At 62.9% G+C, this 57,671-nt stretch carries 45 protein-coding genes and 1 tRNA gene (2 of these 46 running past the window's edge); 25 read left to right on the top strand and 21 right to left on the bottom strand.

What is annotated here, in order from left to right; translation table 11 throughout:
* Both EK16_RS05480 and EK16_RS05475 read left to right on the top strand, forming a co-directional pair.
* On the top strand, positions 1-692 hold the 3' portion of the coding sequence (locus tag EK16_RS05480) for an ABC transporter permease (RefSeq protein ID WP_231573615.1). It extends 532 nt beyond the left edge of the window; the window shows 692 of its 1,224 coding nt (coding positions 533-1,224); the start codon falls outside the window, past its left edge; the stop codon is at positions 690-692.
* Entirely contained in the window at positions 689-2,350 is a 1,662-nt protein-coding gene (locus EK16_RS05475) for an ABC transporter ATP-binding protein (RefSeq protein ID WP_038035215.1), read from the top strand. Before EK16_RS05480 ends, EK16_RS05475 begins: the two co-directional genes overlap by 4 nt.
* Before the next feature lie 83 nt (positions 2,351-2,433).
* On the opposite strand, the gene EK16_RS05470 is transcribed toward EK16_RS05475, so the two are convergent.
* Positions 2,434-2,886 (bottom strand): YcgN family cysteine cluster protein, encoded by a 453-nt coding sequence (locus tag EK16_RS05470; protein ID WP_038035213.1) that lies wholly within the window; start codon positions 2,884-2,886, stop codon positions 2,434-2,436.
* 351 nt (positions 2,887-3,237) lie between these two features.
* On the opposite strand from EK16_RS05470, the gene EK16_RS05465 reads away from it, so the two are divergent.
* Positions 3,238-4,509, top strand: a complete 1,272-nt coding sequence (locus EK16_RS05465; RefSeq protein ID WP_038035211.1) for an MFS transporter — start codon at positions 3,238-3,240, stop codon at positions 4,507-4,509.
* A 73-nt stretch (positions 4,510-4,582) separates the two neighbouring features.
* On the opposite strand, the gene EK16_RS05460 is transcribed toward EK16_RS05465, so the two are convergent.
* The gene (locus EK16_RS05460) at positions 4,583-7,657 is read right to left on the bottom strand and encodes an EAL domain-containing protein (RefSeq protein WP_197059618.1); all 3,075 of its coding nucleotides are present in this window, start codon (positions 7,655-7,657) and stop codon (positions 4,583-4,585) included.
* 268 nt (positions 7,658-7,925) lie between these two features.
* On the bottom strand, positions 7,926-9,632 hold the full coding sequence (locus EK16_RS12220; RefSeq protein WP_051928976.1) for a glycerate kinase type-2 family protein: 1,707 nt from the start codon (positions 9,630-9,632) through the stop codon (positions 7,926-7,928).
* Here EK16_RS12220 and EK16_RS05450 point away from each other — a divergent pair.
* Positions 9,631-11,025 (top strand): aspartate aminotransferase family protein, encoded by a 1,395-nt coding sequence (locus tag EK16_RS05450; protein WP_051928975.1) that lies wholly within the window; start codon positions 9,631-9,633, stop codon positions 11,023-11,025. The genes EK16_RS12220 and EK16_RS05450 overlap by 2 nt on opposite strands.
* Before the next feature lie 46 nt (positions 11,026-11,071).
* Here EK16_RS05450 and EK16_RS05445 read toward each other — a convergent pair whose 3' ends face one another.
* Positions 11,072-12,787 (bottom strand): ABC transporter ATP-binding protein, encoded by a 1,716-nt coding sequence (locus EK16_RS05445; protein ID WP_038035208.1) that lies wholly within the window; start codon positions 12,785-12,787, stop codon positions 11,072-11,074.
* A gap of 233 nt (positions 12,788-13,020) precedes the next feature.
* On the opposite strand from EK16_RS05445, the gene EK16_RS05440 reads away from it, so the two are divergent.
* The 3 genes from EK16_RS05440 (at position 13,021) to EK16_RS05430 (ending at position 17,383) form a co-directional block, all read left to right on the top strand.
* On the top strand, positions 13,021-13,998 hold the full coding sequence (locus tag EK16_RS05440; protein WP_051928974.1) for a TAXI family TRAP transporter solute-binding subunit: 978 nt from the start codon (positions 13,021-13,023) through the stop codon (positions 13,996-13,998).
* A gap of 166 nt (positions 13,999-14,164) precedes the next feature.
* Complete coding sequence (locus tag EK16_RS05435; RefSeq protein ID WP_038035206.1) at positions 14,165-16,819, top strand: TRAP transporter permease; 2,655 nt, start codon at positions 14,165-14,167, stop codon at positions 16,817-16,819.
* A 117-nt stretch (positions 16,820-16,936) separates the two neighbouring features.
* Positions 16,937-17,383 carry a universal stress protein gene (locus EK16_RS05430; protein WP_231573614.1) on the top strand — a complete coding sequence of 149 codons (447 nt, stop codon included), beginning with the start codon at positions 16,937-16,939 and terminating at the stop codon, positions 17,381-17,383.
* On the opposite strand, the gene EK16_RS05425 is transcribed toward EK16_RS05430, so the two are convergent.
* The 8 genes from EK16_RS05425 to ubiA form a co-directional block, all read right to left on the bottom strand.
* A complete protein-coding gene (locus EK16_RS05425; protein ID WP_038035204.1) occupies positions 17,356-17,811 on the bottom strand; it encodes a helix-turn-helix domain-containing protein in 456 nt (151 codons plus the stop codon). The two genes, EK16_RS05430 and EK16_RS05425, sit on opposite strands and share 28 nt — an antisense overlap.
* Positions 17,811-18,527 carry a Smr/MutS family protein gene (locus EK16_RS05420; RefSeq protein ID WP_051928973.1) on the bottom strand — a complete coding sequence of 239 codons (717 nt, stop codon included), beginning with the start codon at positions 18,525-18,527 and terminating at the stop codon, positions 17,811-17,813. The genes EK16_RS05425 and EK16_RS05420 overlap by 1 nt, the downstream gene beginning before the upstream one ends.
* Positions 18,528-18,541: 14 nt before the next feature.
* Positions 18,542-19,237, bottom strand: coding sequence for an MBL fold metallo-hydrolase (locus EK16_RS05415; protein WP_051929113.1), 696 nt, complete (start codon positions 19,235-19,237; stop codon positions 18,542-18,544).
* A gap of 2 nt (positions 19,238-19,239) precedes the next feature.
* The gene (gene murJ, locus EK16_RS05410; protein WP_038035202.1) at positions 19,240-20,802 is read right to left on the bottom strand and encodes a murein biosynthesis integral membrane protein MurJ; all 1,563 of its coding nucleotides are present in this window, start codon (positions 20,800-20,802) and stop codon (positions 19,240-19,242) included.
* Between the two features lie 137 nt (positions 20,803-20,939).
* Entirely contained in the window at positions 20,940-22,307 is a 1,368-nt protein-coding gene (locus EK16_RS05405; protein ID WP_038035201.1) for a FliI/YscN family ATPase, read from the bottom strand.
* A 77-nt stretch (positions 22,308-22,384) separates the two neighbouring features.
* A complete protein-coding gene (flgF, locus tag EK16_RS05400) occupies positions 22,385-23,113 on the bottom strand; it encodes a flagellar basal-body rod protein FlgF (RefSeq protein ID WP_038035200.1) in 729 nt (242 codons plus the stop codon).
* 84 nt (positions 23,114-23,197) lie between these two features.
* Positions 23,198-23,992, bottom strand: coding sequence for a DUF1217 domain-containing protein (locus EK16_RS05395; protein WP_038035199.1), 795 nt, complete (start codon positions 23,990-23,992; stop codon positions 23,198-23,200).
* A 164-nt stretch (positions 23,993-24,156) separates the two neighbouring features.
* Positions 24,157-25,128 carry a 4-hydroxybenzoate octaprenyltransferase gene (gene ubiA, locus EK16_RS05390; protein ID WP_081910405.1) on the bottom strand — a complete coding sequence of 324 codons (972 nt, stop codon included), beginning with the start codon at positions 25,126-25,128 and terminating at the stop codon, positions 24,157-24,159.
* A gap of 255 nt (positions 25,129-25,383) precedes the next feature.
* Between ubiA and msrA the strand changes: the two genes are divergently transcribed.
* Entirely contained in the window at positions 25,384-26,034 is a 651-nt protein-coding gene (msrA, locus tag EK16_RS05385) for a peptide-methionine (S)-S-oxide reductase MsrA (protein ID WP_038035197.1), read from the top strand.
* A 46-nt stretch (positions 26,035-26,080) separates the two neighbouring features.
* On the opposite strand, the gene EK16_RS05380 is transcribed toward msrA, so the two are convergent.
* The 3 genes from EK16_RS05380 to EK16_RS05370 all read right to left on the bottom strand — a co-directional run bounded on the left by EK16_RS05380 (position 26,081) and on the right by EK16_RS05370 (position 27,880).
* Positions 26,081-26,156: transfer RNA gene (locus tag EK16_RS05380), tRNA-Thr, on the bottom strand.
* Between the two features lie 153 nt (positions 26,157-26,309).
* Complete coding sequence (locus EK16_RS05375; RefSeq protein WP_231573612.1) at positions 26,310-27,173, bottom strand: ABC transporter permease; 864 nt, start codon at positions 27,171-27,173, stop codon at positions 26,310-26,312.
* Positions 27,170-27,880 (bottom strand): ABC transporter permease, encoded by a 711-nt coding sequence (locus EK16_RS05370; protein WP_038035195.1) that lies wholly within the window; start codon positions 27,878-27,880, stop codon positions 27,170-27,172. Before EK16_RS05370 ends, EK16_RS05375 begins: the two co-directional genes overlap by 4 nt.
* Before the next feature lie 312 nt (positions 27,881-28,192).
* On the opposite strand from EK16_RS05370, the gene EK16_RS05365 reads away from it, so the two are divergent.
* From EK16_RS05365 to EK16_RS05345, 5 genes are all read left to right on the top strand, one after another.
* On the top strand, positions 28,193-28,531 hold the full coding sequence (locus EK16_RS05365) for a P-II family nitrogen regulator (protein WP_038035193.1): 339 nt from the start codon (positions 28,193-28,195) through the stop codon (positions 28,529-28,531).
* A 45-nt stretch (positions 28,532-28,576) separates the two neighbouring features.
* Positions 28,577-29,932, top strand: a complete 1,356-nt coding sequence (locus EK16_RS05360; protein WP_038035192.1) for an ammonium transporter — start codon at positions 28,577-28,579, stop codon at positions 29,930-29,932.
* 377 nt (positions 29,933-30,309) lie between these two features.
* A complete protein-coding gene (locus tag EK16_RS05355) occupies positions 30,310-33,213 on the top strand; it encodes a DNA translocase FtsK (protein ID WP_051928972.1) in 2,904 nt (967 codons plus the stop codon).
* 181 nt (positions 33,214-33,394) lie between these two features.
* Positions 33,395-34,099, top strand: coding sequence for a LolA family protein (locus tag EK16_RS05350; protein WP_197059617.1), 705 nt, complete (start codon positions 33,395-33,397; stop codon positions 34,097-34,099).
* A gap of 623 nt (positions 34,100-34,722) precedes the next feature.
* Positions 34,723-35,529, top strand: a complete 807-nt coding sequence (locus EK16_RS05345; RefSeq protein WP_038035188.1) for an exodeoxyribonuclease III — start codon at positions 34,723-34,725, stop codon at positions 35,527-35,529.
* Positions 35,530-35,592: 63 nt separating this feature from the next.
* On the opposite strand, the gene EK16_RS05340 is transcribed toward EK16_RS05345, so the two are convergent.
* A complete protein-coding gene (locus EK16_RS05340; protein WP_081910285.1) occupies positions 35,593-36,801 on the bottom strand; it encodes a Csu type fimbrial protein in 1,209 nt (402 codons plus the stop codon).
* Positions 36,802-36,931: 130 nt separating this feature from the next.
* Positions 36,932-38,521, bottom strand: coding sequence for an ABC transporter substrate-binding protein (locus tag EK16_RS05335; RefSeq protein WP_051928969.1), 1,590 nt, complete (start codon positions 38,519-38,521; stop codon positions 36,932-36,934).
* Positions 38,522-38,918: 397 nt separating this feature from the next.
* Here EK16_RS05335 and ubiE point away from each other — a divergent pair, with 397 nt between their 5' ends.
* The 5 genes from ubiE to EK16_RS05310 all read left to right on the top strand — a co-directional run bounded on the left by ubiE (position 38,919) and on the right by EK16_RS05310 (position 45,638).
* Positions 38,919-39,725: a bifunctional demethylmenaquinone methyltransferase/2-methoxy-6-polyprenyl-1,4-benzoquinol methylase UbiE gene (ubiE, locus tag EK16_RS05330; protein WP_038035186.1), complete on the top strand. Its 807-nt coding sequence runs from the start codon at positions 38,919-38,921 to the stop codon at positions 39,723-39,725.
* Positions 39,725-40,444 carry an orotidine-5'-phosphate decarboxylase gene (gene pyrF / locus EK16_RS05325; protein ID WP_051928968.1) on the top strand — a complete coding sequence of 240 codons (720 nt, stop codon included), beginning with the start codon at positions 39,725-39,727 and terminating at the stop codon, positions 40,442-40,444. Before ubiE ends, pyrF begins: the two co-directional genes overlap by 1 nt.
* A gap of 149 nt (positions 40,445-40,593) precedes the next feature.
* Positions 40,594-41,724, top strand: coding sequence for a DNA replication/repair protein RecF (gene recF / locus EK16_RS05320; RefSeq protein ID WP_231573611.1), 1,131 nt, complete (start codon positions 40,594-40,596; stop codon positions 41,722-41,724).
* A gap of 88 nt (positions 41,725-41,812) precedes the next feature.
* Positions 41,813-44,248 carry a DNA topoisomerase (ATP-hydrolyzing) subunit B gene (gene gyrB / locus EK16_RS05315; protein ID WP_156098492.1) on the top strand — a complete coding sequence of 812 codons (2,436 nt, stop codon included), beginning with the start codon at positions 41,813-41,815 and terminating at the stop codon, positions 44,246-44,248.
* Positions 44,249-44,453: 205 nt separating this feature from the next.
* Positions 44,454-45,638, top strand: coding sequence for a pyridoxal-phosphate-dependent aminotransferase family protein (locus EK16_RS05310; RefSeq protein ID WP_038035183.1), 1,185 nt, complete (start codon positions 44,454-44,456; stop codon positions 45,636-45,638).
* Between the two features lie 6 nt (positions 45,639-45,644).
* Here EK16_RS05310 and EK16_RS05305 read toward each other — a convergent pair whose 3' ends face one another.
* From EK16_RS05305 to EK16_RS12410, 3 genes are read right to left on the bottom strand one after another with little or no spacing between them, the layout of a single operon-like run.
* Positions 45,645-47,060: an ATP-binding protein gene (locus EK16_RS05305; protein ID WP_051928967.1), complete on the bottom strand. Its 1,416-nt coding sequence runs from the start codon at positions 47,058-47,060 to the stop codon at positions 45,645-45,647.
* Positions 47,057-47,758, bottom strand: coding sequence for a response regulator transcription factor (locus EK16_RS05300; protein WP_038035182.1), 702 nt, complete (start codon positions 47,756-47,758; stop codon positions 47,057-47,059). The genes EK16_RS05305 and EK16_RS05300 overlap by 4 nt, the downstream gene beginning before the upstream one ends.
* A 30-nt stretch (positions 47,759-47,788) precedes the next feature.
* Positions 47,789-48,970, bottom strand: a complete 1,182-nt coding sequence (locus tag EK16_RS12410) for a PepSY domain-containing protein (RefSeq protein WP_197059616.1) — start codon at positions 48,968-48,970, stop codon at positions 47,789-47,791.
* Between the two features lie 253 nt (positions 48,971-49,223).
* Here EK16_RS12410 and EK16_RS11475 point away from each other — a divergent pair, with 253 nt between their 5' ends.
* The 4 genes from EK16_RS11475 to EK16_RS05270 all read left to right on the top strand — a co-directional run bounded on the left by EK16_RS11475 (position 49,224) and on the right by EK16_RS05270 (position 51,837).
* A complete protein-coding gene (locus EK16_RS11475) occupies positions 49,224-49,838 on the top strand; it encodes an EF-hand domain-containing protein (protein WP_197059615.1) in 615 nt (204 codons plus the stop codon).
* Between the two features lie 209 nt (positions 49,839-50,047).
* Complete coding sequence (locus tag EK16_RS05280; protein ID WP_197059614.1) at positions 50,048-50,647, top strand: sigma-70 family RNA polymerase sigma factor; 600 nt, start codon at positions 50,048-50,050, stop codon at positions 50,645-50,647.
* 9 nt (positions 50,648-50,656) lie between these two features.
* Positions 50,657-51,259, top strand: coding sequence for a hypothetical protein (locus EK16_RS11470; RefSeq protein WP_051928963.1), 603 nt, complete (start codon positions 50,657-50,659; stop codon positions 51,257-51,259).
* Complete coding sequence (locus EK16_RS05270; RefSeq protein WP_038035179.1) at positions 51,256-51,837, top strand: periplasmic heavy metal sensor; 582 nt, start codon at positions 51,256-51,258, stop codon at positions 51,835-51,837. The genes EK16_RS11470 and EK16_RS05270 overlap by 4 nt, the downstream gene beginning before the upstream one ends.
* Positions 51,838-51,931: 94 nt before the next feature.
* On the opposite strand, the gene sat is transcribed toward EK16_RS05270, so the two are convergent.
* Positions 51,932-53,122, bottom strand: a complete 1,191-nt coding sequence (gene sat / locus EK16_RS05265) for a sulfate adenylyltransferase (RefSeq protein WP_038035177.1) — start codon at positions 53,120-53,122, stop codon at positions 51,932-51,934.
* Between the two features lie 927 nt (positions 53,123-54,049).
* Between sat and EK16_RS05260 the strand changes: the two genes are divergently transcribed.
* The 3 genes in view from EK16_RS05260 to EK16_RS05250 are tightly spaced (at most 5 nt apart) and all read left to right on the top strand, a layout consistent with a single transcriptional unit that may run on beyond the window.
* Positions 54,050-55,318: an FAD-dependent oxidoreductase gene (locus EK16_RS05260; RefSeq protein ID WP_038035176.1), complete on the top strand. Its 1,269-nt coding sequence runs from the start codon at positions 54,050-54,052 to the stop codon at positions 55,316-55,318.
* 5 nt (positions 55,319-55,323) lie between these two features.
* Positions 55,324-57,633: an FAD-dependent oxidoreductase gene (locus EK16_RS12585; RefSeq protein ID WP_038035175.1), complete on the top strand. Its 2,310-nt coding sequence runs from the start codon at positions 55,324-55,326 to the stop codon at positions 57,631-57,633.
* A gap of 1 nt (position 57,634) precedes the next feature.
* Positions 57,635-57,671, top strand: the beginning of a protein-coding gene (locus EK16_RS05250; RefSeq protein WP_038035174.1) for a 4Fe-4S dicluster domain-containing protein. The gene runs 563 nt beyond the window's last position; the window shows 37 of its 600 coding nt (coding positions 1-37); it begins with the start codon at positions 57,635-57,637; its stop codon lies off the right edge, out of view.

Here is a 57,671-nt window from a genome sequence, read left to right as displayed (position 1 = left end):
CCAACTGCACCTTTGGCAACCTCAACTGGCTGGGCACGGACGATCACGGGCGAGACGTGCTTGCCCGTCTCATCTACGGCTTTCGCATCTCGGTGATATTCGGGCTGTTGCTCACAGCCCTCTCTTCGGTCATCGGCGTTGCCGCCGGTGCCGTGCAGGGCTATTCGGGCGGGCTCATCGATCTCTTGTTTCAGCGTTTCATCGAGGTGTGGACCTCCATTCCCACCCTCTATCTGATCATCATCCTCTCCGCCTTCTTCGTTCCCAATTTCTGGATGCTGCTGTTCATCATGCTCCTGTTTTCCTGGACGGCGCTGGTGGGCGTGGTGCGCGCGGAATTCCTGCGCGGACGCAATTTTGAATATGTGCGTGCCGCCCGTGCCCTGGGGCTTTCCGACGGGCGCATCATGTTCCGTCACATCCTGCCCAACGCCATGGTCGCCACCCTCACTTTCATGCCTTTCATCCTCTCCGGCTCCATCACCACCTTGACGGCGCTGGACTTTCTCGGCTTCGGCCTGCCGCCGGGCTCGCCCAGCCTTGGCGAGCTGCTGCGTCAGGGCAAGGCCAACCTGCAGGCGCCCTGGCTGGGGCTGACGGGCTTCTTCGTGGTCTCGCTCATGCTGTCGCTGCTGGTGTTCATTGGCGAGGCGGTGCGGGATGCCTTCGATCCGAGGAAGACGTTCCAATGAGCGCAGAGACGAAACGACCACAGCACGAGGCGGATGCGCCGCTTCTGCAGGTGAAGGATCTCGCGGTGGACTTTGTCCAGGGCGGGCAGGTGACGCATGCGGTGCGCGGCATCTCCTTTCACATCGAAAAGGGCGAGACCCTGGCGCTGGTGGGCGAATCCGGCTCGGGCAAGTCGGTCTCGGCCCTGTCCATCCTGCGCCTGCTGCCGTCGCCGCCGGCGGTCTATCGTTCCGGAGAGATCATCTTTTCCGGCCGGGAGCTTCTGCACGCCCCGGAAAGGACCTTGCGGGAGGTGCGCGGCGATCGCATCGCCATGATCTTTCAGGAGCCGATGACCTCGCTCAACCCCCTGCACACGGTGGAAAAGCAGATCGGCGAGGTGCTGGAAATTCATCGCGGCCTCACCGGCGATGCGGCGCGCCGGCGCATCATCGAGCTTTTGGAACAGGTGGGCATTCAGGAGCCGGAGAAGCGCCTGCAGAGCTATCCGCATCAGCTTTCCGGCGGCCAGCGCCAGCGGGTGATGATCGCCATGGCTCTGGCCAATGAGCCGGACCTGCTCATCGCCGATGAGCCGACAACGGCGCTGGATGTCACCGTTCAGGCCCAGATCCTGCAGCTGCTCAAGCGCCTGCAGCGCGAGCATGGCATGGCCATGCTCATGATCACCCATGACCTCACCATCGTGCGCCGCATCGCCGATCGCGTGGCGGTGATGAAGGACGGCGAGATCGTGGAAACCAACGAGACGGCCGCGCTGTTTGCCGATCCGCAGCATCCCTATACGCAGAAGCTGCTCAACGCCGAACCAAAGGGCGAGCCGCCCGCGCCCGATCCTGAGCGGCCGGTGGTGCTTTCCTGCGAGAACCTGAAAGTGTGGTTTCCCATCAAGCGCGGCTTTCTCAAGCGCACGGTGGGCTATATCAAGGCGGTCAACGGCATCTCCGTTCAGATCCGCGCCGGCGAGACCCTGGGCGTGGTGGGCGAATCCGGCTCCGGCAAGACCACGCTGGGCCAGGCCCTTTTGCGGCTCATCCCCTCAGAGGGGCCCATCGTCTTCATGGGCCGGCACATCGAGGAATGTGATGCCAAGTGCATGCGGCCGTTGCGGCGGCACATGCAGATCGTCTTTCAGGATCCCTTCGGCTCATTGAGCCCGCGCATGAGCGTGCGCCAGATTGTGGAGGAGGGCCTGCTCATTCAGGCGCCTGATCTCACCTGGGAAGAGCGTGTGGCCCTTGTGGCGCGCGCGCTGAACGAGGTGGGCATCGATCCTGCCGCCATGGAGCGCTATCCGCATGAATTCTCGGGCGGCCAGCGTCAGCGCATCGCCATCGCCCGCGCCATGGTGCTGCATCCGCGGCTGGTGGTGCTGGATGAGCCCACCTCCGCGCTCGATCTCACCGTGCAGAGCCAGATTGTGGAGCTGCTGCGCGATTTGCAGAAGCGTCACGACCTTGCCTACATGTTCATCTCGCACGATTTGCGCGTGGTGCGCGCGCTTGCCAGCGAGCTCATTGTCATGCGCCGCGGCGAGGTGGTGGAACAGGGCCCGGCCGCTGCCATTTTCGACAACCCGCAGCATCCCTACACCCGCGCCCTGCTCAAGGCCGCCTTTGAGGTCACGGCCGACGAAGAGGCCCTGCAGGAAGCCTGAAGCCTTCTTTTGCCGCTGTTCTCTTCGCTGCGTTCTCTGTTCAGCCGGGCAGCCCTTGCGGATGGCATTTTGCACCGAAACATTCAGGACTGCTCGGGCGGCGCGGGCCAGTCCGTCATGAACCGCGGCAGGTCTTCCTCTTTCACATCGCGTTCGCTGATGACGTGGCCGAGGATGGAGGCGCCGGCGCGGCGGGGCCCCTGCGGATCGCCACAGATGAGCGGATGCCAGGCAGGCAGCGGCCGCCCTTCGTGCACGCGCCGGTAGGCACAGGTTTCCGGCAGCCAGGAGATGTGGCCGATCGTCTCCGGCGTGATGCGCAGACAGTCCGGCATCAGGGCATGCCGACGCGCATAGGCGGAACAGCCGCCGCGCTCGGTATCATACAGGGCGCAGACCACGGAGGTGGTGAAGATCTCGCCGGTGTCCTCATCCTCCAGCTTGACAAGGCAACAACGCCCGCAGCCGTCGCACAGCGCCTCCCACTCCTCGGGCGTGAGCGCCGCCAGCCCCTTTTTCCAGAAACGGTCCCGCATGATCCCGGCCCCTCAATGCCTCGTCTTCTCTCCTCACGGCACCTGCGCGACCTTCAGGCGCGCCCACGAGCTGGTTTCAGCATGCCACCGCCCCGGCAGGACAGGCAAGCGCCGTCAGGCCGGGAATCCTCGACACACTGCACAACGCGATGATTCGGTTGAATGGTGATTTCACCGCTTTCGCCTCAAGGGGCATGGACGAATCCGCATAAGTGAGGCAGGCTTGCCACCCGCCCCGTCCGGGACGGCGAAGCTTTCTTCGAAATACGGGAAAGAAGCGGGCGGGCTTTCCCGCTCAGAGGCGAAAAGCGTTCTGGTGAGAAAGCAATGAAAGCGAAAGGCGAACCACCCATGGCGCAAGCGGCGGCGAGCAGGCCCCTTTCCCTGCCGGCGCTGCTTCTGCGCGTGGTGGCGCCGTTTTTCTTCGGCTATTTCGTCTCCTATGTCTTCCGCGCCGTCAATGCCGCCATCGCGCCCGATCTGGTGGCGGATCTTTCCCTTTCCGGGGCCGCGCTTGGCTTTCTCACTGCCGCCTATCTCATCGCTTTCGTCGCCTCTCAGTTGCCCTTGGGCATGCTGTTCGACCGCTTCGGCCCCGCCCGGGTGCAGGGCACATTCTTTCTGCTGGCCGCGCTCGGGGCCTTTCTCTTCTCCCGGGCCGAAACCGCCTGGACGCTCACCCTTGCGCGTGCGCTCATCGGGCTGGGCTGTGCCGGTGCCCTTATGGCCGGATTCAAGGCCGTGGCCGATCATGCTCCGCCGGCGCGGCGGGCCCTGTTCAATGCGCTGGTGATGTCAGCCGGAGGATTGGGGCTGCTGGTGGCGGCCACACCGGCGCGCCTTCTCGCTGACGCGCTGGGCTGGCGGGGGGTTTTTGTCGTTCTTGCCGGGATTTCCCTTCTGGCCGCGCTGCTGCTTTGGGCGCTCGCCATGCCTGAAAGGGCGCATCCGCATGCTTCTGCCGGGCAGGACCGGTCTTTTGCCGCTTTATTCTCGGGCCTTTTGCGCGTGCTGGCATCGCCCGTTTTCTGGCGGCTGGCACCATTGGCCGCCCTCACGTCCGGCTCGCAGATTGCCATTCAAACCCTCTGGGCCGGCCCCTGGTTCACGGATGTCGCCGGCCTGAGCGCGCGCGAAGCGGCGCAAATGCTCTCTTTCATGGCCGTCGGCTTTCTTGCCGGCACCCTGATCAACGGATTCGTCGCCGATCGCCTCGCCGCCCGCGGCATCGGTTCTGAAAAGGTCATGCTGGGATTTGCCATCCTGTTCATGCTTGCCGAACTGCCCGCCATATTCGGTTATACGGGCCCCGGCATGGCGCTGTTCTGGTTTCTCGTTCCCCTGGCCGGGCAGACGGGCATTCTTGCCTATCCCGCACTGGCCACCCATTTCGGCGCGCACATGGCTGGCCGCAGCAATTCCGCGCTCAATCTCATGGTTTTCATCGTGGCCTTCCTTGCGCAGTGGATGATCGGTATTGTTCTCGATGCCGTCTCAGGGGGGATGCGCCCCTATCCCGTTCAGGCCTTCTCCCTGGCCTTTGGCATGCTGGTCCTTGTGCAGCTTGCCGCCTTTCTCTGGTATCTGGCCCAGCCGCGATTGCTGGCCCTGTGGCGCGGATAATGCAAATCGCGTTTTCACATAAGGCGCTTTCGCACAAGGGGTGAAAACGGAAGTGGGCAGGCCTCCTCTCAGCTCATCCGGCATCGGATTTGGGGGCAGAAGGGGCATGGCCGGTATCTCCCTCTTCCGCCGTGTCAGAAGAAGCGGGCTTTTCCCGCCGTTTGGCCAGGGCATCCAGAAAGCGGGAGAAGAGGGAAGCCTGCCCCCCGTCTTCGGTCTGCAGGGCGATGCCCATGAGGATTTCCGTCACCTTCTGGGCCGAAACCGGACGCCCCACGTGCCAGCCCTGGGCCATGTCGCATCCCAGCTCGCGCACCAGCAGCATATGCTCGGCGGTTTCCACCCCTTCCGCGATCACTGACATGTCAAGGGCATGCGCCATGTCCACCGTGGAGCGCAGGATGATTGCCGAGCGCAAGGGATCGCCGCCTTCCGCCAGCAGGCTGCGGTCCAGCTTGACGATCGAGAAGGGCATATCACGCAGGATCGTCATCGAGGAATAACCGGTGCCGAAGTCATCACAGGCCAGCCCGATGTCCAGCCGCGCCAGCCGCTTCAGTACCTTCCGCCCCAGCTGCGGATTGTCGAGCACCAGTGATTCGGTAAGCTCCAGGATCAAGGTTTCCGGTGCGATGCCCTCCCGCTCGATCAGCTCCGCCACCTCACGCACAAGGTCGGTGTTCATCAGCTGTATGGAGGAAATATTGACCGAGACGAACAGCTTCTGGCTTGGGCGCAGGGCCCTTTGCCAGATGCCCAGATTGCGCACGGCCTTTTCCAGCACCACCTGCGTGATGTCGGCGATCAGGCCCAGCTCCTCCGCAAGCGGCACAAAGCGCTCCGCCGTCAGTGTTCCCAGGGCGGGGTGATGCCAGCGCACCAGGGCCTCGAAGCCGGCAAGTTCCTCATCCTCAAGCCGCACGATCGGCTGATAGGCCACATCGATCTGCCCGCGTTCCACCGCTCGCCGCAAGTCATGCTCCAGCTGCACGGCGGCGATGCGCTCGCCCAGCATGCGCCGCTCGAACAGGGCGATGCCGCCGCGCCCGTGCGTGCGCGCGGCAAGCAGGGCGATCTCCGCCCGTTTCAGCGCATCTTCCGCTCGCGTCACCTCACCAGCGAACAGGGCGGCCACGCCGATGCTCGTCGTTAAGGAAATGTCCCTGTCCTCCACCTCGTAAGGCATGCGCAGGCGCGTGTGCAGGCGGTGGGCAAAGGCGGTGGGATCGCGGCGCACGGCTTCCATGTCCAGGAGAATGGCGAACTGATCACCGGCCACCCGCCCCAGTGTGTCCGCCGGTTCCAGCATGTCGCGGATTCGCTGCGCCATGATCGAGAGCAGGGCATCGCCCACCTCATGCCCCCAGGCGTCGTTGACGCTGCGAAAACGGTCAATATCCACCACCAGCAGGCACAAGGGCGCTTCCCGCGGGTTGCCCTTGCCGTTCTGGGCGGGGTTCAGATTCATCCGCGCCAGAGCCCGTTGCAGTCTGTCGAGAAACAGGGCGCGGTTGGCCAGGCCCGTAACCCGGTCGCGCACGGCATCGGACAACAGGCGCTCTTCGCTTTGCCGGTAGGCGGTGATGTCATGAAGCGCGCCTAGAATGCGCGTGGGGCCGGCCCGTTCCGGATCGTCGCGCACCGCCTCGCCTTTCAGCGAAAACCAGCACCAGCCGCCATCACCCTTTTGCAGGCGGAAGGTGAGGGCAAGGCGCGTCTGATCTCCGCGGCCAACCGCCTGCAACGCGGCATGAAAGGCGGGCGCGTCTTCAAAATGCAAACGGGTGACGAAGGCATCCCAGGCATTGCCGGCGAAGGTGCCGGGTTCCACATCCAGCATTTTCTCAAGCCGCGGATCGATATGCAGATGGCTTGAGAGCAGATCCAGCTCCCAGACCGCCAGATCCGCAGCCCTGAGCGCCAGGGCCTGACGCACGCTTTCGTTCAGGAAGCGCTTAAGCTGCGCCGATGGCGAAAGCGCCAGCTGCAATGCGGCCATGGCCGCGGAAAGCTGCACGAGCACAAGCCCGCCGCAAAGCAGCGTGTCCAGCACGGCCGGATCAGCCAGAAGCGATGTGAAGGCATGGGGTGAAGACAGGAAAGGCTGAAAGAGGGCAAGGCCGCCTGCAATGGTCCATGCCGAGAGAAGAAGGGGGGCAAGAATTCGCGCCAGCGCTGCCTCGCCTTTGCCGGCGCGGCGCAGGCTTGTGATCGCCAGCCAAAGGCAGAAGAGCATGCCTGCGGCGAAAACGCCCCGGAAGAGCATGGACAGCCGATCCGGAAAAACGAGCGCGGCAAGCAGCACTGCGGCGACGATGCCGCCGATGAGGGAGGATATCCTGTGCCCATTGCCGTCTTCCGCATGCGTGCGCGCGCAGGCCAGCGAGCACCAGCCGATCATGCCCATGATAATGAGCCCCTCGGCCATCAGCTCCATGCGGGCAAGCAGGGCGGTTGCGTCATGGGCCGGAAACAGCCGGGCCAGCATGCCGCCATTGACCACAACGAACAGCAGGCCGCCCAAATGCAGCGGCAACTGGGCCAGAAGCGAGGGCATGCGACGCAGAAGGGCGAGAAACAGGCTGGCCAGCCCAATGAGCAGGCTCATGCCAAACAGCATGCCGCCCGCAACGCTCAAGCCTTCGTGCCGTTTCAGGGCATGCGGCGCCTGTGCCATCAGGATGGGCCCGCGCAAAGGCTGCGTGCTTGAAAGGACAAGCCCGTTGATCCCGGGCGCGAGCTTGAGGGTCCAGGCCTGTCGTCCCGTTTGCTCAATACCGGTGGTGTTTCCGGCCGCGATCTGTTCCGGAGAGGAACGCGGCCGCAACGGCGCCGTGCCGGCGGCGGAAACGCCCGTGCGCAAGGGCCAGAGAGCAACATGCACGGGCACGGATGTCCGAACCTGCATGAGCAGGCCATGCCATAGCCTGCGGTTTGCCGCCTTTTCCACGGGCAGGGAGATGGTGATGCGGGTTTTGCCCTGTTTCAAGGTGATGGCCGCCGATCCTGCCGGTGTGACCACCGGTTTGAGAAAGGGGCGGATGTCCGTGGGCAAGGCGTCCGGGATCAGCAGCACATGCGCATCATCGCCGGTATTCTGCGCCTTGTCCTGTGCCCGGGCCTGAAAGAGGCTGAAGGCACACAACATGATGAGAAGAAATAGCAGAAGCCGCCGGACCTTTTTCAGAAAACGGGGAAAGCGCCATGAGGAATGCCGAAACACACGATCCCTGCCGGCTGCGTCCGCTTTCCGGACGCACCCTGCCCATGACGGATTGATTGGCGCCTCCGCCCCCATTCTCTCCCCATAAGGCCCTGCCATGTACCTGAACGTAATGCCTTTGCGCGCAAAGACAACTGATGTTTCAGGCAGATTCGTGACTTCCCACTCCTATCGACACACGCGACACGAGAATTCATGTGATGAGAATGGCCCGAAAATCGTTGACATTGGTGTAAGTGGGCCCTGTGCGAAACAGCCCCTCCACACTCTGCGACACCACGCTGCCACCTATCTCCTCACCCCGGCGAAAGCCGGGGGCTTGGGCCGCAAACGCATGAGTCGATGGTTTAAGATACCGGCTTTCGCCGGTATGACGATCTATGTGTCGTGGAGTGTGCAGCCCCTCGGCACTTCTGAAAACCGCATGCGAATCATGATGCTGCAGGGCCGTGAGCGGATCTATGCCGGCAAGGCGGGCCTTAGAAAGGGTGTCGGGCGCAAGAAAGGCGCCGGCGACATCGCCTGGCCCGTCGCGTCCGTCCGTGTCCGCCGCAAGCGCATGAATGCGATGGCGCTGGCGATGCGGCCATAACGCCAGCCCCAGGGCGAGGGCGTATTCGGCATTGGGGCCGCCCGCTCCCGGTCTTTCACCAAGCGTGACCGTCAGCTCTCCGCCGGAAAGTATCACGGCCGGCGGCCTCAAGGCGTGATGCCCGCCCGCGATCAGACCGGCCAGCCGCGCATGCCTGCGTGCCACTTGCCGGGCCTCGCCGGTGATGTGCGCGCCCAGGTGCATCACCGCAAGCCCCATCCGGCGCGCCATGGCCGCCGCGGCCAAAAGCGCCCGCTCCGGCGTGGCGATAATCCGGTAAGTCCAGGGGCTTTCATGGCGTTCTCCCCACCCGGAATCGAAAGGCCGACTGCACGACACAATGTTGCCATCGTTCTCGTCACCCCGGCGAAAGCCGGGGGCTTGGGCCGCAAACGCATGAGTCGATGGCCTGAGATACCGGCTTTCGCCGGTATGACGATGCGGGTATCGTGTAGTGTGATCGAAAGGGGCAAAGCCGGAGTCCGTGGGCGGGCCCTTTCTCTCAAGGTCGGCCTGTTCCTTTAACAGGCGGCATACCCCCGGCGGCAGGGGCACATCATGCCGCGCACAAATCTCCAGGGCAATTTGCGCAGGCGTGTCATCCGGCACGGTGGGGCCGGAGGCGATGGCCAGGGGATCGTTGCCGACCACATCGGAAATGGCCAGTGTCAGAACGCGGGCAGGATGCGCCGCATTCAAGAGGCCGCCGCCCTTGATGAGAGAAAGCCGCCGTCGCACGGTGTTGATGGCGTGAATGTCGGCGCCGCTGGCCAGCAGGGCGCGGGTGATGGCCTGTTTCTCCCGCAGGGACAGGCCGGGAACCGGCAGGGGCAAAAGCGCCGAGCCGCCCCCGGAGAGCAACACGAGCAGAAAATCCTCCGGCCCCAGCGCCGAAGCCATCTGCATCATCCGTTTCGCCGCCGCTTCGCCCCGTTCATCCGGCACCGGATGAGAGGCCGTTGCCACCTCGATATGCGCAAGCGGCAGCGCATAGCCGTCCGGCACGACAACAAGCCCGCGCAACGGCGGTCCCCATGTCTGCTCAACCGCCCTGGCCATGGCCGCGGCCGCCTTGCCGGCCCCGAGCACGGTGACCGTCCCGGGAGGGCGCTTCGGCAATGCCGGCGGCACTACGCGCAGCGGATCGGCGGCGGCGACAGCGGCGGAAAACAGACGCTTCAGAATGGCGAATGCGACTTTCGTATGATCCTGCATTTTTGCATTGGCAAGCGTGTGCGAGAGGCGTATATGCCTGTCATCCAGGTCGGACATCTTGTCGCAGGGCATATGCGCGAGGTCAACCGCCATGCCCATTCCCGTTCCCCATCACACCCACGTTCTGCATCGGTCGCTCACCGTGGAGCTTCCGCGCGCGGTGCGGGCGGAAGGCGTCTACATCTACGACCGTGACGGCAAGGCCTATCTCGACGCATCGGGCGGTGCTGCCGTCTCCTGTCTCGGACATGGCCATCCGGCGGTGATAGAGGCGATCAAGCGCCAGCTGGACCGCATGCCCTATGCGCACACCGCCTTCTTCACCAACGATCCCGCTGAGGAGCTGGCGGATCTGCTCTCGGAGAAGGCCCCCGGCGGCGAATGGCGTGTCTATTTCCTTTCCGGCGGCTCGGAAGCCAACGAGGCGGCCATCAAGCTGGCGCGCCAGATCCAGATCGAACGCGGCCAGGAGACGCGGGATCACATCATCTCCCGCCGTCAGAGCTATCATGGTTCCACCATCGGCTGCATGTCCATTTCCGGCCGCACGCCAATGCTGGGCGGGCCGCATCCCTCGCCCAATCCCTTCGCGCCGTTGTTCATGCCCACGGCGCGCAAGATCGTGCCCTGCTATGAATATCGCTGGCGCCGTCCGCACGAGAGCGAGGAGGACTATACCCGCCGTGTTGCCGGCGCGCTGGAGGATGCCATTCTCGATATCGGGCCGGAGCGCGTCTTTGCCTTCATTGCCGAGACGGTCGTGGGCGCGACCCTGGGCGCCGTGCCGCCGACGAAGGGCTATTTCCGCGCCATCCGCGAGATCTGCGACAGGTATGGCGTTCTGCTCATCATCGACGAGGTGATGTGCGGCATGGGCCGCTGCGGCACGCTCTTCGCCTATGAGCAGGACGACTTCGTGCCGGACATCATCACCCTGGCCAAGGGCCTGGGCGGCGGCTATCAGCCCATCGGCGCCATGATGGTGCGTGAGGAGATTGTGGCCGAAATCGAGAAGAAATCCGGCGCTTTCGCCCATGGCCACACCTATGTGGGCCATGCCACCGCCTGTGCCGCCGGTGCCGCCGTACTCAAGGTCTTTGATGAAAGCGGTCTCGTGGCGCGTTCCGCCGCCATGGGCGAGCGCCTGTATGCCATGCTGAAAGAGCGTTTCGGCGAGCATCCCCACATTGGCGATATTCGCGGCCGCGCCATGTTCCGCGGGCTGGAAATCGTTGCCGATCGCGAGAGCAAGGAGCCGTTCCCGGCCTCCTGGAAGCTGGCTGCCCGCATCAAGATGAAGGCCATGGAGCATGGTCTCATCTGCTATCCCATGTCCGGCACCAAGGACCGCTTCTCCGGTGATCACGTGCTTCTGGCGCCGCCGTTCATCATGGAGGAGCGTCACATGACGGAGCTGGTGGACAAGCTTTCCCGCGCCATTGATGACGCCATTGCCGAAGCCCGCGCCCAGGCCGGCGATGAATGAATGATACGCGCACCGGTCTGGCTTTTGCCTGATCGTTCAAGAAAGTTCACGGGCTCATGACGGTTTCCCGCACACCGCGTGCCGTCACTTCGATCAGGCGATCCGCCACCCGTTTCCAGGCCTGGGTATGCGTGACACTGACCACGGTGATCCCCCGCTCCCGCACAAGGTGCGCCACCTGATCGACAAGGGCGGCCTCCGTTTGCGGATCCAGCGCTGAGGTGACCTCATCGAGGATGAGCAGACGCGGCTTTCGCACCAAAGCCCGCGCCAGGGAAAGGCGTTGGCGTTGACCGCCGGAAAGTTTCAGGCCCCGTTCGCCGATTTCCGTATTCAGGCCCTCCGGCAGGGTGCGCACGAAATTCGCAGCGCCCGCCAGCCGCAGTGCCTCCCACACCTGGTCATCATCAATGGCCTGGCCCAGCGTGATGTTGTCGCGCACACTGCCGGCAAGCAGCACGAGCTCTTGCGGCACATAACCGATATGTTTGCGCCAGTCCTGCAAATCGATTTCGGAGAGCGGCACGTCGTCGATTAGGATCGTGCCCTCCTGCGGGCTGTACAGCCCGATGATCAGATCGATGATCGTGGTCTTGCCCACACCGGACGGCCCCATGATCACGGAAATTTTCCGCGCGGGCAGAAAGAGGTTGAGATCGCGAAAGACGGTCTTCTTCGGATAGGAAAAACGCACGTTTTTGAACGTGATGCCCTTTTTCAGCGCCGGTGCCGGCCGCCCTCCCTTGCGCTCGCAGGCCTCCGCCATTTCCGTCAGCAACGACTCAAGCCGGGAAAGGAAAGGTTCGGTATTGGCGACTTTTTGCAGGTTGTTCTGGAAACGGGTGAAACCCTTGGCGATGGTCAGCATGAGGCCGGCCATGACGCCGATCTCGACGATCGACATCTTCAGCCAGCTCAAGGCGAGGGCGAGAATGCCGAAAACGAGAATGATCGCTGCCAGGCTTTGCAACGCCTGCAGGCCGGAGCCAATGAGAACGAGCTTGTGCATCAGACGGTTGAGGCGCCGCACATAACGATGAAACAGAGGCTGCACCACGTGTTCCAGCCCCATGGCCTTGATCGGCTTGATGGAGGCGTATGTATCGGTGAACTGCGAACCGAGATCGGTGGTGGCATCAGCCATTTTGCGGCTGTATTTGCGGGTCAGGCGCACAAGAATGAACAGCGGCGCGAAAAGCGTCACCGTGGCCAGGAAGACATAAAAGGCCAGGGGGCCGGACATGAGAATGATCATCACGACATAGATGGCCGTGCGGATGCCGATCGTTGCCGTTTGCAGGGCAATTTCCATGGAACGTGCGCCCGCTGCCGTGAATTGAAGCAGCGAGACATTGAGCCCCCCGGTCATGGCATTTTGAAAATAGCTCCAGTCCGCACAGGAGAGCAGCTCCAGCATCCTCCGCCGGAAGGCGGTTGTGATGTCCGCAGCAACGAAACCGGCATAGGTGCGAATGAGAAAGCCCACAAGCTCCCGCAGGATGAGCAGCCCGGCGGCGAGGGTGGCCAGAACCGGCAGATCGAGCGGCAGCCCCAGTTTTTCGATGCTTTCGGCGACAATGCGTGCCACGGGCGATTTCTGCTCTGCCGGATCCTGCCCGACGGCCACGAACAACAGCGGAAGCAGTGTGGCGATGCCGAGTCCTTCCAGCACGCTGTTGACGAGCAGCATGAGCAGGAGCGCCACGGCGCGAAGTTTGCCGAAGCGGGCCAGCACCTCAAACAGCAGGCGGATGCTTTTCATCAGGACGCGCTCCCGTCTCGTCATCCGAATGAGTGTTGCGTGGGATGTTTCCCTCGCTACCCCTCAGGGCTTGAACGCGCAAGGGGCGTGAGGAAGATCGGGTTGAAAAGAGGATCGAAAAATTGGCCACAATAGCCCACGGAAGGTTGTCATCGATGGCGTTTGCGCCTAGTCTTTTCCGGCTTTCAATCTTTTGACATCCCCATACCCAAGAACGAGGGAGGATCACAGACATGAAGAAGTTCGTCATGGGTGCGGCAGCGGCCGTGGGCCTCGTCGCAGCCTCTTTCGTCGCGCAGCCCGCTGCTGCCGGCCAGACCTTCATTTCCATTGGCACGGGCAGCATCACCGGCGTGTACTATCCCACCGGTGGCGCCATCTGCCGCATGATGGCCAAGCGCCGCAAGGAGACCGGCATCCGCTGCTCGGTGGAATCCACCGGCGGCTCCATCTACAACATCAACGCCATTCGCTCCGGCGAGCTGGAGTTTGGCGTCGCCCAGTCTGACTGGCAGTATCATGCCTATCACGGCACGTCGAAGTTCAAGGACAAGGGCCCGTTCAAGGAGCTGCGCGCGGTCTTCTCCATTCATCCGGAGCCTGTGACCATCGTCGTGCGCAAGGATGCCGGCATCAATGGCATTCTTGACCTCAAGGGCAAGCGCGTGAACATCGGCAACCCGGGCTCCGGCCAGCGCGGCACCTGGGAAGTTGTCGAGAAGACCCTGGGCTGGAAGCGCTCCGATCTGAAGCTCGCTGCGGAGCTGAAGGCCTCCGAGACGGGTCAGGCGCTGTGCGACAACAAGATCGACGCCTATTTCTATCTCGTCGGTCATCCCAATGCGCTCATTCAGGAGACGCTTGCCTCCTGTGATTCCAAGATCGTGAACGCCCGGGCGCCCAAGATCGACGAGCTGGTCAAGAAGACCCCGTATTACAGCTTTGCCGTGATCCCGGCGGATCTCTATCCGCAGCAGAAGGAAGACGTGCAGACCTGGGGCGTGCGCGCCACGCTCGTCACCTCGGCCAAGGTGCCGGAGAAGGTGGTCTACGAGCTGGTCAAGAGCGTCTTTGACAATTTCGACGCCTTCAAGAAGCTGCATCCGGCCTATTCGCACCTGAAGCCGGAGGAGATGATCTCCGCTTCGCTCTCCGCGCCGCTGCATCCCGGCGCCGTGAAGTATTACAAGGAGCGCGGCTGGATCAAATAAGTCCGCATACCGCGAGGGGAAAGGCCTGCAGCCTTTCCCCTCGTTTCGTTTAGGCACCATTCGATTGAATTTGTGCATCGGTTTGTGAATGTGTGGAAAGGGAACGCCCTCAGTCAGAACAGAAAGATGAACCGGGGGTGTACGTAACGAGGGAGGGGGTTCTGCCATGGCCAAGGATGGTCGCGTCCATCAGATCGACGCCGAGGAACTGGCGGCGGAGGTCGATGCAGGTGCCCGCAATCCTGTCGGTGTTGCCGGCAAGATCATGATCGGCATCTGCATCGCCTGGTCGCTCTATCAGATCTACATCGCCTCGCCGCTGCCGGCCCTGCTGCAGGAATGGGCCCGCAACATCGGCTTCGACATTCAGTTCTACATGGGATCGGTCAAGACCCGGCGCATTCACCTGGCTTTCGCCCTGGTTCTGGCCGCCATGGCCTTTCCGCTGTTCAAGTCCAGCCCACGCGACAGGATTCCGTGGTATGACTGGGCGCTGGCTGTCATTGGCATTGTCGTTACGCTCTATGCCGTTGTCTTTCAGGATCAGATCGCAGAGCGTGCCGGCCTGCCCACAACGGCCGATCTGTGGATTTCCGCGGTCGGTATCATTCTGTTGATGGTCACCACCTATCGCGCTCTCGGCCTGCCTTTGGTGATCGTCACCTCCGTGTTCCTTCTTTACGTCTTCTTTGGCGACAAGGGCTGGGTGCCCGAGGTGATCCAGTGGAAGGGCGCGTCCTTCTCCAAGGCCATGTGGCATTTCTGGATGCAGGAGGAGGGCGTCTTCGGCAAGCCGCTGGAGGTGTCCACCACGCTTATCTTCCTCTTCGTCCTTTTCGGCGCCATTCTGGAGAAGGCCGGTGCCGGTGGCTATTTCATCAAGGTCGCCTTCGCCCTTCTCGGGCATCTGCGCGGCGGCCCGGCCAAGGCGGCCGTGGTGGCTTCCGGCCTCTCCGGTCTCTATTCCGGCTCTTCCATCGCCAATGTGGTCACCACCGGCACCTTCACTATTCCGCTGATGAAGCGCACGGGCTTCACGCCGGAGAAGGCCGGTGCCGTTGAGGTAGCCTCTTCCACCAACGGCCAGCTCACGCCCCCGGTGATGGGCGCCGCCGCCTTCCTCATCGCCGAGTTCACCGGCACGCCCTATTTCCAGCTGGTAAAGCATGCCTTCGTGCCGGCGCTGATTTCCTACATTGCGCTTGTGTACATCGTGCATCTGGAGGCGCTGAAGCTGGGGTTGAAGGGCCTGCCCAAGCCGGAAACCGGCCGCACCAAGGCCCAGAGCCTGATGCTGTTCATGGCCGGTTTCTTGGGCATGATGATCCTGTTCGGTGCCGTCTATTACGGCCTTGGCTGGATCAAGGTTGCCTTCCCCGGCATAACCTATTCGGTCGTGGTCCTTATGCTGCTCGCCGCCTATCTGATCCTCGTCTGGCGTGCGGCCCGCTATCCCGATCTGGAGGCGGATGATCCCAACGCCCCGATCACCGAGCTGCCGCGCGCCGGCGAGACGGCGATCAAGGGCCTGTATTACATCCTGCCCATCATCCTGCTCATCTGGCTGATCATGGTGGAACGCACATCCGCCGCCACGGCCGCTTACTATGCCGTTGTGCTGATGACCTTCATCGCCCTCACCCAGCATGTGCTGAAAGGCTTCTTCCGGGGCGATTTGCGCATTGGCGAACAGCTCTGGCGGGGTTTCCGGGAATGGGTGGACGGCCTCATCGCCGGCGCCCGCTCCATGATCGCCATCGCCGTGGCCACAGCCGCCGCCGGCATCATCGTCGGTACCATCAGCCTCACCGGCGCCCATCAGGTCATCGGCTCCTTCGTCGAGTATCTCTCCGCCGGCTCGCTGATTGTCATGCTGCTGCTGGTGGCGGTGATGAGCCTCATCCTTGGCATGGGCCTGCCCACCACGGCCAACTACATCGTCGTCTCCTCGCTGATGGCGCCGGTGATCCTCTCTGTGGGGGCGCAAAACGGCCTGTTGCTGCCGGCAGTGGCGGCTCATCTCTTCGTGTTCTATTTCGGCATTCTCGCCGATGATACGCCGCCGGTGGGCCTGGCCGCCTTTGCCGCTGCGGCCATCTCCGGCGGTGATCCGATCAAGACCGGCGTGCAGGGCTTCATGTATGACATCCGCACCGCCATCCTGCCGTTCCTCTTCGTCTTCAACACCGAGCTGCTGCTCATCGACGTGACGGTGTGGAAAGGCATATTCGTCTTCATCATTGGCGTGATCGCCATGCTGATGTTCGCATCCGCCACTCAGGGCTACATGTTCGTGCGCAACAAGTGGTGGGAGACTGTCGCCCTGCTGCTGGTGGCCTTCACGCTGTTCCGCCCCGGCTTCTGGCTGGACAAGGTGCAGCCGCCCTTCGTCGAGCATGCCGGAAGCCAGGTGTTTGAACTGGCCCAGAAGGCTGAGCCCGGCACTCTCTTGCGCCTGCGCATCGAGGGGCCGGACTTCAATGATCCCGACCGCATCAAGGGCACCTTCATCAACGTGGAACTGCAAAAGGGTGCAACAGGCAAGGACCGGCTGGCGAAATCGGGCCTGATGATCACCATCAAGGACGGCAAGGCGGTTCTTGAAGAGCCCATGCCGGGCACGCCGTTCTTCGATCTGGCCCGCACTTTCGATTTCTACGGCGACAAGCCCGTGCTCGTGGCCAGGGCCTATTCCAAGGCCGAGCGCATGCCCAAGGAGGTCTTCTACATCCCTGCCTTGCTGCTGCTTGGCCTGGTCATGCTCGCACAATGGCGGAGAAAGAAGCGCATCGAGGCACAAGCCGCGGCTCAGGCGGCCTGAGCACACAGCGAACCGGGGGGCTCATGACCCAAGCCCCCCGGCTTGAACCTCATGGGCGCTTTCCTTGCGGAGCGCCGGGCTGAACAGACAGCCGATATTGAAACAGGATGCCAGACCATGACGGGAATGACGTATAAGAACATCCTGCTGCCCATTGATCTCGGCCATGCCAGCTCCTGGAAAAAGGCGCTGCCCGTGGCCCTGGATCTCGCCCGCCTCTATGGCGCGCATCTCAACGTCCTCACTGTGATACCGGACGTGGGCATGCCGGTGGTGGGCTCCTTCTTCCCCGCTGATTTCGAAAAGAAGGCGCGGGAGAAGGCCCAGGAGGCGCTGGAAAAATGGATGGACGAGAACCTGCCGGAAGACCTCGACGTGAAGGCGGATGCCTATGTCGCCGTTGGCACCATTTATGACGAGATCATCGCGGTGGCCAACAAGCTGAACATAGACCTCATCGTCATGGCCTCGCACCGGCCGAAAATGAAGGATTACCTCCTGGGGCCGAACGCCGCCCGCGTGGTCCGGCATGCCCGTCAGGACGTCCTCGTCGTGCGCTCGTAAGCGCGCCCGGCCGGCACCACCCGCGCCTTGACGCGCCGCCGCACCGGGTTGGGAGGTGTTTTCTCCACCTTGGCGAGGGCGGCTTCCACCGTGGCGGTCAGGGCCTTGATCGTCTCGGCATCCAGATCACGCACATGCCGCGCCAGCAGGTTGGCCAGCCGCGTTGCTTCCGGAGAAAGCCCCGCGGTGTCAATCACCACGCGCGGGTGGGACAGTCGCGCAAGCTCTATGAGTTCCTCGGCGTCGTCCCAGATGATGTTGAGATAGGCGATGATCCGCTGCAGCAGGTGCCAGCCGGGCCGCCCGCGTTTTCCGTGCTCCAGCGCCGAGAGATAGGCAGCGGAAACACCGATGGCCGCCGCCATTTCCTTCAGGGTTATCCCCCGCTCTGCCCGCAATTGTCGCAGCCGTTCACCAAAGGGCGTCATCAGCCGCCTCCCCGATGCTTGCGCCGCAGCCGCACATAGAAGGCGCCGCCGCCGCCATGACGCGGATGCGCCGGCTGAAACCCGGCCACATGCACCTGCATGTCCGGCTCCGACAGCCAGCGCGGCAGCTCCCGGCGCAGGATGCCCTGACGCTCCGGCGCATGCCAGTGTTCGTGCCCGTGCAGGGTATGACGGGTAAAGGGGGCGGCCCCCTTGCCCGTGATGACAAGCACGGTGCGCAAGCCCTTCTGCCGCGATGTGATGATGAACCCGCGCAGCCGCATGCGCGCCTCCTCCACGCCCAGCCCGTGCAGATCGATGCGCGCCTCGATCGTCACCTTTCCGCGCAAGAGGCGCTGGCGCGTGCGCCTGTCCAGCGTGCCGCCGCTGCCGGCCGGCGCCTCTTCCGGCTTTGAAAAGGGCACGGGCAGAGAGGAGCGGACCCGTTGCCGGGTGAGCGCAGGTCCTGTCGCACCGGATTCGTGCCCAGGCCTCGCCTGCACATTGGGCGCTTTCCGCGGCGTTGCTGCCGGTTTGTGATCGCGGCTTTTGGCGTGAGAGATCTTCTTGCTCTTGAAGGCCTCCTGCATGAGGCGGCGAAAGTCATCCGGCGCGGGCTTGTCCGGCATGCGGGCGTCCATGGTTTCCGCAACCCGTGCCCAGAGCGCGGCGTCTTCCGGCTTCAGCCCGCCGTGTCCTTTTTTCCTGCCCGCCATGATCCAGGCCCCCTTCAGCCGGTGCTCAGCCCCTGCAGGAAAGGATTGCTCCGCCGCTCCTCGCCCACGGTGGACGCCGGGCCGTGCCCCGGTATGAACAGAAAATCATCCGGAAGCGGCAGGATGATGCGGGCGATGTTCTCAAGCAGCAGCTCATGATCACCGCGTGGAAAGTCCGTGCGTCCGATGCTGCCGGCAAAGAGCACGTCACCAAACTGGCCGATGCGGTCCGCCTCGTTGATGAACAGCACATGCCCCGGCGTATGCCCCGGGCAGTGGCGCACCGTGAACCGCACCCTGCCGAAGGAGAGCACCTCGCCGTCCTTTAGCCAGCGATCGGGCTCAAAATCCTCACCATTCACGAAAACGCCGAATGTCCGTTCCTGTTCCGTAATGCTGGTGGTCAACCAGGCATCGTTCGCATGCGGCCCGAGAATGGGCACATCGAGCTGGCGTTTCAGCGCCGGCGCGCCCCCGGCATGATCGAAATGCCCATGTGTCAGCCAGATGGCAACCGGCTCAGCGCCTGTCCGTTCCAGGGCCTCGATGATCAGGGATACATCCCCGCCCGGATCGACGATCACCGCCTGCTTCGTTTCCCGGCAGAGAAAGAGCGTGCAATTCTGCATGAGCGGCGTGACCGGCACCACATGAGCCTCAACGGAACGCAAAAAGGTCTCCCGCTCAGTCTGTCCGGTGGTTGCGCGCATCATCAGCCGCTCCTTCTCAAGGCCTGGCGCAGAACCGCGCGATTGATCACGCCGAGAAGCCAGGCCAGTCCGAAATACAGAACAATGCCGAGCAGTATCATGCCGACGAGCACGGCAAGCCGCAAGCCGAAGGCAAATTCCGGCGCGAACATTTCGCGCAGCCAGGTCTCAAGCCCGAGAAGGGCAAGGCCCATGAGAAAGGCGGAAAGCAGGATGCGCCAGAGATTGCGCCGCAGGCGGGCATCTGTTTGCCATCCTTCCCGCCTTTGCAAGGTCACGGCGAGAAGAAAGGCGTTCACCCAGGCCGCTGCCGCCGTCGCCAGGGCGATGCCCACATGCCCGAAGAAGGGAAAAAGCGCAAGGGCGCCTGCGATGTTCACCGCCACGGAAATGGCGGCGAAGATCATCGGCGTGCGCGTATCCTCGCGTGCGAAAAAGCCGGGCGAGAAAATCTTGATCATCACATAGGCCGGAAGCCCTGCGGCAAAGGCCGCCAGCGCCCGCGCTGTTGCCACCGTATCCTCCGGCGTGAACTGGCCGTGCTCGAACAGGACGTTGATCACCGCATGCGGCATGGCCATCAGCGCCAGCGCCGCCGGCACCGTCAGCAGCATGGCGAATTCCATGGCCCGGTTCTGCGCCGAAAGCACGCCTGTGTGATCTTCCGCCCGCAACCGGCGGGAGATATCCGGCAGCAGCACGATGCCGATGGCAACCCCGACGATGCCGAGCGGCAGCTGATAGACGCGATCGGCGTAATAAAGCCAGGCGGGCGCGCCCTCCTGCCAGGAGGCGATGATGGTGGAGATCACGAGATTGAACTGCGTGATCCCGCCGGCAACAATCCCGGGCAGGCCGAGCATGACCAGCCGCTTCATGTCCGCTGTCCAGCGCGGCCGGCGGATACGTAAGACCAGCCCCGCCCGCGCCGCCGCGATCCACAGGAAAAAGAGCTGCAGGAACCCGGCGATGGACACACCCGCAGCCAGGGCGATGCCGCTTTGCGGGCTGTCCCCCCAATTGAACAGGCGCGCCAGGATCAAAACACCGATCAGCACCACATTCAGCAGCACCGGCGCTGCCGCCGCCGCGGCAAAACGGTGCAGGGAGTTGAGAACACCCCCCAGCAGGGCGACAAGAGACATGCACAGAAGATAGGGGAAGGTCAGGCGCGTGAGCGTGACCGTGAGGTCGAACTTCTCCGCATCCTCATAAAAGCCCGGGGCCATGACCCAGACAAACAAGGGCGCGGCCGCTTCCGCCAGCGCGGTGAACAGCAGCAGGATGAACAGCAGCCCGGCCAGGGCCTCTTCTGCAAAGGCGCGTGCCGCCGATTGTCCCTCGCCTTCCAGCCGCTTGGCGAACAGGGGCACGAATGCGGAATTGAACGCCCCTTCGCCAAAGAAACGCCGGAAAAGATTGGGCAGCCGGAAGGCAACGACGAAGGCCTCCGCCACCGGCCCGGCGCCCAGCAGCCCGGCCAGCAGCACATCCCGGACAAAGCCGAGAATGCGGGACAGCAGCGTAAAGCCGCTCACCGTGGCCGCCGATCGCAAAAGGGACATGCCCCCTCCTCGCCTCTTCGATCTTCCGTTGCGGATGACATACGCATCAACGCCCCGCCGGTGCAAGGGGCATTGATTGAGGCGGCATGGCATTGCGAAATGGCAAAAGTGCGGTCAGGCAAAGCGTCGGGAACAGCTCAGCCCGCATGTGTGGCAAGGTTTGGTGCTTCGGACGCCTCGCGCAAGGCTTCGGCCAGGGCGGCCCAGGGGTCGTCCACGGGCGGATCCTGCGGCGATTGTTGCAGAACCTCATAGATTTTCGGCACCCAGGCAACGGCGCGGTCGAGCTCTTCATCCATTCCCGGCTTGTAACCGCCGAGCAGGCGCAGATCCCGCGTATCCTCATAGCGCGCAATCAGCCGCCGCAGCATGGTGGCGAGCTTTTCCTGATCCGGTGTCCGCGCCAGATGCGCAAGGCGCGAGACCGAGGCGAGAACATCCACCGCCGGCAGGCGCCCCTGTTCGGCAATGCTGCGGGAAAGCACGATGTGCCCGTCAAGAATGCCGCGGATGGCATCGGCCACGGGGTCGTTGTGATCATCGCCATCCACAAGCACGGAAACGAAGGCGGTGATGGAGCCGGTGCCCTCGATCCCCGGTCCTGCCCGCTCTAGAATACGCGGCAATTCAGTGAAAACACCGGGCGGATAGCCTCTGGCCACGGGAGCCTCGCCCGCCGCCAGCAGCACATCCCGCGCCGCGTGGGCATGACGCGTGATCGAATCGGCGATGAAAAGGACATTCTCGCCGGCATCGCGGAAATATTCGGCGATGGTCATCGCCGTCTTCAGGGCGAGGCGGCGCATCATCGGGCTTTCATCGCCGGTGGCGATCACGCCGACGGTGCGCGCGAGATGATGCGGGCCGATGGCATCCTCGATGAATTCCCGCACCTCGCGCCCGCGCTCGCCAATCAGGGCGAAGACGACCGTATCAAACCCCGCGGCATGGGCCAGCATGGAAAGAAACGTGGACTTGCCCACGCCGGAACCGGCAAAGACACCGATGCGTTGCCCGGCACAGACCGGCGTGAACAGATCCACCACCTTCACGCCGGTGCGAACGGCCCGGGTTATGCGCGCCCGGTACATGGCTGCCGGCGCCGCCCTGTCCACGGGCAGGGCGTTCTCACCCTGCGGCAGGGGCCCGCGGCCATCCACGGGCGCGCCAAGAGCGTTGACGATGCGCCCCTTCCAGGCCGCGCAGGGCGCAAGCCTCAAAGGCCCTTTCAGCCAGACAAAGGCACCAAGGCGAATATCCGGCTCGCTGGCGAAGGTCTTTACCAGCACCCCGCGGGGAGAAAGCTGCCCCCCCTGCCCGCCGATGGTTTCATGGGCAGTGCCGCTTTCGATCTCGACAACATCGCCGAGCATGGCGAAACGCGACAGCCCCCGCACCCGGCAGATGGCCGGCGAGATTTCCTTCACGCGCCCGCCGATGCGCAACAATCCGCCGGGGGAAGCAATGCGCGCTGCCTCCCGTGCCAGCAAAAGCAGCGGCTGCATGGCAGAAGCCGGCGCACTGGTCTCATCACAGACGCCTGAAGTATCGGGTGCAGAAGCAGGCGAAAACGTCGGTGAATTCACGCGCCTTCACCTCCCAGGGTGCGCACGGCATCCAGCATGGCCTTTTCCGCCGTGTCCAGAGCCATGGTGATCTGCTTGAAGGCGTTGGTGGTGGCGATCAGATGCACCATTTCCAGCGCGCCATTGACGTTGGAATCCTCAATAAAGCCCTGAAGCACACCAGCATCGCGGAAATTGACCACCGGTTCCGGTTCGCGATCAGGGATGACGCCGGAATTGCCGGCGCGGAAAAGACGGGCGGACGGATCCATGCGGAACAGGCCGATCGCGCCGATGCGCCGGCCGTCTTGCGTGATCATGCCATCTCTGGCGATGGCGGGCGGCCCGCCCTTGGGATTGAGCACGATGGGCGCGCCGCCGGCATCGAGCACCGGATAGCCATTCACGGAAACAAGCTCGCCTGTGGGCAGCATGGTCATGCGCCCATCCCGGGTATAGATCACCCCGCCCGGCCCCTGCACCGCCATCCACACATCCCCTTTCAGCGCCACATCGAGGGGATTGCCCGTCTGCTTCAAGGCACCATGGCGCGTATCGATGAATGTCCGGCCGGAGGAGACGAAGGAAACAGGGGTGGGCTCCTGTTTTGAGATGAGTTTGGAAAAGCGAAGCCCCTCGGCCCGGTACCCGGGCGTGGCCACATTGGCGACGTTGGCGGCGATGGCGTTGAGCTGCCGCTGCATCGCCAGCTGCCCGCCCACGGAAACGTGCATCACCACCTTCATCGCCCACTCCCGTTTCGTTCTTTCGTGAAAACGGTCATGTTTTCACCGGTCATGCATGGACACGCCTGAGGGCCTGTTTCGCTTTCAGAACCCGCCGAGCTTGATCTTCTGCAGCGCCTGCAGGACGCCAAGGCTCACGCCCGTCTCGATCGGCCCGGGCATGACAATGCCGGCAGCCGCCGGTGATGCCCCGGAAAGGCCGGCCACGCCGCCGCCGCGAATCTCCCACAGCGCGGCAAAGCGGGTCAGGAATTTTTCCAGCTTATCCGGATCCTGAAAATCCTTGATTGGCAGGCGCCGCTCGATCTCCTTGGCGTTACGATCCACATCACCCTGTGCAAGCGAACGGCCCATCACCACTTCCGCCACCTTCATCAGCGCCCGATCGGCGAGAATGGCATAGCCGTTCTTGATTTTCGGGGCCTTGCGCCGGAAATAGAGCGCCAGACGCACGCCTTCATCCTGCTGCCCTGCTTCCGCCTCCAGTTTCAGGCGCAGATAATCATCCACCGCTCCCTGCTGCGCACGGGTGAAGGTGGTGGCGGTGCCGCCGTAGGAGGCGAAATTGTAGCGGCGCACGAACTCACGAAAGCGCGGATCGGCCAGCTTGTTGGCCAGCGAATCCGGATTTTCGATTCCCTCTTCCAGAAGCTTGCGAATGAAGGCCTTGGCATAGATCATGTCGCCAAGGCCGGAGGCCTCCAGCGCGAACCGATAGATGCGCTGGTCCTTCATGAAGTCGTCGATGCTTTTGATCGACTTGATGTGCTTCAGATAGTAGTCCACCTCGCGCTGCACGTCAGGCCGCTTGGCGATCGTCTCAATGGAACGGTCCAGATTGCGCGTGATCAGCTGATAATTGGCCAGGGTGGTCAGCATTGCCGCGAGCCTTCCAAGTGCCAGAACGCGGGCCGGGCAAACGGGGCAGGCGCCGGCCCTTTCGCCTTTGATCCAGCCTGCAGCATGCGCCCTCTTCCTTGTCCGTGGCTGGAAAGGATGAACAGATGTTTCTGAAGGGAATGGTGGGAAAGCGTCGCAGGCCTTCAAAGGAAAAGATCAAGCAGGCCGCCGGCCAGAATCAGAAGCCCGAAGTCGCGATTGGCCCGAAACAGCTTCAGGCAGATGCGCGGATCATGAATGTCGAGCGTTTTCAGCTGCCAGGCTGCATGCGCCGCCGCTGCCAGCACGCCGGCATACCACGGCCAGGACGCCCCGGCCAGCCATCCGGCAAGGGCCAGCAGCAAAAGCGACACGGCAAAGAACCCGGCCAGCCAGTATGGTGTGGCCTCGCCCAGCTTCAGCGCCGTGGATTTCACCCCCGCCACGAGATCGTCATCCCGGTCCTGATGGGCGTAAATGGTGTCATAGGCGAGCGTCCAGAAAATGCCGGCCGCATAAAGTGCGAGCGCCGGCAACTCCACCGTGCCCCGCACCGCTGCCCAGCCGAGAATGGCCCCCCAGTTGAAGGCAAGCCCCAGGAAGACCTGCGGCCAGTAGGTATAGCGCTTCATGTGCGGATAGATGGCAACCAGCAACAATGAGGCCGCGCCCAGCGCGATGGTCACGGTGTTGAACTGCAGAAGAATGATAAAACCGGCCAACAGCAGCAGAACGAGAAAGATCGCGGCTGCCCGCACGCTCACCTGCCCGGAAGGGATGGGCCGTGCCCGTGTGCGTGCCACCAGGGCATCGATGTCGCGGTCCACAATGTCATTGTAGACACAGCCGGCGCCACGCATGACGATGGCACCAAGGAGAAACAGCACCATGGCCTTAAGATCCAGCGCCGAGACCCCACCGCCGGACATGATGGCGGCCAGAACGATGGCCTGCCAGCCCGGCAACAGCAGAAGCCACCAGCCCACCGGCCGTTCAAGCCGCATCAGCCGCGCATAGGGACGCAGGCGCACAGGCAAGAGCCGCTCCGCCCAGTGATCGGGCACGGCATCGGGCACCCGTGTCGATGCCTCAGGCGGCAGCTCGTGATCTGCAGGATGAAAACGGGTCTCGGCCATGGGAAAATCGCCCTTGCGCATTCGGTTTCTGCCCTAGCGCAATTGCCCCTGCGGCGCAATGCGGCAGCATGGCCCGCGGCCCTGTGTGTCATGTGCACATTTTTTTTATGGTAGGCCTGCGCCGGGCCTGTGCAGCATCACCCATCCTGCGCCGTGAAAGAACGGCTTTTTCGCCTCTTGCGGCAGGGACGGACCATGCGTGAGACTGTCCGTGCCGAAGCTGTTCAAGACAAGGCGCGCCAACAGGGAGTTGCCATGCCCGGAATGCATGCGAAAATGCGGCTCGTTTCCAAGCAGGAGGCCCTGCCCGGCCGGGATGAGCCCATCCCGACTGCTAAATGTCATGCCGTGCTCGATCGCCCGCTGAAAGGCCCCTATCCCGCCAATGCGGAAACCGTCCTGTTCGGCATGGGCTGTTTCTGGGGAGCGGAGCGTCGGTTCTGGCAACTACCGGGTGTGTGGGTGACTGCCGTGGGCTACACCGCGGGCCATACGCCCAATCCCACCTACGAGGAAGTCTGCACCGGCCAGACAGGGCATGCCGAGGCGGTGATGGTGGTCTATCAGCCTGAAGAGATCGCGTTTTCCACGCTTCTGCGCATTTTCTGGGAAGGGCACGATCCCACGCAGGGCATGCGCCAGGGCAATGATATCGGCACGCAATATCGCTCCGGCATCTGGTGCACCACCGAGGAACAGCTTAAGCTTGCCAGAAAGTCCTGCGAGATTTATGGGGCGGCGTTGCTTCAGGCAGGCCGCTCCCTGCCCACGACGGAAATCGCCATGGCCGGGCCCTTCTATTTCGCGGAAAGCTGGCACCAGCAGTATCTAGCCAAGAACCCGAATGGCTACTGCGGCCTTGGCGGCACAGGCGTGCCCTTTCCCGCTGAGCGCCTTGCGGAATGAGGGGTGAAAGCTGGATTTGGAGGCTGAAGAATATGGAAGAAAGTAATGGTGCCGGTGGAGGGACTCGAACCCCCGACCCACGCATTACGAATGCGTTGCTCTACCAGCTGAGCTACACCGGCAGCCCAAACACGCCCAAGGCGCGGCCAGAACCGGCCACTTTGAGCCTTGCGTTCGTCTGATACGCCAAGCGACAGGCCTTGGCAAGCCCCGCCACCATTGAAAGCGCCTTTTGCAGCCCCGGACTTTCATTCAGAAAACCACGAGAAAGGCCATCAGCCCTTTCCTGCCCGGGCCTGCTGGCCGAGATGACGGGTCAGGCGCGCTTCCAGCCGCGTCCACAGTCGCCTGAGCGTTTCCACGATGATGAGATAGAGCACCGCCGCCCACAAATAGACCGAAAAGTCGAAGGTGCGGGCAAAGGCCAGCCGCGTCACTCCCATGAGATCGAGAATGGTCACCACCGAGGCAATGGCCGAGGCCTTGATCATCAGGATCACCTCATTGCCGAGCGGACGCAGGGCCGTGATCAGCGCCTGCGGCAGGATGATGCGCACAAAAGTGATGCGGCGGGGAAGGCCAAGAGCGTCAGCGGCCTCCCACTGGCCTTTCGGCACCGAGGCGATGGCCACCCGGTAGATTTCCGCCTGATAGGCCGCCGTGTTGAGCGTGAAGGCGAGCAGCACGCAATACCATGCCTCGCGAAAGAATCCCCACAGCCCGACGTCCTGCAGCCAGGGGCGCAACTGCCCCGCGCCGTAATAGATGAGAAAGACCTGGGCGAGAAGCGGCGTGCCGCGAAAGAAGGTCATGTAGACATTGGCCGGCAGCGAAAGCCAGCGCTGCCCGGACAGCCGCATCAGCGCAAGCCCGAGCCCGATCACCGCGCCCATGACCAGCGGCAGCACAACGAGCTGAGTCGTCACCAGCAGGCCGGAGAGCATGCGCGGCCCGTAACGCTTAAACACATCCGCATCGAAATTGCTGATGATGATCCAGGCCGCTCCCAGACCGGCGAGATACCACAGGCCCATGAACATCCGACCAAGCCAGGGCAGCGCGCCCTTTTGCCTTGCGGTTCCCGCTTTTGCCGGCGGCATGGAGGAGGGGGAGGCACGTTGCGGCATGGACGGTTTCATCGCACTCCCTCCCCCCGCTTCAGGCGGTTTTCAAGCCGGGCAAGGCCGCGTTCGGAGATGAGGGAAAGGGTGAGATAGATGAGACAGGCCACGGAATAGAACAGGATCGGCTGTTTGGTCACGCCCACGGCCACCGAAGTCATGCGCAAAAGCTCATTAAGCGCGATGACTGAAACCAGCGAGGTTTCCTTCAGCAGAATGAGCCAGAGATTGCTCAATCCCCCCAGCGCCAGCCGCAACACCTGCGGCATGATCACAAGCAGGAAGGTCTGCAGGCGGCTTAAGCCCAGGGCATGCGCCCCTTCCCATTGCCCCTTGGGAATGCCCTGAAAGGCGGACAGAAAGACCTCCGAGGCATAGGCCGAAAAGACAAGGCCCAGCGCCACCATGCCGGCGAGAAAGGCATTCACTTCCACATACGTGTCCGAGAACAGGGAAAACAGCGCCTGCAGCGCCATCTGCCCGCCGTAATAGACGATGAAAATGGTGAGAAGCTCCGGCAGGCCGCGAAAGATCGTGGTGTAGATGCGCGCGGCCCGCATGAGATTGCGCTCGCCCGAAATCTGCGCCAGCGCCAGCAGCAGCCCCAAAAGCAGCCCGAAGGGCAGGGTGGCCAGCGCCAGTGACACCGTCACCGAGAGCCCGGCCAGAAGCTCATCCCCCCAGCCGGCATCGCCATAGCGCAACAGGCCGATCAGCTCGCTCATGAGAAAAAGAATTCCGCCCTGATCCGTTTACCGGAAAGCCCCCCTTTCTTCCTGACGGTTCCGGCCGGGGGCGTCAAGCATGCCGATTGATCAATGCATGATCGCGAATGCCTAAAATTCATGCAATTATGCATTGTTGAACAAAATTTGTGCACTCATTAACCGGGGTCAACATATCGCGAAATGATGAAAAACCCTAAAAAACAATGATTTATGGAAAATATGCAAAATTGGCATGCAGTTTGAAAGGTAAACGCCAGCCTTCGCAGGGAGAGGCAAGCCCCGTGTGAGGGAAAAGGAGGAGATCAGTTCATGAAGTACATCATCGCCATCATCAAGCCGCACAGGCTGGAGCATGTGCGCGAGGCCCTGGCCAATCTCGGGGTTGAGGGCATGACCGTCTCCGAGGTCAAGGGCCACGGGCGCCAGAAGGGGCATACGGAAGTCTATCGCGGTGCCGAATACGTTGTGAATTTCCTGCCCAAGGTGAAGGTCGAGGTCGCCGTGACCGCCGACATGGCGGACAAGGTGGTGGAGACCATCCGCGAGGCCGCACAGACCGGCCAGATCGGCGACGGCAAGATTTTCGTCCTGCCGGTGGAGCAGGTGGTGCGCATCCGCACCGGCGAGACCGACCGGGATGCGCTGTGAGTCAACGGAAGAATTCCTGAAAAGAATTCCGGAGAGGAAAGAGACATGATCGATAACCGCAAGGTCATGCGGCTGGGGGGCGCCGGGCTGGCGGTGTCCGCCGCGCTGCTCTTGAGCACGGGCTCGGCGCTGGCTGCCGAGACGGTTCCGTTTGAAACCCAGGTGAAGTTCATCTTCAACACCCTGAACTTCCTGGTGATGGGCTTCCTGGTGATGTGGATGGCCGCCGGCTTCGCCATGCTGGAGGCGGGCCTGGTGCGCACCAAAAACGTCTCCATGCAGCTCACCAAGAACATCGCGCTCTATTCCATCGCCGGCCTGATGTACTGGCTGATTGGCTATAATCTTATGTATTCCGGCGTGGATGGCGGCTTCTTCGGCACGCCCATGCCGGTGATGTTGCCCGATCCGGCGGCGGAAGCCGCGGGCCTGGCCAAGGAGGGCGCCACCATGTATGCTGCGGCCTCCGACTGGTTCTTCCAGATGGTCTTCGTCGCCACGGCCGCCTCCATCGTTTCCGGTACCCTGGCTGAGCGCATCAAGCTCTGGCCGTTCCTCATCTTCGTGGTCATCCTCACCGGCGTGATGTATCCCATCACCGGCGCCTGGAAGTGGGGCGGCGGCTGGTTGGACAAGATGGGCTTCCAGGATTTCGCCGGCTCAACGCTGGTGCATTCTGTTGGCGGCTGGGCCGCGCTGGCCGGTGCCATGCTGCTGGGGCCGCGCATCGGCAAGTATGGCAAGGACGGTTCGGTGCATCCGATTCCCGGCTCCTCCATGCCGCTGGCCACGCTCGGCACCTTCATCCTCTGGCTGGGCTGGTTCGGCTTCAATGGCGGCTCGCAGCTGGCCATGGATTCGGCTGAGAATGTCTCCGCCATTGCCCGCATCTTCGTGAACACCAACCTGGCTGCGGCTGCTGGCGCGGTGGTGGCGCTGCTGCTCACCCAGATCATCTATGGCAAGGTGGATATCACCATGGTGCTCAACGGTGCGCTCGCCGGTCTGGTCTCCATCACCGCCGAGCCCCTGGCCCCGTCCATTCCGCTGGCCCTGTTCGTGGGTGCCGTGGGTGGCGTGATCGTGGTGATCTTCGTGCCGCTGCTGGACAAGCTGAAGATCGACGACGTGGTCGGCGCCATTCCGGTGCACTTGATCGCCGGCATTTGGGGCACCATCGCCGTGGCCTTCTCCAATTCGGATGCCAGCTTCGCCACCCAGATCATTGGTATCGTCGCCATCGGCGCCTTTACCTTCATCGTCTCGCTGGTGATCTGGGCCATCCTCAAGTTCACCATCGGCATCCGCGTGAGCGAGGAGGAGGAGATGATGGGGCTGGACGCCGCCGAGATCGGCGTGGAGGCCTATCCCGAGTTCGGCAAGGGCTCGCAGGCCATCTGATCTGTTGGCGAAAACCTGAACCATCGTCACACACAGGAAAGCCCGCAGGGACATGCGCCCTGCGGGCTCTTTCTTTATGAAAACCGGATCACTTGCCCTTGTGCGGCACTGGCATCCCCCGTGTGATCCACGAGCGGGTGGAAGAGGGCTTTCTGCCGGGGCAGAAAGGGCGCCCTGCGCACCTGAAGGAGCGTGGCCCGGGCCGGAACGGAGCGGATGGTTTACGTTGCCTTAACCACCGGTTGGGATGATGCCTTCGACAGGGGATGGGCGTGCGGAGAATCGCTGTTTTCACCCGTCATTGCCCATCGGAAAGGAATATCCGCCGCATCAGGCGCGGCGAATGGATGAAAGAAGCATCACGATCCCGGGAGACGATGCCTCACACACCGCCAGCAGAGACCGACGACAGCGCCGTGCCGGTGGCCCTGCGCCGTTTTATCAGGCTGCGCCTGATGGAGCTGGCGGGCCTGGTGCTGATTGCCGCCGCGGCCCTGCTTGCGGTGGCGCTGGCCTCGTGGTCGGCCATGGATCCCTCGCTCAATCGCGCCTTTGATGTGCCCATCCGCAACTGGCTGGGCTGGCCGGGCGCGGTTGTGTCCGATGAGCTGATCATGCAGCTGGGCCTGGCCGTGATCGCCACGGTGGCCGTGCCGGTAATGTGGGCGGGGCGCCTGCTGTCGCATGAGCCCTTGCGCCGTCCCTTTGCCCGCATGGGCTGGTGGCTGGTCCTGATGCTTGCCTTCGCTGCATTCCTCGGCCTGCTGCCGGTGCCGGAGAGCTGGCCGCTGGCCGCTGGCCTCGGTGGCAATCTCGGGCGCGCACTGTCTGATCTGCTCGTGGCCGCCCTTGGCCTGTTCATGAAGGATTTCGCTGCGCTTGGCCTTTCCGGCATCCTTCTGTTCGCCCTGGCGCTTTATGCCCTGTTCAAGGCGGTGGATGTCACCGCGGAAGATATCGTCTCCGCCGCCGCTGTTCTTGGTGAGCGCAATCAGGAACGCATCGCCGCCGGTCTGGGCGGCGCCAGCCACTGGCGCCTGTCTCTCGCCGCCATGTGGCGCAAGTGGCGCCAGCGCCGCAAGCAGACGGCTGTCGCCAAACGAACGGCGACCAAATCAAACACACCCCAGGCCGTGGAAACGGAAGCGGAGCGGGGGCCCCGCATTCAACGCCCGGCCACGGCGCAACCGGTCTCTCATCCCGCACCCGCACCTGTCACACAGGCAATGGACGCGTTCGAGGATGATGATCCGCCGCCCGTACAGGCCTTCGCCGCCGACAGCGAGCCACAAAAGGGCCGCCATGGCACCTTCTTCGGCCTCAAGACCCTGTTTGCCCGCTTCATGGGCACAAAGGGCGACGCAGCCGTGAGCGAAACGGCAGGAACCATGGCGCCGCATCCGCCGGTGCCCGGTGCCAGTAGTGCCCGCCGAGAGCCACGGCTGGCGCCAGCGCCGGCGGCCATGCCGGCCCATGCCTTGGCGGAACAGCCTGCCGTTTTACCGCATGAAGGCCAAAGCACCCTGGGCATGTCGCCTCAGCCTGAAGAACAGGCCTATGCGCAGGAGCCGACTGAGCCGGCCGATCATGTGGTCAACGTCGGTGCACCGGTGGACGAGGCTTTCCTGCCGGAAGAGCTGCCGGAGGATGAAGACGTCATTCAGGCGCAACATGTTGCCGCGCCCGCAGGAGCACCGGGCGCCGCTGCTGCCCCGGCGGCAAAAGCCCGGCCGTCCCGGCCCGCTCCGGCTCCCAGGAAGAAAAAGGGGCCCATCAAGCTGCCGCCCATCGACATTCTCGCCAAGCCCACGCAGGACGCCCGTCCGCCTGAAATGTCCGATGAGGCCCTGCAGGAAAATGCACGCATTCTCGAGGGCGTGCTGGAGGATTTCGGCGTCAAGGGCCGCATCATCAACGTCTGCCCCGGCCCGGTGGTGACGCTCTATGAGCTGGAGCCCGCCCCCGGCATCAAGTCCTCGCGCGTCATCGGCCTTGCTGATGATATTGCCCGCTCCATGTCCGCCATTTCCGCGCGCGTGGCCGTGGTGCCGGGCCGCAACGTCATTGGCATCGAGCTGCCAAACCCCAAGCGCGAGACCGTCTATTTGCGCGAGATGCTGGAAAGCCCCGCCTATCGCAAGAGCAAGTTCAAGCTCACCCTGGCGCTGGGCAAGAACATCGCTGGCGAGCCGGTGTTCGCCGATCTCGCCCGCATGCCGCATCTGCTCATTGCCGGCACCACCGGTTCGGGCAAGTCCGTGGGCATCAACACCTTCATCATGAGCCTTCTCTATCGCATGCGCCCGGAGGAGTGCCGCCTGATCATGATCGATCCCAAGATGCTGGAGCTCTCCGTCTATGAGGGCATTCCGCATCTGCTAAGCCCGGTGGTCACCGACCCCAAGAAGGCGGTTGTTGCCCTGAAATGGGCCGTGCGCGAGATGGAGGAGCGCTATCAGAAAATGGCGCTGCTCGGCGTGCGCAATCTCGACGGCTACAATGCCCGGGTGAAGGAGGCGCTCAAAAAAGGCGAGACCATCACCCGCACCGTTCAGACCGGCTTCGATCCGCATACGGGCGAGCCCGTCTATGAGGAAAAGGAGCTGGAGCTTGAGGTGCTGCCTTATATCGTCATCATCATCGACGAGATGGCGGACCTGATGATGGTGGCCGGCAAGGACATCGAGGGTGCGGTGCAGCGCCTGGCGCAGATGGCGCGCGCCGCCGGCATTCACGTGATCATGGCCACGCAGCGCCCCTCCGTGGATGTGATCACCGGCACGATCAAGGCCAACTTCCCCACCCGCATCTCGTTCCAGGTGACATCAAAGATCGACAGCCGCACTATCCTCGGCGAACAGGGGGCGGAGCAGCTGCTGGGCCAGGGCGACATGCTCTACATGGCCGGCGGTGGCCGCATCGTGCGTCTGCATGGTCCCTTCGTTTCCGACGAGGAGGTGGAGGAGGTGGTGAACTTCCTGAAGAGCCAGGGCACGCCGGAATACGTGGCGGCAGTCACCACCGAGGAGGACGATACGCCCGCTGCCGGTGTCTCCGGGGGCACCGTTGGCAAATCCGGCGACGATCTTTACGACAAGGCGGTGCAGATCGTGCTGCGTGACCGCAAGGCCTCCACCAGCTACGTGCAGCGGCGCCTGCAGATCGGGTATAACAAGGCTGCCACCTTGATCGAGCGCATGGAGGCAGAAGGCATCATCTCCGCCCCCAACGCCAAGGGGCGGCGGGAGATTTTGGTCGGTGGCGACAGCGCTCAGGACTGATCATGTGCGGCTTGGCCGCAAAATCGCCGCCATGTGCGGGCATGGGAATCGAACAGGTCACGAATCGACAGGACATGAAAAGCGGAGTGCGACAGAACCTGTCCGGATGATCGCCCCCTGCCGGAAAGAATCCTGCCGGAAAGAATAGAGGGCCCCATGAATAAGGAAAATGGCTAAAGCCATGAACAGAAAAGACGCATTTCATACACCACGGATCACGCGCCGGCGCCTGCTCTCAGGCGCGACCGCCGCGATTACCGCTGGCGTCTGGTTTAAGAGCGCTGGGGCTGCTTTTGCCAGGGCCTTGAGCCGAGAGGAGCGCGCCGCCGTGCAGCGCATCTCCGATTTCTTCAACTCCTTCACCACGCTAAAAGGAGAGTTCACGCAAATCAGCCCGCGCGGCCGTGTTTCCACCGGCAAGGTCTTTATCGCCAAGCCGGGGCGCATGCGCTTTGAATACACCCCGCCGCATCCGCTCGTGATCGTCTCTGATGGTTCCTGGGTGGCCGTGCGCAACAACCGCAAGGACACCGTGGATTACTATCCGCTCTCGCAAACACCCTTGCGCATGATCCTGCGCAAGCGCGTTGACTTGCTGCGCGATACCATCGTGAAATCCGTGGAGCGGCGGGATGACCTGCTCATCGTCACCCTGCAGGACAGAAAGGGCGACATTCCCGGCCAGCTCATCCTCGTGTATGACGAGCGCAGAAAACAGTTGCAGCAGTGGATTGTCGTGGATGGTCAGGGCCGGCGCACCACCGTGACGTTGAGCGGGCTGGAACCCAACGTGAAGCTTTCGGCCAATCTCTTCCGCGTCAAGCGCAAAGGCCTGAAAGCCTATGAAAATCACAAGAAGACCAATTTCGGCGCCCGCCGCCGCTAAAAAACCTCGCAACGAGGGCGCGCAAAAGGTTTCTGGCAACGAAAAACCTTATCGACTCAATTGCCTTTACCTTTCTTTCCACACACTTCTTCTTCCCTCCCCCTGGCAGGGGGAGGGGCAGGGAGGGGGTCGGGCAACTTTACTCTGCGCTTGTGGCCCGACCCCCTCCCGGCGCTTCGCGCCGACCTCCCCCTATCAGGGGGAGGTTAGGACCATGCGCTCTTCTTGTCCGCCATTCCTGAGGCCTGCTTGCAAGACGGCGGGTGAGCGCATATCTATACGCTCGAACCGCACAATATGCGGCCTGTGTGCAATCTTAACAAGAGTTCACGAAAAAAATTCTCTTGCGGTGTTGAATTCTGGCAACAGGTGTCCTATGTTTTAGTCAGCCGCCGTTGCCATTCTCCCACGGGCCATGCCCCCCGCTTCAATCCCCCCAAAGGCCCAGGCAACGGCGAGACGCCGGTCTCCCCTCCCGGCGTCAGGCGCTTGAAAAGGCGCAGCGGAAGGCGTCCGGCCCCCCCGACCGGGCGCCTTCCTTTTTGCCTTCATCGTTCTTTTGCGTAAACAAAACGAAGGGATGTAAAAAAGCATGCCGGCTGAGGCGAGCGGGAGATCGCCGCATGAAAACCCTTACCGTCGCCACCTGGAACATCAATTCCGTGCGTCTGCGCATTGATCAGGTGATTGCCTTTCTCAAGATCCATCAGCCGGATGTGCTCGCCTTGCAGGAGACGAAATGCCCGCCTGGTCAGTTTCCCTTGAAGAAGCTGGCCGCTCACGGCTGGCCGCATCTCGCCGAACATGGACAGAAGGGCTATCACGGCGTGGCCATCATCTCGCGCTGGCCGCTGTTCGATATCGAACGGCGCGATTTTTGCGGCATGGGCGATGCCCGGCATGTTTCTGCCCGGGTGCTTGGCGTGCGCATCCATTCCCTTTATGTGCCGGCCGGCGGCGAGGAACCGGATCCGCAGATCAATCCCAAATTTGCGCACAAGCTCTCCTTCCTGGAGGAAATGCGCCAGTGGCTGGCGGCCTTGCGCGAGATTCGCGAGGATCCCATGATCCTCTGCGGCGATTTCAACGTTGCGCCCTATGAATGCGATGTCTGGGATCACAAGAAGCTCCTGAAGGTCGTGACCCACACGCCGGTGGAAACCGATGCCTTAAAGGCCATTCTCGCCGAATCCGGCCTTGTGGATGTGGTGCGCCGCGCCCATCCCGCGCCGCGCCCGCTGTTCACCTGGTGGAGCTATCGCGGCGGGCGCGACTGGCAGAGCCATGATCGCGGGCGCAGGCTGGATCACATCTGGGCCTCGCCCGCGCTTGCCGCCCGCTGTGAGGCGGTGGAGGTCATTCGCGAAACCCGCTCCTGGCATCGCCCCTCCGATCACATCCCGCTGATCGCCCGTTTTCGCCTGCCCTGATCCGCGCAACGGAGAAGAGGGACATGATGCCAGGTACTGACGCCATACCTTTTCAAGACGCATTCAGTAGGTGACGGTCACGACAATGGTATCGCGGTAGGTGCCTGCCGGGGGCGTTGGTTGCGGCGGCACCCGGCCGTAGGTGGTAAAGACCTGATCCGTTCCTGTTGCCGTGGCGGCAACCGTGTTCACCCCCAGCTGATCGCCCCAGGGCTGCATGTGGGCCGCATCCCGGTAAATTCCATAAATGACGGAATGCGAACCGTTGCTCATGCGCCTCTGTGTGGGGTCGGTTGCGCCGGACAGCCCGCCATTCAGCCCGATCTGATAATTGATGCCGGCTGTGCATCTCACGCGGATGCTGCCCTTGGCATCCACGTTGGAGGAAAGCACGCCTGTTGTGCCGAAATCGATATCCGTGGCCGAGACCTGACAATTGGCCTGATTATTGGCGCGTACGGTGAAGGATGGATAGGATGTCTTTGAATTGGGGATGTTATTGCACCACACGCCGGAGCTGTAATAGCCGTATTCGAACTGGGTCTGTATTCCTGAAAATCGTGATGTGTGCACCCCGGCGCGTGCCTGAGTCTGGCCTCCGGGAAGGCGCGCGTTCAGCGTGATGGTGCCGGATCCGTATCCGAACCACCAGGATCCTGAAAGGTATATGCCGAACACCGGTGGCCGTTGGGGATTGCCCCATTTATAGGAGCCCCAGATTTGAGAATTGTCTGGCCAGTAAAGGTTGTATCCCAGCCGGCTTGTGCCGTTGACCATGTAACGAGGATCACCGCCGGAGGCAACGCCGCCATTGCCGGCGTTGATGTTGGGACAGAGAATGATCCAGCGGTTGGGCGTTCCGAAACAGGTAACGCTGATGGTCGTGCTCGTGCTGTAGGAACCGCCGGAGACCATGTCCACGTTGCCAAAGTCCACGTCAGCGATATTGAAAGAGCAAAGCTGTGCCTGCGCCTGGCCTGCCAGGAACAGGCAAGCGATCACAGCGAACGGCAAACGGCGGCCCAAAGTCCGCCCGACCCGCCCACCGTGCGCCTTGCGCAGAAGTGCATGTGCGTGGACTGGGACACACCACAGGCTTCTCAGGCGAATATGGCCAAGGAACCGGCCCTTATCGCTTCCTGCAACAAAGCCGGAATGGCCGCGCCGCATTGGTTTTGCGCGTTCGCTCCTTGCCACCGGCCCATACTCCGTCGCTGCCCAGAAAGATCCGTCTTGTAATTGCGGGGCTGTTGTTGCCGTCGCACGGGTCATCCCGCGCCTTGCCGGAAGAGCCGGCTGCGCCCCTTGCCGATTAGCCTGCCCTGCAAACGGTTACCGGAAGGTTACCTTTTCTTCCGTGCGCATTGCTAGGTGCGCGGAACAGAGCCGGCTTCGGCCTTTCTCAGACGAACCACCAGCGCTTGCACATGTAGCCGCCGTCGTGATCGTAGTTGGAATTGAGGCGGCCATGGCCGACCTTGCGCGACAGCGCGGAGAGGAAGTTGTTGAAACACAGGACGATCTGTCCTGAATCATCATGAATGAGCTGCTGCATCTCCGCATACATCGCCGCCCGGCGCGCCTCGTCCGTCTCCTTGCGGGCCGCCTTAAGCAGCTTGCCGAAGCGTTCATTCTTCCAGCGTGTCTCGTTCCAGGGCGCATCCGGCGCATAGGCCACCGACAGCATCCAGTCCGCCGTCGGCCGCCCGCCCCATTGCGAGAAGCACCAGGCCTTCTTCATCCAGATGTTGGACCAGTACCCATCGGCCGGCACGCGCTTGACCGCGATATCGATGCCCGCGGCCCGCGCCCGCTCCCGCATCAGCTGCGCGGCATCGATGGCGCCGGCGAAGGGCGCATCCGAGGCGTAAAGCTCCAGTGACAGGCGCTCCAGCCCGGCCTTCTTGAGATAGAACCGCGCTTTCTCGGGGTCATAGACATGAACCGGCTTGGGATCGATGGCGTACTTCATCGACGGCGCCAGCGGATTGTCATTGCCCGCGCGGCCATGGCCAAGCAGGATCTTGCGCACGATTTCCTCGCGGTCGATGGCATATTTCACCGCCATGCGCACGTTGGGATCGGTGAAGGGCTTGGCGGTGCAGTCCATGGGCGCGGTGTAGTGCGACAGCCCGGTGATGTCGATGATCTCGATGGCCGGATCCCGCTTCAGCAGGTTCACCGTGCGCGGATCGGCCCGATCCATGTAATGGATCTCGCCGGCGCGCAGCGCTGCATGCCGCGCCGCGGAATCGGTGATCACGATCAGCTCCACCGCATCGAACCACACATCGCCGTGATAGTCCGGATTGCGCTCGGCCTTGGCGCGCACCCCCGGCTTGAATTCCTTCAGCCTGAACGGGCCGGTACCAACACCGGCGGCCCAGTCCAGGCTGCCGTCCTCCTTTGCCGGCAGGATTGGCAGGTGATAGTCGGTCAGGAGATAGGGAAAGTCCGCATTGGGATCTTTCAGGCGGATGATGACGCCATGATCGCCATCGGCCTTGATCTCCTCGACGATGGACAGGGCAGGGCGCATGGGCGATTTCGATTTCTCGCCCATGTGATGGCGCAGGCTGGCGATCACATCACGACTGGAAAGCATGCGCCCGTCATGAAAGCGCACGCCCTTCTTGAGCTTCAAGGCATAAACGGTGGCATCATCCGAGCGATCCCAGCTCTCGACCAGATTGGGGCGGATTTCGAAATCGGGATCGATCTCGAACAGCATGTCGGCATAAACACCCAAGCCCAGATCAGCCATGAACTGATTGGACCACGTGGCCGGATTGAGCGAATCCGTCGTGGAGCCGCTGCCCAGTCCGGCGCGGAAGACGCCGCCTCTTTTGGGTGTTGCCGCCAGCAAGCTTGGGGCGACACCTGCTTGCGCCAGAACGGCGGCCATGGCGCCCATGCGCAACAGCGCGCGCCGACTGATGCCGCCAGCCAACCCCCGGCGGCGGCCGCTTGGATCGGAAAAGTGCTCGTTCATGGCTATCTGCCCCTCTTCGGGAGTAAATCCCGTTTGACCCCGGAAAACGCCCCCGAATCACCCATGCCAATACTGCCACATCATCCGTTTACGGAGCAATTAATCATTACACGGATCGTTTGACGTGGTAAGGAAAGCGTTGCCACCTGCCACGTTTCATCAGTAAGCGGACGCACCTGCAAATCCGGGTCGTGGTCATGCCGTGGCCGGTATCATGCGGCCAAGACCTTTCCATTGCATGGATGCGTGAAAGGAAAATGCATGCGGCCTTTCTTCCTGAAAGGGCGCAGGGGCTGTTCATTTCGCGCCCGGTGCGATATTTCGGAAAACGAAGGATGAAAGGCCTTGCCTGAGCTGAAATGTTAAGGCCGCGGCATGGCCGCAAGGGAGCTCGATTATGGCATCGAAAGCCGAAAACACTCCGTCTTCTTCCGCTGAAGAGGGCAAAGCATCTCAGCGGACCCTCTCTTTTGGCTTTCGCGAAGTGGCGGAAGAGGAGAAACAGGGCCTCGTCAATGATGTCTTCGCCAAGGTGGCGGCCCGTTATGATCAGATGAACGATCTCATGTCGGCGGGGCTGCACCGGCTGTGGAAGGACGATTTCGTCGCCGCTCTCAATCCGCCAAAGAAGGGGGCCTGTCATGTGCTGGACGTCGCCGGCGGCACCGGAGACATTGCCTTTCGCATTCTGGAGCGGGGCGGCCCGGAGGTGCGCGTAACCCTTGCGGACATCTCGCCGCAGATGATCATGGAAGGCCGCCGCCGCGCCCGTGCGGAACAGCGTCCGCTCAATCGTCTGTCCTTCACCGTGGCCAACGCCGAGGCCCTGCCTTTCCCGGACGCCAGCTTTGATGCCTATACCATTGCCTTCGGCATCCGCAACGTGCCGCACATCGAAAAGGCGCTTGCCGAAGCCTGGCGTGTCCTGCGCCCCGGCGGCCGGTTCATGTGCCTGGAATTTTCGCGTCTGGACATCCCATTGCTCGATGCCCTCTATGACGCCTATTCCTTCACGGTCATTCCTGCCGTCGGCCGCGTTGTCACCGGCGATGGCGCGCCCTATCGCTATCTGGTGGAAAGCATCAGGCGCTTTCCCGCCCAGCGTCCCTTCGCCCGGATGATCGAGAAAGCCGGCTTTGAACGCGTGGGCTGGCGCGACATGACCGGCGGCGTGGTGGCCATGCACTGGGGGTGGAAGATCTGATGACCGGCAAAACCTCTTCAAACACGCCGAAAACGGCACTGTGCGTGGCGCTGGACATGCCGGATGCCGAAGAAGCGGCGCGGCTGGTCACCGCCCTGAAGGATGAGATCGACATGGTCAAGATCGGCATGGAGCTGTTCTATGCCGCGGGCGAGACGGGATATCGGCAAATCGCGGCCACGGGGCTGCCGGTGTTTCTGGACCTCAAACTGCATGATATTCCCAACACTGTTTCCCGGGCCATGCGCGCGCTCATGCGGCTTGATCCGCCTCCGGCCCTTGTCAATGTCCATGCCGCAGGCGGTGCGGCCATGATGGCCGCGGCGAAAGAGGCGGCCGCCGGGCGCTGCCGGGTGATTGCCGTTACCGTGCTCACCGCGCTCGATGCGGCTGATCTGCGCGCCATTGGTTGTGATCCGGCGCTGAACAGCGCCGATCTTGTTTTGCGTCGTGCCCGGCTGGCACAGGACAGCGGCCTTGATGGTGTCGTCTGCTCTCCCCGGGAGGTGGCCACCGTGAAGCAGGCCTGCGGTCCTAACTTCCTCACCGTGGTGCCCGGCATCCGCCCCGCCGGTGCGGAGACGGGCGATCAGAAGCGTGTGGCCACCCCGCGCGGCGCTGCGGAAGCCGGGGCCGACATCATCGTCGTCGGCCGGCCGATCACCCAGGCGGCCGATCCGGTTCAGGCCGCCCGCGCCATCCGCGCGGAACTGGCCTGAAAACGCGCGCGGCCGGAATGCATGCGGCAGGAAAGGCAGCAGACATAGTGCGGCCAATGGCACAACCCATTGAAAATAGAAGGCATTCTTCCCATATTCAGGACATCGCCCCAAGAACAGCATGCGCTGCATCGCCGCTGCCGGCGATTGTGCGCCTGAATGTTACCGATTTTCGCAATCATGCGGCAACGCGCCTGGAGGTGGGACAAGAGGCCCGTTTCGTGGTTCTCACCGGCCCCAACGGCGCAGGCAAGACCAATCTCCTGGAGACCATATCGCTTCTGGCGCCGGGCCGTGGCATGCGCCGGGCCGCCTTTGCCGATATGGTTCGTCACGGCAGCGCCGATGGCTGGGCCGTGGCCGCACAGGTTTCCGGGCTTACGGGCGAAGTGCGCATCGGCATGGCCTTCTCGGCCGCTTCGGACGATCAGAAGCGCCAGGTCCGCCTGGATGGCCAGAGTGTGCGATCCGCCGGCGTGCTGGGAGAGCATCTGCGCCTGTCCTGGCTGACACCGGCCATGGACGGCCTGTTTGCGGCCTCCGCCTCGCACAGGCGGCGGTTTCTCGATCGTCTCACCCTGGCTTTCGAGCCTGCGCATGCCAGCCGGGTCGTGGCCCTGGACAAGCTCTTGCGCCAGCGCAACCGCCTGCTTGAAAACTTGCGCGCGAATGCCGCCTGGCTCGATGCGGTGGAGGCGCAACTGGCGGAAGTGGCCGTGGCCGTGGCGGCCGGGCGCATCAGTGCCGTCACCGCCCTTGCCGGGGCGATGAAAAACGTGGAAAGCCCTGATTTTCCTTTCCCTTCCGCCCGCCTCCGGCTAGAAGGATGGGTGGAGAATCGCCTCGCCGAAAGCCCTGCCGTGCAGGTGGAGGATGCCTATCGCCAGCGGCTGGCCGAATCCCGTCGGGAGGACGCGGCCGCCGGGCGCACGCTCACCGGCCCGCACCGCAGCGATCTGCTGGTGACGCATGCCGCCAAGGACATGCCGGCGCGCTTGTGTTCCACCGGTGAGCAGAAGGCGCTGCTCGTGGCCATCATCCTCGCCCATGCCCATGCTGTACGTGCGCGCCTGGGCGGGCATCCGCCCCTGCTTTTGCTCGACGAGGTGGCGGCCCATCTCGATGCCACGCGCCGGCAGGGGCTGTTTGCGGCACTTGCCGCCCTGGGCGGGCAGGTATGGATGACAGGCACTGACGCCGGCCTTTTCGCCGGCCTTGCCGAGCATGCCCCATGCGCCGCCTTTCACGTGGAGGACGGGCAGGTGCGGCCGCAGACGTAAGTAGGTATCAGGCAAAACCAGCGCTTGAGCCAGAAGACGAGCGAGAAAGGCCCCGTGAACCGGTTTTCAGGGCAAGCAGTGGGAACACATGGCAACGATGAACGAGAAATCCAGCCGCAACGAGACCTATGGCGCGGAATCCATCAAGGTGCTCAAGGGCCTGGAGGCCGTGCGCAAGCGCCCGGGCATGTACATCGGCGACACCGATGACGGGTCCGGCCTGCATCACATGATCTATGAGGTGGTGGACAACGCCATCGACGAGGCCCTCGCCGGCTATTGCGATCGCGTGGAGGTGATCCTCAATGCCGATGGCTCCGTCACCGTGCGTGACAACGGCCGCGGCATTCCGGTGGACATTCATCCCACCGAAGGGGTCTCCGCGGCGGAAGTCATCATGACCCAGCTGCATGCCGGCGGCAAGTTCGACAGCAATTCCTACAAGGTCTCCGGCGGCCTGCATGGCGTGGGCGTTTCTGTGGTCAATGCCCTTTCCGAATGGCTGAAGTTGCGGATCTGGCGCGACGGCAAGGAGCACTTCATGGAGTTCCGCAACGGCGAACCGGTGGCGCCGCTGAAGGTCGTCGGCGAGGCGGGCGAGAAGACGGGCACCGAGATCACCTTTCTGCCGTCACCGCAGATTTTCTCCAAGACCGAGTTCGACTTCGCCACGCTGGAGCATCGCCTGCGCGAGCTGGCTTTCCTCAATTCCGGGGTGCACATCATCCTGGAGGACCGCCGCGGCCCGGAGCCGAAGCGGGTGGAGATGAAATATGAAGGCGGTCTGGTCGAGTTCGTCCGGCATCTCGACCGCGCCCGCCATCCCCTCATCGATGCGCCCATTCACATCACCGGCGAGCGCGACGGCATCGTCGTGGAATGCGCCCTGTGGTGGAATGACGGCTATCATGAACACGTGCTGTGTTTCACCAACAACATCCCGCAGCGCGACGGCGGCACCCATCTGGCCGGTTTTCGTGCCGCGCTCACCCGCGTCGTCACCGGCTATGCCAATGAGGCCGGCCTCATCAAGAAGGAGAAGGTCACGCTCACCGGCGAGGACGTGCGCGAAGGGCTCACGGCGGTTCTTTCTGTCAAGGTGCCCGATCCGAAGTTCTCTTCCCAGACCAAGGACAAGCTCGTTTCCTCCGAGGTGCGCCCGGTGGTGGAGAGCATCGTCGGCGAGCGTCTCTCCCAATGGTTCGAGGAACATCCCCAGGAGGCGAAACTCATCGTCTCCAAGGTGGTAGAAGCCGCCGCTGCCCGCGAGGCGGCCCGCAAGGCGCGCGAGCTCACCCGCCGCAAGAGCGCGCTGGATGTGGCCTCTTTGCCGGGCAAGCTGGCCGATTGTCAGGAGCGTGATCCGGCCAAGGCGGAGCTGTTCATCGTCGAGGGCGATTCCGCCGGCGGTTCCGCCAAGCAGGCGCGCAATCGTCAGAACCAGGCTGTGCTGCCCCTGCGCGGCAAGATCCTCAACGTGGAGAAGGCCCGCTTCGACAAGATGCTCTCCTCAAACGAGATCGGCACGCTGATCACGGCCCTGGGCGCCGGCATCGGACGCGAGGAGTTCGACATCGACAAGCTGCGCTATCACAAGATCATCATCATGACCGATGCCGACGTGGACGGCGCCCACATCCGCACGCTGCTGCTCACCTTCTTCTACCGGCAGATGCCCGAGATCATCGAGCGCGGCTATCTCTACATCGCGCAGCCGCCGCTTTATAAGGTGCGCCGCGGCAGCTCGGAGATCTATCTCAAGGACGATGCCGAGCTGGAAAACTTTCTCATCGAGGCCGGTCTGGAAGGTGCGGTGCTTGAAACCGCCAGCGGTGAGACCCGTGCGGGTGCCGATCTGCGCGCCATTGTCGATGAGGCCCTCACCGTGCGCCGCTCCATCGATGCCCTGAAATCCCGCGCGCCCCGTTTCCTCATTGAACAGGCCGCCATCGCCGGCGCCTTTCAGGAAGAACCGCGCACGGATGCGGACTGGCTTGCGACAATGGCCGCGGCCGTGGCCGGGCGCCTTGATCTCGTCTCGGAGGAATACGAACGCGGCTGGCAGGGCGAGGCAACGCCGGAAGGAGGCTTGCGTTTCTGGCGCGAGGTGCGCGGCGTGCGTGAGGAGCACCTTCTTGAACCGGCGCTGCTGCACTCGCTGGAAGCCCGCCGCCTGGGCGCCCATGCCGCCCAGCTCGCCGAGGTTTATGGAGAAGGGCCGGCCCGCCTGCGCCGTGGCGAGGAAGAGACGGAAATCTTCGGCCCGCTTTCGCTGCTGGAGGCCGTTTTCGCCCATGGCCGCAAGGGCGTGACCATGCAGCGCTACAAGGGCCTGGGTGAGATGAACCCGGAGCAGCTTTGGGAGACCACGCTTGATCCCGAGGCGCGCTCCCTGCTTCAGGTGCAGATCCGCGAGATCGATGAGGCCGACACCCTCTTCTCGCGCCTCATGGGCGACGCCGTGGAGGAGCGCCGCGCCTTCATCCAGAAGAACGCCCTCAACGTCTCCAATCTGGATGTGTAAGGGCTCACGGAGCCTGCGTGGGCTGGAAAAGCCTTCCGCCTAATGCAGAGCTTCCGCATTGACGGATGTCGTTCCATCATCCGGAAAAAGGCGTGATGCGTGCGCGTGCCAGGGCCGTTGGCTGCGGTATCCAGCGGCATGACGCAAAAAGCGCAGGTTTACGCCCTTTCGCGCCGCGAAGGCCCAAAGGATCAGGAGGCGGTTCATGAGCGACAATGGTTTTCATCCCCCGCAGCGCACTCTCATGGGGCCCGGCCCTTCGGATGTGCCGCCGCGCGTGCTGGAGGCGCTGGCACGTCCCACCATCGGGCATCTGGATCCTCGTTTCATCGAACTGATGGATTCCGTGAAAAGCCGCCTGCAACAGGTGTTTCTCACCGGCAATCCCCTGACCATGCCCGTTTCAGCGCCGGGATCCGCCGGCATGGAGACCTGCTTTGTCAATCTCGTTGAGCCGGGCGAGAAGGTCATCGTCTGCATCAATGGCGTTTTCGGCATGCGCATGCGCGAAAACGTCATCCGCTGCGGCGGCGAGGCCATTGTCGTTGAGGGCGAATGGGGCCGGGCGGTGGATCCCGAGGCGGTGAAAGAGGTTTTAGATGCCCATCCGGATGCCCGCCATCTCGCCTTTGTTCATGCCGAAACATCCACGGGCGCCCGCTCCGATGCCGAGACGCTTTGCGCTCTTGCGCGCGAGCATGAGTGCTACACCATTATCGATACGGTGACGTCTCTCGGCGGCATCCCCGTGCGCGTGGATGACTGGGGGGCGGATGCCGTTTATTCCGGAACCCAGAAGTGCCTCTCCGCCCCGCCCGGCCTTTCGCCGGTCACCTTCTCCGAGCGCGCGGTGGAAAAGGTGCGCCAGCGCAAGACCCCGGTGCAGAGCTGGTTTCTCGATCTTTCTCTCGTCATGAACTACTGGGGCGAGGGGGCAAGCCGCGCCTATCATCATACTGCGCCCGTTAACGCCCTCTACGGCCTGCATGAGGCGCTCGGCATCCTCCTCGAGGAAGGGCTGGAAAACGCCTGGCGCCGCCATGCCCTGCATCATGAGGCCTTGAAAGCGGGGCTTGAGGCCATGGGTCTGCGCTATGTGGTGCCGGAAGAGGAGCGCCTGCCCCAGCTCAATGCCGTGTGGATTCCGGAAGGGGTGGATGATGCCGCCGTTCGCCGCCGCCTGCTTGAGGATTTCGGCCTTGAGATCGGCGCCGGTCTTGGCGATTTCGCCGGCCGCGTCTGGCGCATCGGGCTCATGGGGCATTCCTGCAATCGCCGCAACGTCCTTTTCTGCCTTTCCGCACTGGAAAGCGTCCTTGCGCAGATGCAGGCGCCCATTGAAACCGGAGTGGCCGTGGAGGCGGCCATGGCGGCTTATGCGGATGCTTAAGGGCGATTATGAATTTTTCTCCCTCTCCATGACGCGGGTGTCATCCACGGGCCGCTCGGCGAAGGTGATGCGCACGCCGAGCCCGCCCAGGGGCGCCCGATAGAGGGAGAGATCATAGCCATAGGAATCAATGACTTCGCGGACGATGGCCATGCCCAGCCCTGTGCCCTGCACGCTTTCGTCCAGCCGCTTGCCCCGCTTGAACACGTCGGCATATTTCTCCTCCGGAATGCCGGGGCCATCATCCTCGATGCGGATGAGGGCCACATCCCTATGGTCGCCTTCCCATGTTGCCAGAACCGAAACCTGCTTGCGCGCCCATTTGCAGGCATTCTCGAGCAGATTGCCGAACAGCTCGAGAAAATCACCCCGCTCCATGGGCACCTTAAACCCTTCCGGCACATCGACATGCCAGTGGATGGGATCATCCGCCCGCATGCCTGAAAGCGCCTGCATCAGGGCCCGGATCTGCTTGCCGGCATCGGTTTGGGGGCGCAGGCCCCGGCGCAAACCGTGAATTTTCGCCCGCGCCAGCTCCCGCTCCACGTGCTGGCGCAACGCCTTGACCTGCGCATGGATTTCCCGCGCTTCTTCCGTAACCCCCTTGCCTTTCAGCCGGCGCGCCTGCGCGGCAAGGATGGACAGGGGCGTTTTCAGGCCATGGGCGAGATCGGATGCCCGCTGCCGGGCCCGCTCCATGTCCCGCTGCTGTGATGTGAGCAGGGCATTGATTTCCTCGATCAAGGGTTTCAGCTCGGAAACGGCATGTCTTTCGCTCAGCATGTCGCGTTGCCCGGCCCGCACGGCCATCACCTCGCGGCGAATGGCTTTCAGCGGTTTCAGCCCCAGCCACACCTGCAAGCCCAGGGCAAAGACGAGCACGCCAAACAGCATGGCGATCCCGAAAAACAGATCCTTGCGGAATTCGCCAACGGCGGTGGCAATCTCGGCATGATCCTGCGCCACCGCCACGAGATAGCGCCTTTCTCCCTCGCCGAGATCAAGCCAGACGGGGCGGATCACGGCATAGAGCGGCTCGCCCTCCGGGCCTTTCAGTGTGTATTCATGAATGGGGCCGTTTCGGGCCATGTCGATATGTAAAGACAGGGCCGCATCCCACAGCGAGCGGGATCGCGCCACCGGCCCCTTCTCGTCATTGACCTGCCAGTAAAGCCCGCTGTAGGGGCGGGAGAAGCGCGGGTCGTTCAAGGGGCGGGAAAGCACGATCCGGCCCTTTGCATCCCGCTTGAGCAAGGCCAGGATCTGGGTGAGGTGATTGTTCAGTTCCTGAAAGACACGGCGCTCCACATGTTGCTCGAACATGTGGGAAAGCTGCCAGCCGAAAAGGGCAAGCGTGCCGATGATCAGCGCCGCCGACAGCAGCAGAAGACGCAGATGCAGCGAACCCCACAGGCGTCTCATGAGCGCCCCTTCTTCGCTTTGCCACCTTCCTCATTCTCACCGGGGCATTCGATGATATACCCATGGCCGCGCCGCGTCTGGATCAGGTCGGTGCCGATCTTGCGCCGCACCCGCCCCACCAGAACATCCAGCGTGTTGGGATTGCGCTCGGCCTCCGCCTCATAGATGTGCTCCATCAGCTCCATGCGCGGCACCACCCGCCCGATGTTATGCAGCAGATAATGCAACAGGCGGTATTCCAGCGGACTTAGGCTTACCGGTCGGCCGTTCAGATGCACGCGTGCGGCGCGTGTATCCAGCATTAGCGGTCCGCAGTGCACAACGGTGCTGGCCACGCCGCGCGAACGCCGGATTAAGGCCCTCAGCCGCGCCAGCAGCTCCTCCATCTCGAAAGGCTTGGCCAGATAGTCATCGGCACCGGCATCCATGCCCTCAACCTTCTCCTGCCAGCTTCCGCGCGCCGTGAGCACGAGAACCGGAAAGGTCCGTCCTTCCCGCCGCCAGTTGCGCAAGACGCTCAAGCCATCGCGTTTCGGCAGGCCGAGATCGAGGATCACCGCGTCGAAATCTTCCGTAAAGCCCAGAAAGTCCGCTTCTTCGCCGTCCGCAACACATTGCGGGACATAGCCGGCCTCCTTCAGGGCCTGGGCGATGTCCTCCGCGATGGCGGTTTCGTCTTCGACGATGAGAATGCGCATCCTTTGCCCCAAGCGTGTGTTCCTCCCCCGTCAGTCCCGTGTTCTGCGCCGGGAGCGGAAATTGACCCGCTTTCTTTTTTCCGCGCGCACCTGAATGTCACGCACACGGCCCCGTTTATCCAGAATGCGCACGACATAGATGCGCCGCGATCCCAAGCGCCGCAGTTTCACATCCAGAATCTTGCCGCCATACCGGGCACGAATGCCGGCGAGAACGCCGGATAACGGCCGCACATCGCCACGACGCCGCTCTGCATAGGCGCGTTCATGATCATCTTCGTCGTCATCCTCCATGTCCCCCATGCCGCCACCATGGCCTCCGCCTCCGCCGCCACCGTCATCATCGCCGCCGTCGTGGTCTCCGCCGCCACCGCCATCGTCACCGCCGCCATGATCACCGCCGCCGTGCCCGCCCCCATCGGGATCGGCTAAGGCTGATGTGACAGCCACGGGAGAGAACGGCAGGACCATCCCGGCGCCAAGAACCAGCAGCAGGGCAATCCTGCGAGACAGGGCGAATATGTGCGGATGATTTTTCGTCATTTTCACGGTGGGTGGTGGAAGGGAAACAGAACCGGCTATGGCGTCTGCCTGCGGGCGGATTGTTCCTGCCTTTGATCCTGACTCTTCCATCCTGTCAGAAACCTGACAAGGGCCGTCATGCTCCTCAAACATCCGAAAACTTAAACTCTCCGCAGGCTCGAGGTCACGAGACCATGAATTTGTAAATGCGCCTCGGGCTTGTGAACCAACGGAAAAGAGACAGTGAAAAGGAGAATGACGATGAAAAAGGCTGTCAGGATGCATTGGCTTTTGCCGTTCGCTGCTGCCGCGATGATTGCGGCGGGTCTTGCTGTTCAGGCCTCCGCCTCTGAGACCATGGAAGAGCAGGGCGTAATGCAGCTTGCCCAGGCGCAGATGCAGACGCAGACCCAGACCCGGCAGCGTGCGAGGGTGAACTTCCGCAGCCGCAGTCAGGCTGCCATGGAAAACATGCAGCGTCGTGGCCGGCATGATGATGATCGTTATGAGCGTCATCGCAATCACGATCATGATCGCATGGACCGGGATGACCGGGGCCACATGGAGCGCGATGATGACCATGACGGAAGAGGGTATGCCGGCGGCTATGGTGGCATGAGTGATGACCATGATGACGATCGCGGCGGCATGGGCGGAGGCGGCGGCGGCATGGGCGGAGGCGGCGGCCATGGCGGCGGTGGCATGGGTGGTGGCGGTGGCCACGGCGGTGATTAAGACTGGATACATTTCCTCCAAGGCGGGCCCGGCACGGTGCCGGGCCTTTTTCATATGCGCAATCCGTGCGCTCGTGAAATCACGGCGCATTTTTTCTGCCTGCGACGGAATTCTCCCGGCCTCTGCGTAGTGAAAGGGCGAGGCAGGCCAAAGGCCGTCTCATCGCTGCGGGGCTGGAACCAATATGAACCGTTCAGGAGAGAAGACCATGAAGCTGAACCATGTGCGCAAGATCGTCGGAATGTCTCTGATAGCGGGCATTGTTGCCGCCGGTGTTGGCGCAGCCCAGGCCCATGATGGCAGGGGGCCGCATGCCGGCGCCATCATGCTGAAGAAGCTGGATGCCAATGGCGATGGTGTGATCACCAGGGAAGAGTTCGCTGCCGGCAAGGGCAAGCGTTTCGCCCGCCTTGATGCCGATGGCAATGGCAAGGTTACCGTCGCCGAGATCGACAGCGCTGTGACCAGGAAGCTGGAGCGCAAGAAATATCGCCTGCGCTATCGCATGCTTTCCCGCCTTGATGCCGATGGGGATGGTGTGATCACCGCCGATGAGTTCCGCAAGGCGCAGATGCAGCGGTTCAATCGCGCCGATCTCAATGGGGATGGCCGTCTGGACAAAAAGGAGATCGCCACGCTCAAGCGGCGCATGGCCATGATGCGCGCCGGTCAAATGAAGCGCATGCGCAAGATGATGATGCGCATGATGAACCGGATGATGAACCAGGGCGGCATGATGAACGACAGCGGCATGCCTGGCGGAATGCCGGGTGGCATGCCGGGTGGCATGATGAAGGGTGAGGGCGCCGGTCCGGCTCACTGATCGCCCTTCTCTCGGCGCGGGGAGACCACACCCCGCCCCTTTGCAACGGGCTATTGGAGGGAAAAGGCCGATCCATCCTTTTCCCTCCGCCCCGAATGGGTCATGATGGAGCGGAAAGGAAGGGCCCGGGCATGCCCCTGGCGGAAACCGGCAAGCAGGCTGCGAGCTCGGCTCCCTTTTGGGAGCAAAGGCGCGGAGCGAACGACGGCATGAAAGATTCCCTGGCGGATGTGCCGGATGAGGCGCTGATGCGTCGCATTGCTCAGGACCGGGATGCGTCGGCGTTCCGCATTCTTCTCAAGCGGCATATCGGCAGCGTTCGCGCCGTGGCCTGGCGCATGCTGGGCGATGCGGAGGCTGATGATCTGGTCCAGGATGTCTTCCTGCGCATCTGGAACGAGCCGCAGCGCTATCGCGCCGGTGACGGCCGCTTTCCCGCCTGGCTTCACCGTGTTGCCGTCAACGCCGCCATTGACCGGATCCGCCGCAACAAGACACGTCAGGCCGAGGACTTGAGCGAGCTCATGCCGGACGAAAACGCCCCGGACCCGGAGCGACAGGCCATGGACAGTGATCGCGCCCGCAAGGTGCGGGCGGCGGTGGCCCGCCTGCCGGAGCGGCAAAGACAGGCCCTTACCCTTTCGCACGATCTGGGCTACTCGAATGGCGAGATCGCGCGGATGATGAACGTCTCGGTCGAGGCGGTGGAATCGCTTCTCGCCCGGGCAAGACGCAGCCTGCGCAAGGCACTGGCCGACGAGATTGCGGAACTCCTGGACAGAGAGAACGATACGGGGGCGGGGAATTGAGGTTGAGAGATGGACAGAAGCGTCTTTGAAAGATTGCTGGAGGCACACGGGGCGGAGCCGGATCGCTGGCCGCGTGCGGCCCGCGAGGAGGCCTTGCGCCTGTGCGCCAGGGATCCCGAGGCCCGCCACTTGTGGGAGGAGTTTCGCGCGCTGGAGAACGTGCTGGATCATGCCGCCCCCGATCCCGGGCAGGAAGAGGCCTTAATGGACACCATTCTTGGTCAGGCCGGGATTTCTTCTCCGGGCAATGATGAGGCGGAAAGTCATGCAAAACACAGCGATGCGCGCAAAAGTGCCCCTGCGCCCCTCGCCTTCCCGCAAAGGCGGCCATCCCTGGCCAGGGGCGAAAGGGCGCGCCCTGCAAACACGCGCCGGCAAAGGGCGGCAAGGGAAGCGGCCAACGATAATGCGCCCCTTTACCGTTTGCGCTGGATCGCCGCCACGGTGATGCTGGCCGCGCTTATTACCGGGATTTACGTTGGCGCGCAGCTTTCCGCCACGCCCATTGCCACCACCGTGCTCGCCGGCCTGACCGCACGGGAGGACATTCCCGACGATCCCGTCCTCCTGGCAGCGCTGGATGATGAAGATTTGGCAGGACTGATGCAATGAGCACAACGCAGGAAACCAAAGGCGGGCGCTCAGCGCCCCCCTGGCTCTATGTGATCCTGTTTGTTTCCCTGGCCGTGAATCTGCTCATCGCCGGGGCCTTCGGCGCCATGCTCTACATGCATTATGCCGAAAAGCCGCCGGCATGGATGGAGCGCATGGCCATGCGCCACAATCGCCTGCCGGAAAACATGCGCCAGCTTCTTGCCGGCCGCCCCGGCCTTCTCGTGCGCGCCACCTGGGCCACCCTGCGTGTTTTGCCGCCTGAGCGCAAAAAGGCTCTGATGCAGAAGCTCACCCCCCATCGCGAACAGGTGCGCAAGGCCTATGCGGAAGTGGCACGCCTGCGCTTGCGCCTGGTGGAACTGCTGAAGGATGGCAGCCTGGACGAACAGGCCTACGCCGCCCTCATGAAAGACCTGCGCCGTGCCGATCTTATCGCCCGCCGGCACGTCATCGATCTGGCCGATACCTGCATTCGTGCGCTGACCCCCAAGGAGCGGCGCATTTTCGCCCGCAAGCTCAAGCGCCTCGCCGCCAGCGCCCGCGTTCTGCGTCCCTTCCGGGGTTTGCGCGGCTGAGCGATAAACGGCCATGTGACGGACTATAAATCCAAGAAAAAGGCCGGGGCATCAGACCCCGGCCACTTGATGTTTGTCCTTTTGCAGGAAGGTGTCAGCTCTCGTTCTTCAGCGAGGCGTAGTACTCCTGCAGGATCTTCACCACCTCCGGCCGCGAGAACTCCGGCGGGATGTCCTCGCCCGCGGCCAGACGACGGCGCTGCTCGGTGCCGGAGATGAGCACGCGGTCCTCCTTGCCGTGCGGGCAGGTCTTGCCGGAGGCCATGCCCATGCACTTCTTGCAGTAGAAGGTGATGTCCACCTTGAACGGCTTGGTGATCAGCGCGCCCTCCCACAGCTCGTCGAAGATGTGCTGGGCATCGAACGGGCCGTAGTAGTCGCCCACGCCGGCATGGTCGCGGCCCACGATCAGGTGCGAGCAGCCGAAGTTCTGACGGATCACCGCATGCAGCAGCGCCTCGCGCGGACCGGCGTAGCGCATCTCGATGGGATAACCCGCCTGGATCACCGTGCCCGGCACGAAGTAGTTGTCGATCATTGCCTGAATGGCCTTGGTGCGGATCTCGGCCGGAATGTCACCGGGCTTCAGCTTGCCCAGCACCTGGTGAATGAACACGCCGTCTAGCGTCTCCACCGCCAGCTTGGCCAGATACTCATGCGAGCGGTGCATCGGGTTGCGCGTCTGGAACGCCGCCACCTTTGACCAGCCACGCTCCAGGAACATGGCGCGCGATTCCGCCGGGCGAATGAACAGGTCCTTGTACTTCTCGGCATAAATGCCTTCCGACAGCGCCCGCACCTTGCCGGCCAGGTTCACCTCGCCCTGGCCCATCACCTTCTGCACGCCCGGGTGCTCCATGTCCGTGGTGCGGAACACGTGCTGGCACTCGAACTTCTTGTCCTCCTCGGACATCACGTATTTCTCGGAGACCTCCATGATGGCCATGATGGTGTTGGTCTCCGGATCCACGAGCGCGATCTCCTCGCCCTCGGAAATGGAATCGGCGATGTCCTTGTCCACCGGGCAGGTAATCGGGATCGGCCAGAACAGGCCGTCCGTCATCTTCATGTCCTCGCACACGCCCTTCCAGTCGTCACGGGTCATGAAGCCGGTAAGGGGCGTGTAGGCGCCCATGGCGAACATGGAGATGTCCGACACCTCCCGCGAGCTCACCGGCACCTGCTTCAGGTGCTGGGCGCGCTCCAGCTCGGCCTTGCGCTCCACTTCCGGAATGAGCAGCGGCATCACCTCATCGGAGCCGTGCGGTGGAACAAGCTTCGACATGTGATCGTCTCCCTCTTGCAGTGTCATGATCGTGCGGGCCTGCCCGCAATATCCGGGCCTGCTGCGGCCATATGCGGTCAGGCCTCTCTCGGGCGGGTGCTTGCTAGGCGATGCATGGACGTTTTCGTCCCCTCCTTGACCCCCGCCGAAGCCTTGCGTTCTGGCCGGCACCAATTCCTGTGCCGAACGGCTGCGCCGGCCTGCCCCTCATGCAGGACCGGCTTGGAGATACCACCGGATGCGACGAATCTCCATACCGATTTATAAAAAAATGCGCATCAATGAATATGTCCCCTTTTCCCGAAGGCCAAGGCAGGGTATATGGGATCGGCGTCCGTCCGGTTTGCGGGCCTGAAGAGCAACATCGCGGGCGTCATGCGGCTCTTTAAGGCCTTTAAAGCCGGGTGCGGACGAGAAGAGGGAGGCCCGTGCCGGGCACCATGCCGGAACAGGAGGGAGATCCGGAACTTCAGCCCGGCACAGGATGAGAAGACGGCCGTCCGCATTAAAAAGCCTCTTTTCGAACCGCGCTCTTTGCAGGGCGCTCAGGGAAAAAGAGGCCGGTTTTACCGAGGGATGGCCACGCGCATGCAACAAGCAGTATGCGAGCATGCGCAAGACAGAAATGACGGAGGGGACGGGGCACACGGATACGACAGGGATCACCATCCATCATCCGTTTCGGTTCCGTCTGCGCGCGCAAGGCTGAGCCTGTCATCTAAGCGCGGCATGAACGGGCCGCGCCCGTGTTATGCGCTTTCCCCTGTGTCATTTTGCCCCTTCTCGTTCGCGCAGGCTTCGCTAAACAGGTGGCGGACGCAAAGCAAAGCCCGATCTTCGGGCGTGCCGGTGCGGCCAAGTGCCGCGGGGCGCGTTGCGGAGTGTGAGCTCAACCCGTTCATGACCTTTGTGGAAAGAAGAGGGACCATGGCACAGGACGGACCGCACAGCCAGACCATTGCCGTCATCGGTGGCGGCATTGCGGGGCTGACGGCGGCGCTGGAAGCCGCCGAGACCGGCTACGACGTCATCCTGATCGAGAAGGAGCCGGCCCTGGGCGGGCGCGTGACCCGTCTCAACAGGTATTTCCCGAAATTCTGCCATCCCACCTGCGGCCTGGAGATCAACTATCAGCGCCTGCGCAAGAATCCGCGGGTGAAGGTGCTGACCATGCACGAGGTGGTGGCCGTGGATGGCGAGAAGGGCAACTACACCATCACGGCGAAGAAGCTGCCCCGCTTCGTCAATGAGAAGTGCACCGCCTGCGGCGAATGCGGCAAGGTGTGCGAGACCGAGATCGACGATCCCTACAACTACGGCATGAGCAAGGTGAAGGCCGCGCGCCTGCCCCATGAGCATGCCTGGCCGATGCGCTATGTCATCGATCCGGTCGTGAAAGGCACCGATGATCAGAAGCGCATCGAGGAGGCCTGCAAATACGGCGCCGTTGATTTCTCCGAGGAGGAGGAAGAGGTCACCATCAACGCCGGCGCCATTGTCTGGGCCACGGGCTGGCGTCCCTATGATGCCCGCAAGCTGGAAACCTATCACTACGATTCCAGCCCGGACATCATCAACAACGTGGAGATGGAGCGCCTGGCCAATCATGACGGCCCCACCGGCGGCAAGGTGGTGCGTCCGTCCAACGGCGAGCCGGCCAAGAAGGTGGCGCTCATTCAGTGCGCGGGCTCGCGCGACGTCAACCATCTCCCCTACTGCTCCATGATTTGCTGTCTGGCGTCGCTAAAGCACGCCGCCTATGTGCTGGAGCAGTACGAGGACGCGGAAGTGCACATGTACTACATAGACATCCGCGCTCACGACAAGATGCAGACCTTCTACGAGCGCCTGAAGGTTGATCCGCGTCTGAAGTTCATCAAGTCCAAGCCCGCCGAAATCGGCCTCGGCGAGGATGGCCGCCCCTATGTGAAGGGCGAGCGCACGATCGATCGTGAGCTCTACTGCGAGAGCTACGATCTCGTCGTGCTGGCCACCGGCATGGAACCCGAGGCGAAGGGAGTGGATATCAAGGGCGACGTCGTCAAGGACGAGGACGGCTTCGTGCTCGCGCTGGAGGGCGAGGACGGCGGTCAGTTCTCCTGCGGCGTTGCGGCCGGTCCCTTTGACGTGGCGCTGTCCACCATGTCGGGCACGGCGGCGGCATTGAAGGCAATTCAGGCAGTGGGAGCCAGGTAAGGACAATGTCGGACGACATCAAGATCGGAATTTACCTGTGTGAGGGCTGCGGCATCGCCGAGGCCGTCAACATGGACGAGCTGGAGCAGGCGGTGGCCAACCAGTATCAGGTGGCCAAGTGCCAGCGGCATGCCGCTTTCTGCTCCGACGAGGGGCGCGCCGTCATCGAGAAGGATGTCAAGGACGGCGAGGTCAACCGCGTGCTGGTGGCGGCCTGTTCGCATCGCGTGATGACGGACCGCTTCAATTTCGACGGCGCCGCCACTGTCCGCGCCAATTTGCGCGAGCAGGTGGCCTGGACACAGCCGCCTCAGGATGAGGATACCCAGGCTTTCGCCAAGGACAACGTGCTGATGGGCATCGCACAGGCCCGCACCTGCGACCTGCCCGAGCCGCACGAGAACGTGGTGAAGTCCGAGAAGATCCTTGTCGTCGGCGGCGGCATCTCCGGCCTCACCGCCGCGCTTGAGGCGGCCCGCGCCGGCCATGAGGTCACCCTCGTGGAGAAGACCGACCAGCTCGGCGGCTGGACGCGGAAGTGGAGCAAGCTCATCCCCTCCCGTCCGCCCTATCGCGGCCTGATCGACAATCCCATCGAGGACATCATCAAGGCCGTGGAGGAGAACGACAAGATCACCGTCATGCTCAACACGCTGGTGAGCAAGACCAGCGGCGAGCCGGGCGAGTTCTCCGTCACCCTCTCTCAGGGCGGCAACGAGACGGAGGATGTCTTCGGTTCCATCGTCGTCGCCACCGGCTGGCGCATGCCGGACGACATGACGCCCTATGAAAAGTATGGCCTGGGCAAGATCGGCAACGTCATCTCCGGCGTCGACTTTGAGGAAGTGCTCAAGAACGGCCTGGAGCACGAGGGCAAGAAGCTCAACACCATCGCCATCATCATTCCCTGCGAATCCGAGGCCATGCCCTATACCTCCGGCGTGGCCGACCGCATCGCCATCAAGCAGGCCATTCAGGTGATGGATGCCGATCCCTCGGCCATGGTCTACGTGCTGCATGACAACCTGCGTGCCCATGGCCAGGCCGAGGAGCTCTATCGCGAGGCCCAGGAGAAGGGCGTGGTCTTCATGAAGGCCATGGTCAAGTCCGCCTCCGAGGGCCCGGAGCTCGTCATTGATGATCTCCTCCTGGGGCGCGAGGCCACGCTCACCGGCCTGGATGCGGTGGTGGTGCAGACGGGCATGATGCCCAATTCCACCAATCCGGACCTGCCCATGGCCGAAAAAGGCAACGAGTTCCTCTGCGATGACGTCAATCCGCGCGTGCCCATCACCATCAACGGCCAGCCGGCCGGTGATGGCGACGAGGTGAAGGCCGAGGCCGCCGGTGACGGCGAGGAAGCTTCTGCGGTCACGCCGGATTGCGATCCGGAGAACCCGCCGCTGCCTGGCGGTCCCATCCTGAACCTTCAGTATCGTCAGGGGCCGCACATCCCCATCCTCTACAATGGCTTCATCGACAGCCATTACATCTGCTTCCCCTATGAGACGCGCCGCACCGGCATCTACGTCTGCGGTGCCGTGCGCAAGCCCATGACCACGGCGGAAGCGAAGGAGGATGCGGCGGGTGCCGTGCTGAAGGCCAAGCAGGCCATCAACCTCGTCAAGGAAAGCCGTGCCACGCATCCGCGCGTGGGCGATCTTTCCTACCCGCACTTCGGGCTGGACATCTGCACCAAGTGCCGGCGCTGCACGGTGGAGTGTCCCTTCGGCGCCATCGACGAGAACGAGGAAGGATATCCCAAGCTCAATCCCTCGCGCTGCCGCCGTTGCGGAACCTGCATGGGCGCCTGCCCGGTGCGCACCATCTCGTTCAAGAACTATTCGCCCAACATGGTGGCGGAGATGATCGAGGCGGTGGAGCAGCCCGATCCGTTTGACGAAAAACCGCGCATCATGGTTTTCGCCTGTGAGAACGATGCCTATCCCGCCCTTGACATGGCCGGCATCAACAGGCGTGAAATCAACAAGTACATGCGCTTCATCCCGGTCCGCTGCCTCGGCTCGGTGACGCTCATGTGGGTGTCGCACGCGCTTGAGAAAGGCTACGACGGCGTGATGCTGATGGGCTGCAAGTCCGGCGATGACTATCAGTGCCACTTCGTGAAAGGCTCGGCCATCGCCAAGGAGCGCATCGGCAAGGTGGAAGAGACCCTGCGCAATCTGATGCTGGAGCCGGAGCGCGTCTCCTTCGAGGAGGTCTCCATCGCCGATTCCAAGCGCGTGGTCGAGCTGCTCGACCAGTTCGGCGAGCAGATCAAGGGCATCGGGCTCAATCCGTTCAAGGGGTTCTGACATGACGGCAGTTCCGACACCCTCCCGCACCTATGACC

Origin of the sequence: Thermopetrobacter sp. TC1 (assembly GCF_000746275.1) — a bacterium.
Classification (GTDB): Bacteria; Pseudomonadota; Alphaproteobacteria; order Rhizobiales; family Aestuariivirgaceae; genus Thermopetrobacter.
This window is presented reverse-complemented; position numbering and strand designations above follow the sequence as displayed.

Coding starts and splice junctions, on each gene's coding strand:
- EK16_RS05475 (WP_038035215.1), top strand. CDS start 689: ATGAGCGCAGAGACGAAACGACCACAGCACGAGGCGGATGCGCCGCTT.
- EK16_RS05470 (WP_038035213.1), bottom strand. CDS start 2,886: ATGCGGGACCGTTTCTGGAAAAAGGGGCTGGCGGCGCTCACGCCCGAG.
- EK16_RS05465 (WP_038035211.1), top strand. CDS start 3,238: ATGGCGCAAGCGGCGGCGAGCAGGCCCCTTTCCCTGCCGGCGCTGCTT.
- EK16_RS05460 (WP_197059618.1), bottom strand. CDS start 7,657: ATGTTGTGTGCCTTCAGCCTCTTTCAGGCCCGGGCACAGGACAAGGCG.
- EK16_RS05450 (WP_051928975.1), top strand. CDS start 9,631: ATGCCCATTCCCGTTCCCCATCACACCCACGTTCTGCATCGGTCGCTC.
- EK16_RS12220 (WP_051928976.1), bottom strand. CDS start 9,632: ATGGCGGTTGACCTCGCGCATATGCCCTGCGACAAGATGTCCGACCTG.
- EK16_RS05445 (WP_038035208.1), bottom strand. CDS start 12,787: ATGAAAAGCATCCGCCTGCTGTTTGAGGTGCTGGCCCGCTTCGGCAAA.
- EK16_RS05440 (WP_051928974.1), top strand. CDS start 13,021: ATGAAGAAGTTCGTCATGGGTGCGGCAGCGGCCGTGGGCCTCGTCGCA.
- EK16_RS05435 (WP_038035206.1), top strand. CDS start 14,165: ATGGCCAAGGATGGTCGCGTCCATCAGATCGACGCCGAGGAACTGGCG.
- EK16_RS05430 (WP_231573614.1), top strand. CDS start 16,937: ATGACGGGAATGACGTATAAGAACATCCTGCTGCCCATTGATCTCGGC.
- EK16_RS05425 (WP_038035204.1), bottom strand. CDS start 17,811: ATGACGCCCTTTGGTGAACGGCTGCGACAATTGCGGGCAGAGCGGGGG.
- EK16_RS05420 (WP_051928973.1), bottom strand. CDS start 18,527: ATGGCGGGCAGGAAAAAAGGACACGGCGGGCTGAAGCCGGAAGACGCC.
- EK16_RS05415 (WP_051929113.1), bottom strand. CDS start 19,237: ATGCGCGCAACCACCGGACAGACTGAGCGGGAGACCTTTTTGCGTTCC.
- murJ (WP_038035202.1), bottom strand. CDS start 20,802: ATGTCCCTTTTGCGATCGGCGGCCACGGTGAGCGGCTTTACGCTGCTG.
- EK16_RS05405 (WP_038035201.1), bottom strand. CDS start 22,307: ATGCAGCCGCTGCTTTTGCTGGCACGGGAGGCAGCGCGCATTGCTTCC.
- flgF (WP_038035200.1), bottom strand. CDS start 23,113: ATGAAGGTGGTGATGCACGTTTCCGTGGGCGGGCAGCTGGCGATGCAG.
- EK16_RS05395 (WP_038035199.1), bottom strand. CDS start 23,992: ATGCTGACCACCCTGGCCAATTATCAGCTGATCACGCGCAATCTGGAC.
- ubiA (WP_081910405.1), bottom strand. CDS start 25,128: ATGGCCGAGACCCGTTTTCATCCTGCAGATCACGAGCTGCCGCCTGAG.
- msrA (WP_038035197.1), top strand. CDS start 25,384: ATGCCCGGAATGCATGCGAAAATGCGGCTCGTTTCCAAGCAGGAGGCC.
- EK16_RS05375 (WP_231573612.1), bottom strand. CDS start 27,173: ATGAAACCGTCCATGCCGCAACGTGCCTCCCCCTCCTCCATGCCGCCG.
- EK16_RS05370 (WP_038035195.1), bottom strand. CDS start 27,880: ATGAGCGAGCTGATCGGCCTGTTGCGCTATGGCGATGCCGGCTGGGGG.
- EK16_RS05365 (WP_038035193.1), top strand. CDS start 28,193: ATGAAGTACATCATCGCCATCATCAAGCCGCACAGGCTGGAGCATGTG.
- EK16_RS05360 (WP_038035192.1), top strand. CDS start 28,577: ATGATCGATAACCGCAAGGTCATGCGGCTGGGGGGCGCCGGGCTGGCG.
- EK16_RS05355 (WP_051928972.1), top strand. CDS start 30,310: ATGCCTCACACACCGCCAGCAGAGACCGACGACAGCGCCGTGCCGGTG.
- EK16_RS05350 (WP_197059617.1), top strand. CDS start 33,395: ATGAACAGAAAAGACGCATTTCATACACCACGGATCACGCGCCGGCGC.
- EK16_RS05345 (WP_038035188.1), top strand. CDS start 34,723: ATGAAAACCCTTACCGTCGCCACCTGGAACATCAATTCCGTGCGTCTG.
- EK16_RS05340 (WP_081910285.1), bottom strand. CDS start 36,801: ATGACCCGTGCGACGGCAACAACAGCCCCGCAATTACAAGACGGATCT.
- EK16_RS05335 (WP_051928969.1), bottom strand. CDS start 38,521: ATGAACGAGCACTTTTCCGATCCAAGCGGCCGCCGCCGGGGGTTGGCT.
- ubiE (WP_038035186.1), top strand. CDS start 38,919: ATGGCATCGAAAGCCGAAAACACTCCGTCTTCTTCCGCTGAAGAGGGC.
- pyrF (WP_051928968.1), top strand. CDS start 39,725: ATGACCGGCAAAACCTCTTCAAACACGCCGAAAACGGCACTGTGCGTG.
- gyrB (WP_156098492.1), top strand. CDS start 41,813: ATGGCAACGATGAACGAGAAATCCAGCCGCAACGAGACCTATGGCGCG.
- EK16_RS05310 (WP_038035183.1), top strand. CDS start 44,454: ATGAGCGACAATGGTTTTCATCCCCCGCAGCGCACTCTCATGGGGCCC.
- EK16_RS05305 (WP_051928967.1), bottom strand. CDS start 47,060: ATGAGACGCCTGTGGGGTTCGCTGCATCTGCGTCTTCTGCTGCTGTCG.
- EK16_RS05300 (WP_038035182.1), bottom strand. CDS start 47,758: ATGCGCATTCTCATCGTCGAAGACGAAACCGCCATCGCGGAGGACATC.
- EK16_RS12410 (WP_197059616.1), bottom strand. CDS start 48,970: ATGGCCGCCGCCTCCGCCCATGCCGCCGCCGCCTCCGCCCATGCCGCC.
- EK16_RS11475 (WP_197059615.1), top strand. CDS start 49,224: ATGAAGCTGAACCATGTGCGCAAGATCGTCGGAATGTCTCTGATAGCG.
- EK16_RS05280 (WP_197059614.1), top strand. CDS start 50,048: ATGAAAGATTCCCTGGCGGATGTGCCGGATGAGGCGCTGATGCGTCGC.
- EK16_RS11470 (WP_051928963.1), top strand. CDS start 50,657: ATGGACAGAAGCGTCTTTGAAAGATTGCTGGAGGCACACGGGGCGGAG.
- EK16_RS05270 (WP_038035179.1), top strand. CDS start 51,256: ATGAGCACAACGCAGGAAACCAAAGGCGGGCGCTCAGCGCCCCCCTGG.
- sat (WP_038035177.1), bottom strand. CDS start 53,122: ATGTCGAAGCTTGTTCCACCGCACGGCTCCGATGAGGTGATGCCGCTG.
- EK16_RS05260 (WP_038035176.1), top strand. CDS start 54,050: ATGGCACAGGACGGACCGCACAGCCAGACCATTGCCGTCATCGGTGGC.
- EK16_RS12585 (WP_038035175.1), top strand. CDS start 55,324: ATGTCGGACGACATCAAGATCGGAATTTACCTGTGTGAGGGCTGCGGC.